General features: G+C 51.7%; 59 protein-coding genes, 3 tRNA genes and 1 pseudogene (1 of these 63 running past the window's edge). 59 read left to right on the top strand and 4 right to left on the bottom strand.

Annotated elements, in window-relative coordinates; genetic code table 11:
- The 26 genes and pseudogenes from rplF to DACE_RS11690 all read left to right on the top strand — a co-directional run.
- Nucleotides 1-397: 50S ribosomal protein L6 (gene rplF, locus DACE_RS11810; protein ID WP_006001517.1), on the top strand; the 397-nt coding region annotated here is incomplete at its 5' end.
- A gap of 24 nt (nt 398-421) precedes the next feature.
- Nucleotides 422-790, top strand: a complete 369-nt coding sequence (rplR, locus tag DACE_RS11805; RefSeq protein WP_006001515.1) for a 50S ribosomal protein L18 — start codon at nt 422-424, stop codon at nt 788-790.
- Between the two features lie 47 nt (nt 791-837).
- Nucleotides 838-1,293 (top strand): 30S ribosomal protein S5, encoded by a 456-nt coding sequence (rpsE, locus tag DACE_RS11800; RefSeq protein WP_040367237.1) that lies wholly within the window; start codon nt 838-840, stop codon nt 1,291-1,293.
- A gap of 23 nt (nt 1,294-1,316) precedes the next feature.
- Nucleotides 1,317-1,499 (top strand): 50S ribosomal protein L30, encoded by a 183-nt coding sequence (gene rpmD, locus DACE_RS11795; protein WP_006001511.1) that lies wholly within the window; start codon nt 1,317-1,319, stop codon nt 1,497-1,499.
- A gap of 14 nt (nt 1,500-1,513) precedes the next feature.
- Entirely contained in the window at nt 1,514-1,954 is a 441-nt protein-coding gene (gene rplO, locus DACE_RS11790; protein ID WP_006001509.1) for a 50S ribosomal protein L15, read from the top strand.
- A 2-nt stretch (nt 1,955-1,956) separates the two neighbouring features.
- Nucleotides 1,957-3,264, top strand: a complete 1,308-nt coding sequence (gene secY, locus DACE_RS11785) for a preprotein translocase subunit SecY (protein WP_006001508.1) — start codon at nt 1,957-1,959, stop codon at nt 3,262-3,264.
- Between the two features lie 13 nt (nt 3,265-3,277).
- A complete protein-coding gene (locus tag DACE_RS11780; RefSeq protein WP_006001506.1) occupies nt 3,278-3,928 on the top strand; it encodes an adenylate kinase in 651 nt (216 codons plus the stop codon).
- On the top strand, nt 3,925-4,671 hold the full coding sequence (map, locus tag DACE_RS11775) for a type I methionyl aminopeptidase (RefSeq protein WP_006001504.1): 747 nt from the start codon (nt 3,925-3,927) through the stop codon (nt 4,669-4,671). The genes DACE_RS11780 and map overlap by 4 nt, the downstream gene beginning before the upstream one ends.
- A gap of 37 nt (nt 4,672-4,708) precedes the next feature.
- A complete protein-coding gene (gene rpmJ, locus DACE_RS17940; protein ID WP_081450007.1) occupies nt 4,709-4,822 on the top strand; it encodes a 50S ribosomal protein L36 in 114 nt (37 codons plus the stop codon).
- A gap of 15 nt (nt 4,823-4,837) precedes the next feature.
- The gene (gene rpsM / locus DACE_RS11770) at nt 4,838-5,206 is read left to right on the top strand and encodes a 30S ribosomal protein S13 (RefSeq protein ID WP_006001502.1); all 369 of its coding nucleotides are present in this window, start codon (nt 4,838-4,840) and stop codon (nt 5,204-5,206) included.
- Nucleotides 5,207-5,217: 11 nt separating this feature from the next.
- Nucleotides 5,218-5,613: a 30S ribosomal protein S11 gene (gene rpsK, locus DACE_RS11765; RefSeq protein ID WP_006001500.1), complete on the top strand. Its 396-nt coding sequence runs from the start codon at nt 5,218-5,220 to the stop codon at nt 5,611-5,613.
- 48 nt (nt 5,614-5,661) lie between these two features.
- Nucleotides 5,662-6,282, top strand: a complete 621-nt coding sequence (gene rpsD, locus DACE_RS11760) for a 30S ribosomal protein S4 (protein WP_006001498.1) — start codon at nt 5,662-5,664, stop codon at nt 6,280-6,282.
- Nucleotides 6,283-6,321: 39 nt separating this feature from the next.
- Nucleotides 6,322-7,338: a DNA-directed RNA polymerase subunit alpha gene (locus DACE_RS11755; RefSeq protein WP_006001496.1), complete on the top strand. Its 1,017-nt coding sequence runs from the start codon at nt 6,322-6,324 to the stop codon at nt 7,336-7,338.
- A gap of 32 nt (nt 7,339-7,370) precedes the next feature.
- Nucleotides 7,371-7,727, top strand: a pseudogene (gene rplQ, locus DACE_RS11750) (50S ribosomal protein L17); the annotation flags it as partial.
- A 96-nt stretch (nt 7,728-7,823) separates the two neighbouring features.
- A complete protein-coding gene (gene trpE, locus DACE_RS11745) occupies nt 7,824-9,302 on the top strand; it encodes an anthranilate synthase component I (protein WP_006001492.1) in 1,479 nt (492 codons plus the stop codon).
- Nucleotides 9,302-9,889: an aminodeoxychorismate/anthranilate synthase component II gene (locus DACE_RS11740; protein WP_006001490.1), complete on the top strand. Its 588-nt coding sequence runs from the start codon at nt 9,302-9,304 to the stop codon at nt 9,887-9,889. The genes trpE and DACE_RS11740 overlap by 1 nt, the downstream gene beginning before the upstream one ends.
- A complete protein-coding gene (gene trpD, locus DACE_RS11735) occupies nt 9,886-10,935 on the top strand; it encodes an anthranilate phosphoribosyltransferase (RefSeq protein ID WP_006001488.1) in 1,050 nt (349 codons plus the stop codon). Before DACE_RS11740 ends, trpD begins: the two co-directional genes overlap by 4 nt.
- A complete protein-coding gene (gene trpC, locus DACE_RS11730; protein WP_006001486.1) occupies nt 10,932-11,723 on the top strand; it encodes an indole-3-glycerol phosphate synthase TrpC in 792 nt (263 codons plus the stop codon). The genes trpD and trpC overlap by 4 nt, the downstream gene beginning before the upstream one ends.
- Nucleotides 11,716-12,357 (top strand): phosphoribosylanthranilate isomerase, encoded by a 642-nt coding sequence (locus DACE_RS11725; protein WP_006001483.1) that lies wholly within the window; start codon nt 11,716-11,718, stop codon nt 12,355-12,357. Before trpC ends, DACE_RS11725 begins: the two co-directional genes overlap by 8 nt.
- Before the next feature lie 2 nt (nt 12,358-12,359).
- Nucleotides 12,360-13,559, top strand: a complete 1,200-nt coding sequence (gene trpB / locus DACE_RS11720; RefSeq protein WP_006001481.1) for a tryptophan synthase subunit beta — start codon at nt 12,360-12,362, stop codon at nt 13,557-13,559.
- 14 nt (nt 13,560-13,573) lie between these two features.
- Entirely contained in the window at nt 13,574-14,875 is a 1,302-nt protein-coding gene (locus tag DACE_RS11715; RefSeq protein WP_006001479.1) for a DEAD/DEAH box helicase, read from the top strand.
- Nucleotides 14,875-15,552, top strand: coding sequence for a uracil-DNA glycosylase (locus DACE_RS11710; RefSeq protein WP_006001477.1), 678 nt, complete (start codon nt 14,875-14,877; stop codon nt 15,550-15,552). The genes DACE_RS11715 and DACE_RS11710 overlap by 1 nt, the downstream gene beginning before the upstream one ends.
- Before the next feature lie 111 nt (nt 15,553-15,663).
- On the top strand, nt 15,664-16,476 hold the full coding sequence (trpA, locus tag DACE_RS11705; RefSeq protein WP_006001476.1) for a tryptophan synthase subunit alpha: 813 nt from the start codon (nt 15,664-15,666) through the stop codon (nt 16,474-16,476).
- Nucleotides 16,477-16,484: 8 nt separating this feature from the next.
- A complete protein-coding gene (accD, locus tag DACE_RS11700; RefSeq protein WP_006001474.1) occupies nt 16,485-17,333 on the top strand; it encodes an acetyl-CoA carboxylase, carboxyltransferase subunit beta in 849 nt (282 codons plus the stop codon).
- Nucleotides 17,333-18,625, top strand: a complete 1,293-nt coding sequence (locus tag DACE_RS11695; RefSeq protein WP_006001472.1) for a bifunctional folylpolyglutamate synthase/dihydrofolate synthase — start codon at nt 17,333-17,335, stop codon at nt 18,623-18,625. Before accD ends, DACE_RS11695 begins: the two co-directional genes overlap by 1 nt.
- A 64-nt stretch (nt 18,626-18,689) precedes the next feature.
- Nucleotides 18,690-20,714: an LPS-assembly protein LptD gene (locus tag DACE_RS11690; RefSeq protein ID WP_162013606.1), complete on the top strand. Its 2,025-nt coding sequence runs from the start codon at nt 18,690-18,692 to the stop codon at nt 20,712-20,714.
- A 57-nt stretch (nt 20,715-20,771) separates the two neighbouring features.
- Here DACE_RS11690 and DACE_RS11685 read toward each other — a convergent pair whose 3' ends face one another.
- Complete coding sequence (locus DACE_RS11685; RefSeq protein WP_006001467.1) at nt 20,772-21,881, bottom strand: THUMP domain-containing class I SAM-dependent RNA methyltransferase; 1,110 nt, start codon at nt 21,879-21,881, stop codon at nt 20,772-20,774.
- A gap of 160 nt (nt 21,882-22,041) precedes the next feature.
- Between DACE_RS11685 and DACE_RS11680 the strand changes: the two genes are divergently transcribed.
- Nucleotides 22,042-22,890 carry a DUF815 domain-containing protein gene (locus DACE_RS11680; protein ID WP_006001464.1) on the top strand — a complete coding sequence of 283 codons (849 nt, stop codon included), beginning with the start codon at nt 22,042-22,044 and terminating at the stop codon, nt 22,888-22,890.
- Nucleotides 22,891-22,986: 96 nt separating this feature from the next.
- A complete protein-coding gene (locus DACE_RS11675; protein ID WP_006001463.1) occupies nt 22,987-23,757 on the top strand; it encodes a DnaJ domain-containing protein in 771 nt (256 codons plus the stop codon).
- A 12-nt stretch (nt 23,758-23,769) separates the two neighbouring features.
- Here DACE_RS11675 and aat read toward each other — a convergent pair whose 3' ends face one another.
- Genes aat through clpS form a run of 3 tightly spaced genes read right to left on the bottom strand, consistent with a single transcriptional unit; the run spans nt 23,770 to nt 27,082 of the window.
- Nucleotides 23,770-24,492, bottom strand: a complete 723-nt coding sequence (gene aat, locus DACE_RS11670) for a leucyl/phenylalanyl-tRNA--protein transferase (RefSeq protein WP_006001460.1) — start codon at nt 24,490-24,492, stop codon at nt 23,770-23,772.
- A complete protein-coding gene (gene clpA, locus DACE_RS11665; protein ID WP_006001458.1) occupies nt 24,492-26,756 on the bottom strand; it encodes an ATP-dependent Clp protease ATP-binding subunit ClpA in 2,265 nt (754 codons plus the stop codon). Before clpA ends, aat begins: the two co-directional genes overlap by 1 nt.
- Nucleotides 26,757-26,770: 14 nt before the next feature.
- Entirely contained in the window at nt 26,771-27,082 is a 312-nt protein-coding gene (gene clpS / locus DACE_RS11660; protein WP_006001457.1) for an ATP-dependent Clp protease adapter ClpS, read from the bottom strand.
- A gap of 409 nt (nt 27,083-27,491) precedes the next feature.
- Between clpS and DACE_RS11655 the strand changes: the two genes are divergently transcribed.
- The 31 genes from DACE_RS11655 to DACE_RS11510 form a co-directional block, all read left to right on the top strand.
- Nucleotides 27,492-27,809, top strand: coding sequence for an FtsB family cell division protein (locus DACE_RS11655; RefSeq protein WP_006001454.1), 318 nt, complete (start codon nt 27,492-27,494; stop codon nt 27,807-27,809).
- Nucleotides 27,810-27,986: 177 nt separating this feature from the next.
- Entirely contained in the window at nt 27,987-29,651 is a 1,665-nt protein-coding gene (argS, locus tag DACE_RS11650) for an arginine--tRNA ligase (RefSeq protein WP_006001452.1), read from the top strand.
- Nucleotides 29,652-29,669: 18 nt separating this feature from the next.
- The gene (locus DACE_RS11645) at nt 29,670-30,413 is read left to right on the top strand and encodes an SPOR domain-containing protein (RefSeq protein WP_006001450.1); all 744 of its coding nucleotides are present in this window, start codon (nt 29,670-29,672) and stop codon (nt 30,411-30,413) included.
- Between the two features lie 73 nt (nt 30,414-30,486).
- A tRNA-Met gene (locus DACE_RS11640) sits at nt 30,487-30,563 on the top strand.
- Between the two features lie 31 nt (nt 30,564-30,594).
- Nucleotides 30,595-30,671: transfer RNA gene (locus tag DACE_RS11635), tRNA-Met, on the top strand.
- A gap of 265 nt (nt 30,672-30,936) precedes the next feature.
- Complete coding sequence (tilS, locus tag DACE_RS11630; RefSeq protein WP_006001447.1) at nt 30,937-32,184, top strand: tRNA lysidine(34) synthetase TilS; 1,248 nt, start codon at nt 30,937-30,939, stop codon at nt 32,182-32,184.
- 102 nt (nt 32,185-32,286) lie between these two features.
- Nucleotides 32,287-34,146, top strand: a complete 1,860-nt coding sequence (gene ftsH, locus DACE_RS11625; protein ID WP_006001446.1) for an ATP-dependent zinc metalloprotease FtsH — start codon at nt 32,287-32,289, stop codon at nt 34,144-34,146.
- The gene (gene folP / locus DACE_RS11620; protein ID WP_006001444.1) at nt 34,146-35,357 is read left to right on the top strand and encodes a dihydropteroate synthase; all 1,212 of its coding nucleotides are present in this window, start codon (nt 34,146-34,148) and stop codon (nt 35,355-35,357) included. Before ftsH ends, folP begins: the two co-directional genes overlap by 1 nt.
- Before the next feature lie 40 nt (nt 35,358-35,397).
- Nucleotides 35,398-36,156, top strand: coding sequence for a diadenylate cyclase CdaA (gene cdaA, locus DACE_RS11615; RefSeq protein ID WP_238326418.1), 759 nt, complete (start codon nt 35,398-35,400; stop codon nt 36,154-36,156).
- 9 nt (nt 36,157-36,165) lie between these two features.
- Nucleotides 36,166-36,885: a CdaR family protein gene (locus DACE_RS11610; RefSeq protein ID WP_006001440.1), complete on the top strand. Its 720-nt coding sequence runs from the start codon at nt 36,166-36,168 to the stop codon at nt 36,883-36,885.
- A 22-nt stretch (nt 36,886-36,907) separates the two neighbouring features.
- The gene (gene glmM / locus DACE_RS11605) at nt 36,908-38,278 is read left to right on the top strand and encodes a phosphoglucosamine mutase (RefSeq protein WP_006001438.1); all 1,371 of its coding nucleotides are present in this window, start codon (nt 36,908-36,910) and stop codon (nt 38,276-38,278) included.
- A 5-nt stretch (nt 38,279-38,283) separates the two neighbouring features.
- Complete coding sequence (locus DACE_RS11600; RefSeq protein ID WP_006001436.1) at nt 38,284-39,000, top strand: pyridoxine 5'-phosphate synthase; 717 nt, start codon at nt 38,284-38,286, stop codon at nt 38,998-39,000.
- A 3-nt stretch (nt 39,001-39,003) separates the two neighbouring features.
- Nucleotides 39,004-39,387 (top strand): holo-ACP synthase, encoded by a 384-nt coding sequence (locus DACE_RS11595; protein ID WP_006001434.1) that lies wholly within the window; start codon nt 39,004-39,006, stop codon nt 39,385-39,387.
- Nucleotides 39,384-40,940 carry an NAD(P)H-hydrate dehydratase gene (locus tag DACE_RS11590; protein WP_006001432.1) on the top strand — a complete coding sequence of 519 codons (1,557 nt, stop codon included), beginning with the start codon at nt 39,384-39,386 and terminating at the stop codon, nt 40,938-40,940. The genes DACE_RS11595 and DACE_RS11590 overlap by 4 nt, the downstream gene beginning before the upstream one ends.
- Nucleotides 40,933-41,382: a CBS domain-containing protein gene (locus tag DACE_RS11585; RefSeq protein WP_006001430.1), complete on the top strand. Its 450-nt coding sequence runs from the start codon at nt 40,933-40,935 to the stop codon at nt 41,380-41,382. Before DACE_RS11590 ends, DACE_RS11585 begins: the two co-directional genes overlap by 8 nt.
- 1 nt (nt 41,383) lies before the next feature.
- Nucleotides 41,384-41,878 (top strand): tRNA (adenosine(37)-N6)-threonylcarbamoyltransferase complex ATPase subunit type 1 TsaE, encoded by a 495-nt coding sequence (tsaE, locus tag DACE_RS11580; RefSeq protein WP_006001428.1) that lies wholly within the window; start codon nt 41,384-41,386, stop codon nt 41,876-41,878.
- Nucleotides 41,879-42,143: 265 nt separating this feature from the next.
- Entirely contained in the window at nt 42,144-43,367 is a 1,224-nt protein-coding gene (locus tag DACE_RS11575) for an aspartate kinase (RefSeq protein ID WP_006001426.1), read from the top strand.
- Between the two features lie 29 nt (nt 43,368-43,396).
- Nucleotides 43,397-44,965: a citramalate synthase gene (gene cimA, locus DACE_RS11570; RefSeq protein ID WP_006001424.1), complete on the top strand. Its 1,569-nt coding sequence runs from the start codon at nt 43,397-43,399 to the stop codon at nt 44,963-44,965.
- 485 nt (nt 44,966-45,450) lie between these two features.
- The gene (locus DACE_RS18540; protein ID WP_176290137.1) at nt 45,451-45,606 is read left to right on the top strand and encodes a hypothetical protein; all 156 of its coding nucleotides are present in this window, start codon (nt 45,451-45,453) and stop codon (nt 45,604-45,606) included.
- Nucleotides 45,607-45,755: 149 nt separating this feature from the next.
- Nucleotides 45,756-48,173: a Lon protease family protein gene (locus DACE_RS11565; RefSeq protein ID WP_006001422.1), complete on the top strand. Its 2,418-nt coding sequence runs from the start codon at nt 45,756-45,758 to the stop codon at nt 48,171-48,173.
- 127 nt (nt 48,174-48,300) lie between these two features.
- Complete coding sequence (locus DACE_RS11560) at nt 48,301-49,509, top strand: EAL and HDOD domain-containing protein (RefSeq protein ID WP_006001420.1); 1,209 nt, start codon at nt 48,301-48,303, stop codon at nt 49,507-49,509.
- Nucleotides 49,510-49,592: 83 nt separating this feature from the next.
- A complete protein-coding gene (locus DACE_RS11555; protein WP_040367195.1) occupies nt 49,593-50,441 on the top strand; it encodes a 4-(cytidine 5'-diphospho)-2-C-methyl-D-erythritol kinase in 849 nt (282 codons plus the stop codon).
- Between the two features lie 135 nt (nt 50,442-50,576).
- Nucleotides 50,577-50,651, top strand: a tRNA-Gln gene (locus DACE_RS11550).
- Between the two features lie 122 nt (nt 50,652-50,773).
- On the top strand, nt 50,774-51,712 hold the full coding sequence (locus DACE_RS11545; RefSeq protein ID WP_006001416.1) for a ribose-phosphate pyrophosphokinase: 939 nt from the start codon (nt 50,774-50,776) through the stop codon (nt 51,710-51,712).
- Between the two features lie 64 nt (nt 51,713-51,776).
- Entirely contained in the window at nt 51,777-52,400 is a 624-nt protein-coding gene (locus tag DACE_RS11540; protein ID WP_006001414.1) for a 50S ribosomal protein L25, read from the top strand.
- A gap of 5 nt (nt 52,401-52,405) precedes the next feature.
- Nucleotides 52,406-52,981 (top strand): aminoacyl-tRNA hydrolase, encoded by a 576-nt coding sequence (pth, locus tag DACE_RS11535; protein ID WP_006001411.1) that lies wholly within the window; start codon nt 52,406-52,408, stop codon nt 52,979-52,981.
- 32 nt (nt 52,982-53,013) lie between these two features.
- The gene (locus DACE_RS11530; protein WP_006001409.1) at nt 53,014-55,020 is read left to right on the top strand and encodes a sodium-translocating pyrophosphatase; all 2,007 of its coding nucleotides are present in this window, start codon (nt 53,014-53,016) and stop codon (nt 55,018-55,020) included.
- Nucleotides 55,021-55,091: 71 nt separating this feature from the next.
- Complete coding sequence (gene ychF / locus DACE_RS11525) at nt 55,092-56,186, top strand: redox-regulated ATPase YchF (RefSeq protein WP_006001408.1); 1,095 nt, start codon at nt 55,092-55,094, stop codon at nt 56,184-56,186.
- A 142-nt stretch (nt 56,187-56,328) separates the two neighbouring features.
- Nucleotides 56,329-56,694, top strand: coding sequence for a 30S ribosomal protein S6 (gene rpsF / locus DACE_RS11520; protein ID WP_006001406.1), 366 nt, complete (start codon nt 56,329-56,331; stop codon nt 56,692-56,694).
- Between the two features lie 34 nt (nt 56,695-56,728).
- On the top strand, nt 56,729-56,986 hold the full coding sequence (gene rpsR, locus DACE_RS11515; RefSeq protein ID WP_006001404.1) for a 30S ribosomal protein S18: 258 nt from the start codon (nt 56,729-56,731) through the stop codon (nt 56,984-56,986).
- A 39-nt stretch (nt 56,987-57,025) separates the two neighbouring features.
- Nucleotides 57,026-57,595: the 5' portion of a DUF2232 domain-containing protein gene (locus DACE_RS11510; protein ID WP_006001402.1), read on the top strand. It continues 354 nt past the right edge of the window; only the first 570 of its 924 coding nucleotides appear in the window; it begins with the start codon at nt 57,026-57,028; the stop codon falls past the right edge of the window.

Here is a 57,595-nt window from a genome sequence, read left to right as displayed (position 1 = left end):
CGACACGATTAATGTCGAGCCGGTTAAAACTGCACGGCGTGATACTGCCATGCAGGGCCTGTATCGTTCACTGATTTTCAACATGGTTGAAGGGGTAACGAACGGCTTTTCCAAGGTTCTCGAAATTAACGGTGTCGGGTATCGTGCGGATGTCAAGGGCAGTACATTGAATCTGGCTCTCGGTTATTCACATCCTATCGAGTATCCGCTGCCGGACGGTATTTCTGTAGAAGTAGAAAAACAAACCAAGTTGACCGTAAGCGGGATCGATAAAGAGCTGGTTGGTGCAACAGCCGCTAAGATTCGTTCATTCCGTGGTCCTGAGCCTTATAAAGGTAAGGGGATCAAGTACGCGGATGAGCGTATCCTGCGTAAAGCCGGTAAGGCTGGTAAGTAATTAAATTAACACGGGAGATTTAAAGTGGCTGGCGTAATTTCAAGAGCACAATCGAGAAAAAGACGGCAAGCACGTGTGCGTCGTAAAGTGGTTGGTACCGCTGCACGTCCCCGGCTGTGCGTTTTTCGTAGTGCAAAACACATTTATGCACAAATCATCGAAGATACAACAGGTACTTCACTGGTGTCGGTATCGTCTCAGAATCAATCTGTTGCAGATGGTCTGAATTATACTGGTAATGTTGCGGCAGCAAAAGCTGTCGGCGAAGCGATTGCAAAAATGGCTCTCGAAAAAGATATTAAAGAGGTTGTTTTTGATCGCAATGGTTATGTCTATCACGGCCGTGTAAAGGCCCTGGCTGATTCAGCTCGTGAAGCCGGCCTGGTGTTTTAAGAGAATAGGAGGGTCCTTTGCATCGCAATGAGCAAAATGAAACAGAAATGATTGATCGTGTGATTCACATCAATCGTTGTGCCAAAGTAGTCAAGGGTGGACGGCGTTTTAGTTTTTCCGCACTTGTTGTTGTTGGCGACGGTAATGGCCAGGTAGGTTTCGGCCATGGCAAAGCAAAAGAAGTTCCCGAAGCAATTCGCAAAGGGGTTGAGAAGGCCAAGAAGAACATGATTCAGGTTCCCTTGGACGATCGGACCATCCCTTTTGATGTTTTGGGCAATTTTGGTGCTGGAAGCGTGTTGTTGAAACCTGCTTCGAAAGGTACCGGTGTTATCGCCGGTGGACCGGCTCGTGCCGTGCTTGAAGCTGCTGGTGTAGGTGATATTCTGTCCAAATGCCTGGGCTCGAATAACCCTCATAATGTTGTTAAAGCAACGATGGATGCTCTGAAGCAACTGAAAAGTGCAGACGAGATTAAAGCCCGTCGTGGCCTGACAGCATAAGCGTTTCGAGTTGGAGAGATCAGATGGCAAATGAAATTAAAGTAACGCTGAAGAAGAGTGGCATTGGCCGTCCTGAGTATTTTACTAAAGTACTCAAGGGGCTTGGCCTGACTAAACTCAATAAAACCGTTGTTTTGAAGGATACTCCTGAGATTCGTGGCATGATCAATAAGGTCGGTCACATGGTCGTTGTTGAGGAAGCCTAGATAGGAATTAAAAAATGGATTTGAGTAATTTGAGTCCCGCAGCGGGATCCGTTAAAAATAGAAAGCGTATTGGCCGCGGTCCTGGCTCCGGTACCGGAAAAACAGCTGCACGTGGTCACAAAGGCCAAAATGCTCGTTCCGGTGGAGGTGTTAAGCCTGGTTTTGAAGGCGGTCAGATGCCGCTGCAGCGTCGTCTGCCAAAGCGTGGTTTCACTCCGTTGGACCGCAAAGTGTATGCACTGGTTAATTTGCGCGATCTGGACACTCTCGAAGCTGGTTCCGTCGTTGATGCAGAAGCTCTGATCAAGGCAGGTCTGATCAAGGCTGCTAAAGATGGGGTTAAAATTCTCGGCGATGGTGAGTTGACCAAGTCTCTGACAGTCAAAGCTCAGAAATTCAGCAAATCTGCAGTTGCCAAAATTGAGGCAGCTGGCGGACAGATCGAGGAAATCTAACATTGCTTAAAAGTCTTCAAAATATCTTCCGCATTGCGGAACTGCGCCAACGTATCCTGTTTACTTTGATGATGCTTGCAGTTTATCGGGTGGGTTGTCATGTCCCGACTCCGGGTGTCAATGGTCAGGTTTTAGCGAGTTTTTTTGAAGGCACTCAAGGTACACTTCTTGGGATGGTCAGTGCGTTTACCGGTGGCGCTTTGCAGCGCATGACGGTTTTCGCACTGGGGATCATGCCCTATATCAGTGCCTCTATTATTCTGCAACTGTTGACGGTTGTTTTTGAACCAGTACAGCGTTTGTCAAAAGAAGGTGAGCAAGGCCGTAAAGTCATAACGCGCTGGACGCGTTATGGAACGGTTTTACTTTCTGTTGTCCAGGGTGCCGGCATAGCCGTTGGTCTGCAATCTATGAATGTTGCAGGAGACCCGGTGGTTCCCAACCAAGGAATTGGTTTTGTTATCTTGACCGTGTTTACGCTGACGGCCGGGACGGCTTTTATCATGTGGATTGGTGAGCAAATCACTGAGCGCGGGATCGGCAATGGTATCTCGCTGATTATCTTTGCCGGTATTATTGCCAATATGCCATCTGCGATCGTGAATACGATCCGCTTGCTGCGTACAGGTGCTATGCCTCCAGTGACGATGATATTCATCCTGGTGTTGATGGTGCTTGTCATCATGGCCATCGTTTTTATGGAGCGTGCGCAGCGTCGAGTGCCGATCCACTATGCGAAACGGGTCGTTGGTATGCGCAACCTAGGCGGTCAGTCGAGCCATCTTCCATTAAAGATTAACATGAGTGGTGTTATCCCACCCATTTTTGCCAGTTCCATAATCATGTTTCCGGCAACGGTGGCAAACTTTGTTCATGTTGAATGGGTTCAGAAGCTGGCAGGGATGATGACACCAAGCCATTGGCTGTATAATGTGTTTTTTGTTGCATTCATTGTTTTCTTTTGTTATTTCTACACGGCTGTAACATTCAACCCTGTTGATGTGGCGGAAAATGTCAAGAATCAGGGTGGTTATATACCTGGTGTGCGTCCTGGAAAAGCGACCTCTGATTACTTGGACGTTGTTTTGAGTCGGTTGACGTTTGCCGGTGCAATTTATGTTTCCGTTGTCTGTGTTCTGCCGACAATGCTGATTGGTCAGCTTAATGTGCCATTTTATTTTGGCGGTACATCTTTGTTGATTGTCGTTGGTGTTGGGATGGACACTGCATCACAGATTGAGTCTCATCTGATCTCACGCTCTTATGAAGGGTTTATGCGTGGTGCCAGTATTAAAGGGCGGCGGGGCTAAAAAGGATTTTACCATGAAGCTTATTTTGCTAGGACCCCCTGGGGCCGGTAAAGGAACACAGGCTAAGACACTTGTCGAGCGCTTGTCAGTTCCGCAAATATCGACAGGCGACATACTGCGCGCAGCGGTCAAGGAAGGCACGCCGATGGGCGTGAAAGCTAAAGGTTTTATGGATGCCGGCGACTTGGTTCCTGATGAGGTTGTTGTTGGTATCGTTGAGGAACGTTTGCAGAAGGAAGATTGTGCGTCAGGATTTATTCTTGATGGCTTCCCGCGCACGGTTCCTCAGGCTGACGCACTTAGCGCAACTTTGACGACGTTGGGTAAAGAACTTGATTCTGTCATCTCACTGGAAGTCGATACCGAGGCTCTGGTTATGCGCCTGGCAGGACGCCGCACATGCAAGGCGTGTGGTGCTGGATATCACATTGAATTTGAGCCGCCTCAAAAAGACGGTGTGTGTGATAAGTGCGGCGGTGAATTGATTCAGCGTGATGACGATAAAGAGGAAACAATTCGTAATCGCATGGCCGTCTATCTTGAGCAGACGTTGCCTTTGGTAGATTATTATGAAAAAGCAGGCGTATTGGCACAGGTTGATGGCATGTTGCCTATCGATGAAGTTCGCGCTGCGATTTTCGAGATTTTACAGGTTTCTGAGTGATTATTGTTAAGACTCCGCAAGAGATCGACAAGATGCGTATTTCTTGTCATATGGTCGCGGAAATTCTTCAGGAACTACGTGAGAAGGTCGTCCCGGGTATTACAACCTGCGAGTTGGATCACATTGCAGAACAAGCTTGTTTGAAGAGGAAAGCTAAGCCTGCTTTTAAAGGATATGGCGGTTTTCCTTGTTCCATTTGTGCTTCACCAAACCACACGGTTGTTCATGGTTTTGCAACTAAGCAACCTCTGGTTGAGGGCGATATTATAAGTATTGACTTTGGTGTCCTTTACAACGGTTTTTATGGCGATTCGGCTGTGACGTTGCCTGTTGGTGACGTTAATCGCGAAAAAACTCGCTTGATGGAGGTTACCAAAGCGTCTCTTGACGCTGGGATAGAAAAGGTCGCACCTGGGGCCTCTCTGTCGGATGTTTCGGCTGCAGTGCAAACTGTTGTCGAGGCTGCAGGCTATTCCGTTGTCAGGGAATTCGTAGGTCACGGTATTGGTCGGTCGTTGCATGAAGATCCACAAATACCGAACTACGGAAAACCCGGTTTCGGTCCCAAGCTGAAAAAGGGAATGGTTCTCGCAATAGAACCGATGGTGAATGCCGGGACTCAGCATGTTCGGGTGCTCGATGATGGGTGGACTGCGGTGACGCAGGATGGTCGCCCGTCTGCACATTTCGAACACACGGTTGCGGTGACTGAAACTGGTTATGAAATACTGACCAGAGTGTAAACTGTTAATAGTACGACATATCGAGTAGAGGTTGGTAATGAAAGTTCGCGCATCTGTAAAAACCATTTGTGATAAATGCAAAGTGATCAAGCGTAAGGGTGTTTTACGTGTGATCTGCGAAAACCCCAAGCATAAGCAAAGACAGGGTTAATAGGAGGATACAAAGTTGGCACGTATTGCTGGTATTGACTTACCGAAAAATAAACGAATTGAAGTTGCGCTGACCTATATTTACGGTATCGGACGCTCAACGTCTCAACACATCCTGTCTCAGGCTGGTGTAGATTTTAGTACTCGCTCCGATGATCTGACGGAGGCCGAAGTTGGCCAGATCCGTAAGATTATTGATGATGAGTTGAAGGTAGAAGGTGACCTGCGTCGTGAAGTATCCATGAACATCAAGCGTATGATGGATCTGGGTAACTATCGTGGTCTGCGTCATCGTCGTGGCTTGCCTGTGCGTGGCCAGAAAACGAAAACCAATGCCCGTACCCGTAAGGGACCGCGTAAAACGGTTGCCGGTAAGAAGAAATAATTGGAGGAACCATGGCTAAGCCAGGTAAAAAAGTTGTAAGGAAAAGTAAGGCGAAAAAAAATATCGTCAATGGTGTTGCCCATATCCAGGCGACATTTAACAATACGATCGTTTCAATTGCCGATGTCAGTGGGAATGTTATCTCCTGGGCAACGGCAGGTGGGTCCGGTTTTAAAGGGTCGCGCAAAAGTACTCCGTTCGCTGCACAGGTTGCTGCAGAAACTGCAGCCAAGGCGGCACAGGAGCATGGCCTGCGTAACGTCGAAGTTTGCGTTAAAGGTCCTGGTTCCGGTCGTGAATCGGCACTGCGTGCACTGCAAAGTGCTGGCCTGAACGTCACGATGATCAAAGATGTGACCCCGATCCCCCACAATGGCTGTCGTCCTCCCAAGCGCCGTCGCGTGTAATCACGGGATGGTTTGACAGATTGACGATAGACTTCAGAGGATATTGAAATGGCAAAAAACTTTACAGCTAAAGGCAAAATTGTAAGACGTCTTGGGGTTAATATTTATGGTAACCCGAAGTATGACCGTCTGCTTGAGCGTCGTCCGACCCCTCCCGGTGAGCATGGCGCCGGTCGTCGTGGTAAACCTTCCGATTACTCTCGCCAACTGACGGAGAAACAAAAAGTCCGTTTTTGCTATGGTTTGAGTGAAAAGCAATTCCGTCGCGTATTCGACAAGGCGAAAGCCATGAAGGGTGTTACCGGTCACAATATGCTGGTATTGCTTGAGCGTCGTCTTGATAATATGGTATTCCGTCTCGGACTGGCTTCGACCCGTTCTGAGGCTCGCCTGTTTGTCCGTCATGGACATTTTCTTGTCAACGGACGTAAGGTTGATATTCCTTCCTACCTTGTTCGTGCCGGTGATGTGATTGAGGTTCGTGAAAAGAGTCGTAAGATCGGTAAGATCTCTGAAGCTCTTGATAGCGTGATGCGTCGTGGAATCCCCTCCTGGTTGGAACTCGAGCGAGATGCGTTTAAAGGAACAGTCAAATCTTTACCTGCGCGTGAAGAGTTGACGACTCCTGTGTTCGAGGAACAGTTGATTGTTGAACTCTATTCCAAGTAATACGCAATCACTCAGCTAACCTCAGCATGGAGAAAATGAATGTATAAAAACTGGAGAGATCTGATCAAGCCGAAACGCCTTCAAGTCGATTCCCGCAGCCTGACTGCCAATTATGGCAAATTTTTTGCGGAGCCTTTCGAGCGTGGTTTCGGTACAACGATTGGTAACTCATTGCGCCGTATTCTGTTGTCTTCACTGCAGGGAGCGGCTATCACTTCAGTAAGAATCAAGGGCGTTCTTCACGAATTCTCGACTGTTCCGGGCGTGACAGAGGATGTTACGGACATTATTCTTAACCTGAAGTCAGTTTTGCTCCGTCTCGAAGGTCAGGAAAGTCGTAATATTCGCATCGTTAAAAAAGGTGCTGGTGTTATCACGGCAGGAGATATTGTCACGGATTCGAATGTCGAAATTCTAAATCCGGATTTGTATATTGCAACCTGCACCAAGGAAGCTGATGTAGAGATCGATATGGTCGTTTCCATGGGCAAAGGGTATGTTACCGCAGAGCGCAATCGTGATGATAAGGCACCTGTCGGAACGATTCCCATCGATTCGATTTTTTCACCGATTAAAAAGGTGAATTATGCTGTCACCAATGCCCGTGTCGGTCAGATTACTGATTATGACAAGCTGACACTGGAAGTCTGGACGGATGCCAGTGTTAAGCCGGAAGATGCTGTCGCCTATTCGGCAAAGATTCTCAAAGAGCATCTGCAGATGTTCATCAACTTTGATGAAGAGCAGATCCCTGAGGAGGAGCCGGAAGAGGAGGAAGTTCAGAAGATCAATGAGAATTTGTATCGCAGCGTTGAGGAACTCGAGTTGTCGGTACGCAGTGCGAATTGCCTTAAGAATGCACGTATCTCCTTGATTGGTGATCTGGTCCAGAAGACGGAAGCTGAAATGCTGAAAACTCAGAATTTCGGTCGTAAGTCACTTAACGAAATCAAAGATATCTTGGCTGAAATGGGTTTGACCTTGGGAATGAAACTTGAGAACTTCCCGGACCCTGAATATCTTAAAGTTCTGCAGAAAAGTCGGGAAGAAATCTAGTTCACTGACTACGCATAGAAAGGATCGTAACAATGCGTCACAATAAGTCAGGCCGCCGTTTAGGTCGCAATTCAAGTCATCGTGCTGCGATGCTGCGTAACATGGTTACGTCGTTGATCGATCACGAGCGCATCACAACGACGGATGCTCGTGCTAAAGAAGTTCGTAAGATCGCTGAGAAAATGATTACTTTAGGTAAGCGTGGCGATCTGCATGCGCGCCGTCAGGCACTGAGTGTTATCCGTGAGAAGGAAGTTGTCGCCAAGCTGTTTGATCGCCTTGCACCGCGTTTTTCTGAGCGTGCTGGTGGTTATACCCGTATTATCAAAGTGGGTAACCGCCTCGGTGATAACGCTCCGGTCTCTATTATTGAGTTTGTTGATCAAGAGCAAGCTGCCGAATAATCCGGTGGCAATATAGTAAGCGTATAAAAAGGCAAGGGGATTTCCCTTGCCTTTTTTTCTAACTGTTCAGTGAGGACGTCGATGAAAATTACACCCACATTTTCAGAATTCAAGGCGTTGTCTGCGACAGGGAACCTGATTCCTGTTTATGCAGAGATTCTAGCCGATATGGAAACCCCGGTTTCGGCGTTTAAAAAAATCGATAACGGTGAGTTGTCGTTTTTACTTGAGAGTATCGAAGGCGGAGAAAAGTGGGCGCGCTATTCCTTGTTGGGCAGTGGGGCGGGGTGTGTTTTTCGCACACGCGGCGATCACTACGAGATAGTTCGTAATGGACAGGTCGATGAAAGTGGTGACAGTGATGATCCGCTTGAGGTGCTTCGCACTCTGCTGAGCCGTTATCAACCGGTTGAAATGGACGGTTTACCCCGCTTTTGTGGTGGTGCGGTTGGCTATCTCGGCTATGATATGGTGCGTTATGTTGAGAAACTTCCTGATGGCAATCCTGCTGATATCGGTGCGTATGACAGTTGTTTTATCCTGACCGATTCGATTCTGATTTTTGATAACCGCCAACAAAAAATTAAAGTGGTGTGCAATGTTCACATTGAAAAGGATGTTGACTTGCAACATGTCTACGATGAGGCTGTTCGCACAATTCACGCGTTGATCAGCAAGCTGCGTCAACCTCGTGCCGTTGAAGCGTGCAAGCCGCAAGGACAGCACCAGTTTAGCGCCAATTTTTCTAAGCCTCAATTTCTCGAAGCTGTTGAGCAGTGTAAGGAGTATGTTCGTTCTGGGGATGTCATTCAGGTGGTTTTATCTCAGCGGTTCTCTGCTGAACTCAAGGCCGATCCTTTCGATATTTATCGCTCTTTGCGTACGATCAATCCGTCTCCCTATATGTTCTTTTTGCGTTTCGGTGCCACATTGGTGGTTGGGGCTTCACCAGAAGTGCTGGTGCGTAAAGAGGACGATGTCGTTGAAGTGCGTCCCATTGCCGGAACGCGACCACGCGGCAAGACCGTTGAAGAGGACGAAGTTTTTGAGAGGGAGCTTCTTGAGGATCCGAAAGAGCTGGCTGAGCATGTCATGCTTGTCGATCTTGGCCGCAATGATCTCGGTCGTATCTGTCGCACCGGCAGTGTCAATATCAGTGAACTCAAAGTTATTGAGCGTTATTCTCACGTTATGCATATTGTCTCCAATGTCCGCGGTGTTCTTGATAACAATATGGACGCATTTGATGTATTTCGTGCAACATTCCCGGCGGGGACGTTGAGTGGTGCTCCGAAGATCCGAGCGATGGAAATTATCGATGAGATGGAACCACAACGCCGAGAGATTTATGGCGGTGCTGTGGGCTATTTTTCGTTTTCCGGCAATATGGATATGGCGATTGCCATTCGCACCCTTGTTATTCACGACAATAGGGTTCACCTGCAGGCTGGAGCCGGAATTGTTGCTGACTCCTCGCCGGTGGCAGAATACGAGGAAACCATCAACAAGGCCAAAGGGGTGATGAAGGCCATTGAGATGGCTGAAGGAGGTCTCGAATAATGTTGCTGATGATTGATAATTACGACTCCTTTACCTATAATCTGGTCCAGTATTTTCGGGAACTGGGAGAAGAGGTGGTGGTCTATCGCAATGACGCTATCACTGTTGACGAAATTGCCGCATTACATCCGGAGAAGCTTGTCATCTCTCCCGGCCCCTGTACGCCCCGCGAAGCGGGAATCTCGGTGGAAGCTATTCAATATTTTGCTGGAAAGCTGCCGATTCTCGGTGTTTGCCTTGGGCATCAAGCCATTGGCGAAGCCTTTGGCGGCAATATTGTTCGCGCAGACGAATTGATGCACGGCAAAACCAGTGCTATGTACCACAAAGGCACAGATCTGTTTGCCGGACTTGACAACCCGTTTGACGCCACCCGTTATCATTCTCTGGTCATCGAGCGAGCCACGATCCCCTCATGTCTGGAGGTGACCTGCTGGACCGATCGCGATATGATTATGGGGGTTGCGCATAAAGAGCTGGCCATTTGGGGTGTACAATTTCATCCGGAGTCAATTCTGTCTCTGGCCGGAAAGCCTTTATTGCAGAATTATCTCGACCTGGCAGAGCAATTCTGGAGGGAGTCATGATTAAAGCAGCCATTGGTCGTGTCGTTGACGGCCACGACCTGACTGAAAATCAGATGGTGGATGTGATGAATCAGATCATGGGCGGTGAAGCGACTCCGGCCCAGATTGGTGCATTTATCACCGCTTTGCGTCTTAAAGGGGAAACCGTTGCCGAAATCAGCGGTGCTGCGCGAGTGATGCGTGCTCATGCGACGCCGATCCGCGTTGGTGCAGCGTTGGACATCGACCGCGAAGAGATCAACACCGATCAAGAGACCATTCTCGATACCTGTGGAACCGGTGGCAGTGGCACTAAAAGTTTTAATATTTCCACCACCGTCGCCTTTGTGGTCGCTGCCTGTGGTATCAAGGTCGCCAAGCATGGCAATCGCAGTGTCTCTTCGGCTTGCGGCAGTGCCGATGTGCTGGAGGAACTCGGGGTTAATCTCGATGTCACGCCGGCCGTGGTTGAATCCTGTATTGATGAATTGAATGTCGGTTTTCTTTATGCCCCGGCTCTGCACGGTGCGATGAAATACGCCATTGGTCCGCGTCGGGAGATCGGGATCCGTACTATTTTTAACGTGCTTGGTCCGTTGACCAATCCGGCTAGAGCGGATCGCCAGGTGCTGGGTGTGTATCGTAAAGATCTCGTTAAGCCACTGGCAGAGGTGTTGTGTCACCTGGGTTGTAAACGTGGTTTTGTTGTTCATGGCAGTGACGGTATGGATGAGGTGACCTTGACCGGACCGACAGACATTGCCCGTATTGACGATGGCGAGATAACCCTGTCGACAGTCACCCCGGAAGATTTCGGCTTGAGTTGCTGTGTCCTGGAAGACCTGCAGGGCGGCGATGCCAAAGCCAATGCGAGCATTGTTCGAGATATCCTGCATGGGAAACCTGGCCCGAAACGGGATGTCGTGTTGCTTAACAGTGCGTTTGCCCTGGTCGCCGCCGGTGTCGTGGATGATCTTGGTGCGGGGTTGGATATGGCCCGACAAACCATTGATACCGGTCTGGCCACGGTGAAACTTGAAGGTTTGATTCGGATGACCAACCAATGATTCTCGATAAGATTCTTGCTCATAAACAGATCGAAGTAGCCAGCGCCAAGCAACGTTATTGCGTCGAGCAGTTAGTGGATTGGATTGCTCAGGCTCCGGCGACGCGTGGTTTTGAGAAATGCTTGCGTCAGCGCGCCGTTGATGGGGTGGCCATTATTGCCGAGGTGAAAAAAGGCTCCCCTTCCAAAGGAATTATCCGTGAAGATTTTGATCCTGTGGCCATTGCCAAAGGCTATGAAGCGGCAGGAGCCACGTGTTTGTCGGTGTTAACGGATGAAACCTTTTTTTACGGCCATCTTGACTTCCTCCAGCAGATTGCCGCTGAGGTTCAGTTGCCGCTACTGCGCAAGGATTTTATCATTGATGCCCATCAGATTTATGAGGCACGGGCTTTTGGTGCCGATGCCATCTTGTTGATAGCCGCCGCTCTAGATCTCTCGCAACTGCAGAAATTTCATGCGCTGGCCCGAGAACTGGAGCTCGATGTTCTGCTTGAAGTGCACAATGAGGAAGAGCTTGCTATCGCTTTGCAGACGGACTGCACTCTGATTGGCGTGAATAACCGCTGCCTGAAAACATTTGTTACTGATCTGGCCGTTAGTGAGCGGTTGTTGCCGAACATCCCCAGCTCGCGGCTGGTGGTTTCAGAAAGCGGTATTCAGGATTACGCGTCGATCTCCCGTTTGCGAAAAGCCGGTGCCGGAGCCTTTCTTATCGGTGAAAGCCTGATGCGCGAAGGGGATTTTGCTGCCAAGCTGGCGCAACTTCTTGGAGGCACCGGTGTCTGACGCTGTGCGCTTCGCCGACGTCAAGGTGAAAATCTGCGGGATTACCTCGTTAAAGGATGCTCTGGCCGCCGTCGAAGCCGGTGCCGATGCTCTGGGGTTTGTGTTTTATTCGCGGAGTTCCCGCTATATTGCGCCTGAAACGGCGGCGCACATCATCCGACAGTTGCCTGCGTTTGTCACCACTGTGGGACTGTTCGTTAACGAGCAGTCGGCGGTGATTGACGATATCGTGACAACCTGCCAGCTCGATGTTGTTCAGCTGCACGGTGACGAATTGCCGGAGCAATGCCACTGCTCCGCAGCCCGAGTTGTCAAAGCGTTGCGCATTCGCGATGAGGAAAGCCTGGTCGGAATCGACCGCTATCCAGTCACCTCCCTGTTGCTCGATGCCTGGTGTGACCAGGCCTACGGTGGAACCGGCAAGGTGGGACGCTGGGATCTGGCACGTCAGGCCGCCGAGAAAAATATTGTCATTCTTGCCGGCGGATTGACGCCGGACAATGTCGCCGAGGCGGTGCGTGACGTTAGCCCTTATGCCGTTGATGTCTCCAGTGGGGTGGAGAGCGCCCCGGGAGTCAAAGATCCGGCGCTGATGAGCGCCTTTGTATACCACGCTAAAAACGCCAGGAGTTAATCATGTCGATGTATTCATACCCGGATCCAAGAGGTCATTTTGGCCAGTTTGGCGGACGCTATGTGGCGGAAACCCTGATGCCGGCCCTGCTGGAGCTGGAACAGGCCTATAAGGAAGCCATCGCTGATCCTGAGTTTGACAAAGAGTTCCACTATTATCTCAACCACTATGTTGGTCGCCCCAGTCCGCTCTATTATGCCGAGCGATTGACCGAGCATCTTGGTGGCGCTAAGATTTATCTGAAGCGCGAAGATCTGAATCACACCGGTGCTCATAAGGTCAATAATACTGTTGGCCAGGTGCTGCTGGCTAAGCGAATGGGAAAAAAGAAGGTGATTGCCGAGACCGGTGCAGGTCAACACGGCGTGGCGACGGCTACGGTGGCGGCGCGCTTTGGGCTCGAATGTGAGGTTTTTATGGGCACGGAGGATATCCGTCGCCAGTCGCTGAATGTCTTCCGCATGAAACTGCTTGGCGCCAAAGTGCATGGTGTTACAAGTGGCACGGCCACTCTGAAGGATGCCATGAACGATGCGTTGCGTCACTGGGTAACGCATGTCCGAGATACGTTCTATGTTATTGGAACCGTGGCCGGACCTCATCCCTATCCGCAACTGGTCCGTGATTTTCAGGCGGTGATCGGTCGTGAGGCGCGTGAACAAATCCTGAGCGCTGAAGGGAAACTGCCCGATGCCGTGGTCGCCTGTATCGGTGGCGGGTCCAATGCCATGGGGATTTTTTATCCGTTCATTGATGATGAAACTGTGCGTCTGATGGGGGTCGAAGCCGCCGGGTTGGGAGTGGATACCGACAAGCATGCTGCCAGCATCAGCGCCGGGAAAGTTGGCGTGCTGCATGGTAATAAAACTTTCCTGCTTCAAGACGACGATGGCCAGATCAATCATGCGCACTCCATTTCCGCAGGGCTGGATTATCCCGGTGTCGGTCCGGAGCATGCCCTGCTGCATGATATCAAGCGAGCCGAATATATGGCCATCAGTGATGATGAGGCTTTGGAAGGTTTTAAAAAATTGACCCAACTCGAAGGGATTATCCCCGCGTTGGAGAGTGCCCATGCCGTGGCCCAGGTGATCAAGTTGGCACCAACCATGAGCAAAGAGCAGATTATCATCATGAACCTGTCCGGTCGTGGTGACAAAGATATGCATACCGTCGCTGAAGCGTTCGGCGTGCAGTTGTAACGACAAGGAGTCTTATGCGTTTTGATACCCTCAATCTTCCCGAACTGGTTCAGCAGGGAGTGGTGCAGCTCGGTTTTTCCGAACTGACCCCGGTGCAAGAGCAGGCCATTCCGCTTGCCTTGAATGGTCGCGATATCGCTGCCCAGGCCCAGACTGGAACCGGTAAAACAGCCGCTTTTCTGATTGCCCTCTATACCCGCCTGCTCAACAACCCGCAACCGACGTCAGAGAATCCACGTGCGTTGATTATGGCGCCAACCCGTGAGCTGGTGGTGCAGATCTGTGAAGATGCCAAGGGGCTGGTGCCGGATTCGCCATTAACCATTCATCCGGTATATGGCGGGGTGGATTATGACCGTCAGCGCCAGGCGTTTGGCAAAGGGGTGGACATTGTTGTGGCCACGCCGGGACGTTTGATCGATTATGCCAAGCAAAAGGTTTTCTCCTTCAAACGTATTGAAGTGCTGGTGATTGATGAAGCCGACCGCATGTTTGATATGGGCTTTATCAGTGATCTGCGTTTCATTTTGCGCCGCTTGCCCTCCTATGATAAACGACAGACCATGCTGTTTTCGGCGACTCTGTCACCGCGGGTCATGGAGCTGGCCTACGATTTTATGAACGAAGCGGAAAAGGTGCAGATTGAGCCGGAGCAGGTGACTGCAGAGCGTGTTGAGCAGATCGTGTACCATGTTGGCGCCAAGGAAAAAATTCCTTTGTTGCTTGGTTTGTTGAATGGGCGGATGGCAGACGGACGAGTGATGGTGTTTGCCAACACCAAGCGTGATACCGATTATGTCACTCGGGTTCTCCAGGCTAATGACGTCAAAGCCGCACAGATCTCCGGCGATATTTCCCAGGTCAAGCGAATGCGTATCCTCAGTGAATTTAAAGAGGGCAAGGTTCAGGTGCTGGTGGCCACGGATGTTGCTTCACGAGGAATCCATATTGAGGATGTTACCCATGTCGTCAACTATGATGTGCCTCAGGATCCGGAAGACTATGTCCATCGCATTGGCCGCACCGCCCGAGCTGGAGCCTCCGGTCTGGCGATTATGATGGCGGATGAAGATTTGGTCTATCACCTGCCGGCGATTGAAGAATATATCAGCAGTTCCATACCCAGCGAAGTTCCGGCGGAAGAATTGTTTACCTGGAAGTTCAAGCGTCCGGCACGTAAACATAAGAAGACACCTGCACACAGTAAATCGCCCGGCAAAGGGGCTCCGAAGGGGCACTCTAAATCGGGTGATAAACCACAACGTCGTCGGCCGCGTCGTCGCAAGCCTGCTGGCTCCAAACCAACGGAAAGCTGATGGCGCTACATGATCCGTTGTTGCCGGAATTGATCGATTGCCAGCGCTGTCCTCGTTTGATGGATTATCTGGCGACGCTTCCACCCAAAGGGGGACGGTCGCGTGATGACTATTGGAATCGGCCCGTGCCCGGCTTTGGCGATATCAATGCGCGCATCTGGTTGGTTGGGTTAGCTCCTGGTGCTCATGGTGCCAATCGTACGGCACGACCGTTCACTGGTGACGGTGCCGGTGATTTTATGTATCCCCTGCTGTATCAGGCCGGGCTGAGCAATCAGGCAGAATCGGAATCCTGTGATGATGGGCTGCGGCTCAACGATTTGTATATCAGTAATGCCGTCAAATGTGTTCCACCGGGCAACAAACCGCTGGCTGAAGAATTTCACCAGTGTCGCGATTATCTGCTGCGTGAATGGAAGCAATTAACATCGGTTCGGGTGATTCTGGCTTTGGGACGCGATGCCTTTATCAGTGTGTTACATCTGTTAAAACAGCAGGGCATGATTAAGCGGCTGGCGGATTTTCCTTTTGCCCATAATGCCTGCTTTGAACTGACAAATGGTCAATATCTGCTGGCCTGTTACCACACCAGTCGTTATAACGTGCAGACCGGGCGAATGACTGAAGCGCTTTTTTTAGAGGTGTTAAACCGAGCGCGTCAGTTGGCTGAAGCCTAGCTGTTCCATGTGGCCAGGCTATCGAAAATGCAAACGCTGTTAGAAAACGGTTGAAAGCGTTAACAGCGTTGAACTACACTAGCAAAATTGAGCTGAAGAAGAGAGAGTGTCGTGGGTCGAATTGAAGAAACTTTTGCACAACTGAAACAAAACAACCACAAAGCGTTGATACCATTTATTACCGCCGGTGATCCGAATATGGACACCACGGAAAAGATCATCGCCACCTTGGTTGACGCCGGAGCCGATCTCATTGAGCTGGGCGTGCCTTTTTCCGATCCGATGGCCGATGGCCCGACTATCCAGGCCGCTTCCGAGCGGGCACTGGCTGCGGGGGCCACTCTCGATTCAGTTCTCGATCTGGTTGAACGGGTTCGCTCATTCAGCCAGGTGCCGATCGTGTTGATGGGCTATTATAATCCCGTATTCTGTTATGGGCTCGAGCGGTTTGCCGCCCGAGCTGCTCAAGCTGGCGTTGATGGGCTGTTGTTGGTCGATTTGCCGTCAGAGGAACGGGAGGAATTGCACATCCACTTGAAGCCCAAGGGGATTCACCTGATCACCCTCTTAGCTCCGACAACACCGCCGGATCGTGCCGCCCAGCTTCTTAAACAAGCTCAGGGCTTTGTGTACTATGTGTCGATGACCGGAGTGACAGGAACCAGTAAGGTGGATGGCTCTGCCATTGAATCACAAGTGGTGCAGCTTCGAGAGCTCAGCCCTGTTCCGGTTGCCGTTGGCTTCGGCATTACCACCGAACAGGATGCTGCTGCAATCGCGCGTTTCTCGGATGCCGTCGTGGTGGGAAGCGCTTTGGTCAAAGTTATTCAACAGCACGCAGAGTCGCCCCGTTTGCAGGAGGAGGTTCGCCGTTTTGTGGCGGAGCTCAAACAGGGTGTGAGCCGTGCAACCGATTTACAATGAGGTAACTCATGTCCTGGTTCAGCCGAAAAAAAGCGCCTATCGCGCCTGTTGAAAAAAAGACCGTCCAGATGCCAGAGGGCTTGTGGACTAAATGTAAAAATTGCTCTGAAATCATCTACGCCAAGGAAATTGAGCGTAATCTGAATGTTTGCCCCAAATGTGATTATCACTTCCGCATCAGTGCCCGTGCCCGTATTGATCTGGTTCTGGACAAAAACTCGTTTGTGGAAATGGATGCGGCACTGGAATCGGTCGACTTTCTCGACTTTAAAGATTCCAAAAAATACAAAGATCGTATCAAAGCGTCGGTGACCAAAGCCGGTGGCGGTGATGCCGTGGTCTGCGGTGAAGGGACCATTGACGGCTTGCCCGTTGTCGTGTCGGTGTTTGATTTCAGCTTCATGGGTGGCAGCATGGGCTCTGTGGTCGGGGAGAAAATCACCCGCGCCATTGAAAAGGGCCTGGAAACAAACACGCCGGTGATTGTGTTTTCCTGCAGTGGTGGTGCCCGCATGCAGGAGAGTATTCTGTCGCTGATGCAGATGGCCAAAACCAGTGCGGCGCTGGCCAAACTCAAGGCGGCAGGAATACCGTTTATCTCGGTGTTGACTGATCCGACCACCGGTGGTGTGACCGCCAGCTTCGCCATGCTCGGTGATATCAATATGACGGAACCGCGTGCCCTGATCGGCTTTGCCGGACCTCGTGTTATCGAACAGACCATCCGCCAGAAACTGCCTGAAGGGTTCCAGCGCTCCGAGTATCTGCTTGAGCACGGCATGATCGATATGATCGTCCGCCGTCAGGAGATGAAACAGCGCTTGTCTCAAGTGCTGCGTATCTTCACCAAAAGCTGATGAACACGCCCGACGCGGCCTTGGAGTTCCTCTACGGGCTCCAGATGTTCGGGATAAAACTGGGGCTGGAGAATATCCAGACCCTGGTTGATTCCGTCGGGCAACCCCAACGCAACTACGGGATTGTTCATGTTGCCGGAACCAACGGCAAAGGGTCGGTCTGTGCGTTTCTCGGTCGGATTTACCGGCAGGCGGGTTATCAGGTTGGCGTCTACACATCGCCTCATCTGCATCGTTTCAATGAACGCATTCGGGTAAACGGCCAGCCGATCGATGATCATGATCTGGTCGCACTGGTTGATGAGCTTCGCCAAAAAAATTCTGAGGTGCCAGCGACGTTTTTTGAATTTACGACGGCGTTGGCACTTCTTTATTTTGCCCGGCAAAATGTTGATCTGGTGATTCTTGAGGTGGGCATGGGTGGACGTCTTGATGCCACCAATGTGGTTGCGCCCCTTGTTTCGGTGATCACTCCGGTCAGCGATGACCATGGCGATTATCTTGGTGGCAGCTTGGCCGAGATCGCAGCGGAAAAGGGTGGGATCATTAAACCGGGGGTTCCTGTGGTAATTGGTCCTCAAGATAAGGCTGCAATGGCTGTTCTCTCTGCCCGAGCAAAGGAGATGGCTGCGCCCTGTTTGTGCTTCGGGCGTGATTTTTCGGTGGAAAAAACTACAAGCGGTTGCCGGGTGACGACTGGCGCTCTCTGCTGGTCAGAACTGCAACCGTCATTACCGGGGCGCCATCAGTACGATAACCTTGCGGTAGCGTTGATGGTCGTGACGCACTTGGCTGAGCAGGGCTGGCAGGTTACACAGCAGGTTGTGCGAGAGGCCGTAGCGGATACCCGCTGGCCCGGACGTCTGGAGTGGGTTGGGGAGCGCATTCTTCTCGATGGCGCGCACAATGCTTCTGGAGCCCACGCGTTAGCTGATTACTTGCGTGGTTGCAATGTGCAGCGGATTCACTGGGTGGCGGGGTTTAAGGCGGACAAGGATATGGAGGCTGTTGTGTCCTCTTTATTGCCGTTTGTCGTACAGGCTTATTGCGTTGAGCCACCGACAGAACAGGCGTATCCGAGAGAAAATGTGGTGGTCCATCTTCAGCAACATGGTTGCGAGGCCTCTGCCTGGGACTCCCCGACAGTTGCGCTGGAGGCGGCGTTACAGCAGTGTGGGGATCACGACCTCGTTGTCGTGGCAGGTTCTCTGTTTTTGGTTGCTGCCTGTCGAGACTGGTTGATATCAACATGTAACTTGGAAGAAATGGATGAGGCAAACTGTGACGGGTAAAGTTTGGATGCGATGTTCTGCGTGGCTGGTTGTGCTGTTATTCTCTGTTGTGGGAGGCACGACCATGGCGGCAACGCCGGGCGAAAGTGATGAACCGGTTTCCCTACAGGCCGATTCTCTCGACTATGACAAGGCCACGTCCACTTATACGGCTGTGGGCAAAGTTGATCTCCAGCAGGGTACAACGCAACTGTTTGCCGATAAGGTCCGCTACAACACCAAAACCGGTGATGCTGAAGCTGAAGGAAATGTTGATCTGCGTGATGTCGATGGCCAATTGCAAGGCCAGCAGATGGACGTTAACATCCGTACCAGCGTCGGTACGGCTCAGCAGGCACGCGGTTTTATCTCCTCCTACAATTTCCACCTTGCCGGGGAGGAGATCAGTAAACTCGGTGACCAGAAATATCGCATCCGTAACGGTTCTTTCACCACGTGTGATGGTGATGTGCCGGCGTGGAAATTTGCCGCCAAAGAGGTGAATGTCACCGTTGGTGGTTATGCCAAAGCCAAACATGTGACGTTTTATCTCCATGATATTCCGGTGCTGTACACCCCCTATCTGGCTTATCCGGTTAAAGTGGAGCGTGAGTCCGGCTTTTTGATGCCCGGTTTTGGTTATTCCAGAGAACGGGGCATGCAGTTGTCTCTGGCCTATTATCAGGTGTTGGCCCGTAATATGGACGCCACTCTGTATGTTGATTATTTCTCCGATATGGGCATCGGCACCGGTTTGAACTATCGTTATATCTTTGGCGATGACAATGAAGGTGAAGCCGATCTCTATTATATTTCCGGCTATGGCGATTCAGGCTATGCCGATCTGGATGACCGCTTTGCTTACCGATGGGAACATCTCGGTACATTGCCGGGGCAATTCCGGTTCAGTGCCGATGTTGAATATGTCAGTGATCGTGAGTACTTTGAGGATTTTGGCACCGTAGCCGAAGAGTATGATAAGGATGAGGTGGAATCCACCGTCGCACTGAGTCGTCAGTGGGGCAACTGGAACATGACCGCTGAGCTGCTTTATACCAAAGATCTCGAAGAGAACGCGGACAATGATCATACTCTCCAGCGACTGCCGGAGATTCAGCTCGATTACAACCGCACCCGTATCGGTCAGACGCCGTTTTATGCCAAGCTTGATGCAACCTCAACCTATTTCTGGCGGCGTGAAGGTCTCAAGGGAGAGCGGATGGATATTCGCCCGGCTCTCTCCGCAATTTTCCAGCCGGGAATGGTTGCCGAAATTGAACCGGAAATCGGTTATCGCGAGCGACTCTACTGGACCTCCAGCGAGGGGCCTGGCTTTGAACATGCGGAAAATATGGATTTTTCCACACGTGTTTCCACCCGCGTTTCACGCATTTTTACGTTGGGCGCAACCACAGGGCTGACCAAGCTTAAGCACAGTGTTGAACCGGAAGTCACCTATTATTATACGCCGAACAAAAAACAGGACGACCTGCCCTATTTTGACAGTGCCGACCGCATCGACAACGCCAACGAAGTGGAATATGCGTTAGTCAATCGCCTGGTGGGGCGGTTTGATTCGGAAAACGGGTCACCGACCTACCTTGAACTGGTTTATTTCCGTCTGTCTCAAACCTATGATATCTGGCTGAGTCGCCGTGATCGTGAAGAGAAGGAAGACGAAGATCGTTTTTCCGATATCCGGGGTGAGCTGATTGTGCGCCCGAGCACCCTTTGGACGTTTGATGTTGATAGCTATTACGATCCCCATCGCAATGAATTGAGTAAATTTACGGCCGAATTTGGTGCCCGTTACAGCGATGATCACCGCTATACCGCCTCTTACCGTTACAAAGAAGATGATTCAGAATACTTGGCCACGACTCTGGCGGTTGACTGGCTTGATCCGCTGTTTGTGACCTACGAGTACCGTCACGATCTGGTGGAAAACCATCGTTTGGAAAATATGGTCGCCGTGGAATATCGTTCCCAATGCTGGAGCGTGTTCGTCAGTTATCGGGACCGCATCGAAGACCATGAAATCATGTTCAGCTTTGCTTTGAGTGGCATCGGCTCCGTCGGACAGATTGGTGCCAGCCTCGGTACCGAGTGATCCTGATTGCCCAGTTGTAAAAAAACGCCCCTGTCACAGTCGACAGGGGCGTTTTTTTTATGGTGCGGGTTGGTGTAACGGATAGAGTGCTACCGGCAGGCCGCCATTGCGAAATTGCAGTTGCGGTGCCGGCACTCCTCGCAGGGGGTGAGGCAGAATCATCGCCCCATGCCATCCGGAAAAATTGGCATCGAAGTGGGCGTGGAGGGCTTGAAGCAGTTGTGGTGTGGTTTGTGATTGCTGCAGGCGTTCCCCGTAAGGGGGGTTGCTCAACCATAAACCTTGAGGGCCGGAGCTGTGTTGCTGTTGATAAGGACATTGTTCAAAATGGATCCATTGGTCGACACCAGCAGCTTTGGCATTGGTTCGGGCGGCGTGAATGGCCTGCTCATCCTGATCGCTGGCGGTAATGGTGATAGATGGAGTGCGTTGCTGGTGCTTTGCCTCGTGCAGCAGGGACTGCCACAGGTTTCCCCGATAACCGGGCCAGTGTTGAAAGGCAAACACGCGCTGCCGGCCCGGAGCCAGTTCGCCGGCAATCATGGCGGCTTCAATGGCCAGTGTCCCCGAACCGCACAGTGCGTCGAGAAAATCGCTGTCGCCGTTCCAGTGACATTGAAGCAGGCAGCCGGCAGCCAGTGTTTCGCGCAACGGAGCCGGTGTCATTTGTTGACGATAACCGCGGCGATGGAGTCGTTCTGCGCTGCTGTCGATGGAGATCTGACAGTGATCGTTGTCGAGACGGACCAGGATCTGCTGACGAAATGGTGTGTCCTGTTGCGACACCGGTGTTCCAAGGGCTTTGCCGATCGCCTCACTGATGGTTTGACCGATGCGGCCACTGTGGTTGAGGCGCGATTGTCGGCAGGTGGTTCGTACGTCGATGGCGGTGCCCGGTTTGAGAAACCGGCCCCATGGCAGACGGACCGCCTTGCGGTATAAGGTTGGAAAATCGCGACAGTTGAAATCCCCCAGTCGCACGACAATCCGACTGGCACAGCGTGACCAGAGGTTGGCCAGATACAGTTCACGCAGCTTGCCGTGAAAAGTAACGCCGCCGTGTTCGATGGAGACCGGCACCTGTAACCGGCTTTTCAGCTCGTCCGCGCAAACCGATTCAAAGCCGGGAGCGACAATGGCGTAAAATTGTTCCTCGGTGTTTTTCATTATCACTCTCCTGTGCAGACATCTTTTTAATCGTGGATTGAATCGTGAACCATAGCATATTTTCGCGTGGCGTACACGTCTGACAGGTGCAAGAGCGATGGGAATCGGGTAGACTGATGGCACAGTTTTAAGACGGACATCTATGGTTGGGAGGACGGTTATGGCCTTTGGTGAGTTGGAAATTGACTGGGATTATCTTCTCGAACGGATCGACCGGCTTCTTGATCTTGGTGAAGCCCGTTTGACCAGCGGCTTTGCCGAGGAGAATATAGATACCGAACTATTTACCAGAGCCGCGGCCTTTTACTGGCAGGGCGATGGTTTACGCCCTTTGCTGGATGTGGACCTTGTGCCGCTGGAGGCTTTAGTTGGTGTGGAACCTCAGCGGGCGTCAATTGTCAAGAACACGGCCCATTTTGTTCAGGCGCTTCCGGCCCATCATGTGTTGATTCGTGGTGAGCGGGGTGTTGGGAAGACCGCTCTGGTGAGAGGCTTGCTGCCGCAATTTGTCGCCGAGGGATTGCGTGTTGTGGAACTTCGCACCGCTTATCTGCAGGATGTTGAAGCTCTGGTGCGCTGGTTGCAGGATGTACCGCTGCAATTTATTGTTCTGTGTGAAGATATTGATCCGGCGGCCAATCCTGCCGGATATCAATCTCTGTTGGCTCTGCTCAATCGAGGCTTGGTTGGCTGTCCGGCCAATGTGCGGTTGTATGCGACCATGACCGATGAAGCTGGTGCCTCTCTTCAGGGGGGAGATCTGGAACGCTACTTTGGTCTATGGCTTGATGTGCCGAAGCAGGATGAACGAGGGTTTTTGCAGATCGTTCAACAATTGGCTCAAGGTTACGGCTGTGCTCCGCTGGAGGCAGAGGCGCAGCAGACGGCGTTACGCTGGGCGGATCAGGGGCGCGGTTTCAGTGCTTTGAGTGCCGAGCAGTTTGTTGTCCATTATTGCGCGGAACGGGCTGAGATTGAGGGGCAGGACAGGGAGGCTCTTGCGGAATAACCGATTTTAAACTTTGCTTCTGCGGTGGTTCCAGTATAATGACGAAAATCGCTCGGATGTTGTTTGGATTGCGTGGTTTTTTCGCTGGGATTGTCTATGTCATTGTTTGCCGAAACAGAGCTGCTCGAAGCCTGCCGGGTCTTATTTGGATCCGATCTGCAGTTGAATCGTGACTTTCTGTTTTATATTCAGCCCAGTGGAGTGAAAACAGCTTACCGGCAGCGTGCCAAAGAGACCCACCCGGACCGCCTGGTGGATGCTGAACCGCATGAGTATGAGCAGCAGACTGAGCTATTTCGCGACGTCAGTGAAGCGTATCAACTGCTGCAGTCCTTCACGGCCGACCCCATCAAACGCCTGTGGTGCCCGGCTGATCAGCAGGCCGGTTTTAATTCCCGGAGTCACTCCTCACGTTCTTCATCCTGGCAGCAGCCTGCAACAGAATCCGATAGTACCTCAAGCAGTTATGAATTGCCTCGTCGCCATCTTGAGTTGGGACTCTATCTGTATTATCGCGGCATTATCAGTTATTCCGAGATGATTGAAGCACTGGTCTGGCAACGTCGTCAGCGGCCCGTCCTCGGTGATCTTGCTGAGCGTTGGGGCTGGTTGAGTGCTGAAGATGTTAAAAGGATCAACAGCTATCATGGTCGGCGCGGGCGGTTTGGAACCCGGGCGGTGGAGCTTGGTTACCTGACCCAGTTTCAGGTTCAGGTCTTGCTGCGCTATCAGCGCCAACTGCAGAAACGTTATGGCCAGTATTTTGTCGAGCAGGGGCGGATGACAAATGCTGAGGTTGACACTTGGTTGCGCGAGCAGCGCTTCCACAATCAACATTTTGAAGATCCTTGGAAAAAATGGCGCTAGTCTTGCGTTATCCTACCTTTTGATGTCTGTACGGACGTGATCCGGTGGCGTGAACGGAAAGCGTCCCGGCACCACCAGACCGTTCTCCCACAGTTCGCACTGATCCAATCTGGAGAGAAAATCATCACGACTGATATCTTTAGCCCCCAGCGAATGCAGGTGTTCGGTGGGCAATTGGCAGTCGATCATCCGATAGCCCAGCGGGCACAGGGCTTGAACCAGAGCGATAAAAGCCAGCTTTGATGCGTCCGTTACGCGATGGAACATGGATTCACCGCAAAAACAACGACCGATGGCGAGACCGTAAAGCCCTCCGACCATCTCGCCCTCAAGCCAGCATTCCACGGAATGGGCATAGCCGAGACGATGAAGTTCGATATAGGCTGACATGATCTCCGGGCTGATCCAGGTTGATTCGCCGCGCTCATCCGCTGTCGCGCAGTGGTGGATGCAGGTTTCAAAATCGCGATCGAAGGTGAGGGTAAAGTGCCCCTGGCGCTGCTTTTTAGCCAGCCGTCGGGCGATGTGCAGGTCGCGCGGTTCGAGGATGCAGCGGGGGTCCGGTGACCACCATAGCAGGGGATCTTCGGGGTGGTTCCAGGGAAAGATGCCACAACTGTAAGCCAGGAGCAGACGGGCCGGCTGCAGGTCGCCACCCACCGCTAGGAGTCCGGTATCTTCCGCCAGACGCGGGGCTGGGAAAACCAGCTCGTCTCCCAAGGCAAAAATGGTCATCAGTCGCTTGTCACCTTGTCTGTGTCCCGAGGCTCAAAACGGAACGTCAGGGTCTCGTTGCGGCAGCCGATGTGCACTGTGCCGCCGTGGCTGAGTTCACCAAAAAGAATCGCGTCGGAAAGCGGATCGCTGATCTTTTCCTGAATCAATCGACCCAGCGGGCGCGCGCCGTAAGCCGGGTCAAACCCTTTACGCGCCAGATAACGCCGCGTCGCGCTGCTGATCTTCAGGGTGACCAGGTTTTCCGCCAGACGCTGGCGTACCTCACCAATGAATTTCGTGACGATACTGTCAATAGCTTCTGGTTGCAGCGCGCTAAAGACGATTGTCGCGTCGAGGCGGTTGCGAAATTCCGGAGAAAAGGCCTTTACCAGAGCCTGATCCGGGCTGCCGGTTCCGGCGGCATTAAAGCCGATTGGCGTGGTGCTCAATTCGCGAGCGCCAGCGTTGCTGGTCATGATCAGGATGACATTGCGAAAATCCGCCACTTTGCCATTGTTGTCGGTCAAGCTGCCGTGATCCATGATCTGCAGCAGGATGTTGAACAGATCGGGATGCGCTTTTTCGATCTCATCAAGCAGTAGTACCGTGTGCGGTTTTTTGATCACGGCATCGGTGAGCAAGCCGCCCTGATCAAAACCGACATAGCCCGGTGGGGCGCCGATCAGCCGGGCCACCGAGTGTTTCTCCATATACTCGCTCATGTCAAAGCGGGTAAAAGCGACCCCGAGCTGTTGAGCCAGTTGACGAGCGACCTCGGTTTTGCCGACACCGGTGGGACCGGCAAACAGGAATGAGCCGATGGGGTGTTCGGGGTGGCCGAGTCCGGCTCGAGCACGCAGGATCGAGCGGACCACCTGATGAATTGCCGGGTCCTGGCCAAATACCTGCTGCCTGAGTTTGCGTTCCAGATGTTTCAGTTGCTTGCGATCATCGCGGGAGACGGAGCGTGTCGGGATCTGGGCCATCTCGGCGACAATGGTTTCGATATCCTTAACCTGGATGGTTTGTCGCCGGCTGCCCTGGGTGCGTAACCGCGCACCGATTTCGTCGATCAGATCGATGGCCTTGTCCGGCAAATGGCGATGGGTCAGGTAGCGATTCGACAGCTCCGCTGCCGCTTGCAACACCTCATCGCTGTAGCGGATGTTGTGAAACTGTTCGTAGTGGCTGCGCAGACCCTGGAGAATGGCTACTGTCTCATCAACACTCGGTTCATGGACGTCAATTTTTTGGAAGCGTCGCGACAGAGCTCGATCTTTTTCAAACAGGGTCTTGTACTCATCATAGGTTGTGGCACCGATGCAGCGGATGTCGCCGGACGCGAGCATCGGTTTTAGGATGTTGGAGGCATCCATGGACCCCCCGGATGTGGAGCCGGCACCGATGATGGTGTGGATCTCATCGATGAACAGAATTGGTTGCTCCTGTTCGGTTAATTCATTGAGAACCGCCTTAAGGCGTTCTTCGAAATCGCCACGGTATTTGGTGCCGGCCAGTAGAGCTCCCATGTCCAGAGAATAGATCTGGCTGTCTTTAAGGATTGCCGGGGCGCTGTCTTCCTCAAACAGAGTGGCCAGACCTTCGGCCAAGGCGGTTTTGCCCGTGCCCGGTTCACCGACCAGAATCGGATTATTTTTTCGGCGGCGACACAGCACCTGCATGGTGCGCTGCAGCTCGTTTTTGCGACCAATGAGTGGATCGATTTTGCCGTCGCGCACCCGTTGGCGCAAATCGACGGTGTAATTCTCCAGAGCAGTTTTCTTGCGCGCACCTTTCTCTTTTTTCTCGGGCGCGTCCTTCGTTTTTGGTGAAGATGGCTTATTTCCCTGGCTGCCGATACCGTGGGAGATGTAATTAAGCACATCAAGGCGTTCAATACCCATGGTCGACAACAGTTGGGTGGAGTGGTTTTTGTCTTCACTGAGGATGGAGACCAGAATGTCGCTGGTGTTGACCTCATCTTTTCCGGCGGCACTGCAATGCGTGACGGCATGCTGCAGCACCCGTTGCAGCGCAGCGGTTTGTTCGGGAACTTGCTGTTCATCCTCCGGGACCGTCTCCATCTCCGCGTCAAAGTACTGGTCAAGGTCCAGGCGGATTCGATCGACATCGCCACCGCAGTTGATGATGATTTTTTGTGAATCATCGCTGTAGAGCATGGCGTAGAGGATATGTTCGGTCGTCAGATACTCGTGGTGGCGGCGTTGAGCTTCCTGTACTGCCAGGGAAAATATAATCTGAACTTCTTTACTGAATGTCACGACTCAGAATCCTTTCAAGCCTCTTCAATGGAACAGCGCAGTGGGTGTCCGGCGCTGCGTGCTCGGCGGTGGGTCTGTTCGACTTTGGTCTCAGCAATCTCGAAGGGGTAATTGCCGCAGACCGCCAGCCCTTCATGGTGGATGGCCAGCATGATACGGGTGGCTTCCGCCGGTTGTTTGCGATAGATATTCTCCAACACCTCAACCACAAATTCCATGGTCGTGTAATCATCGTTGTGCATGATCACATTGTAGCGTGGTGGACGAGCTGTTTGTTCTTTTGATAAAACCTCGCCTTCCGGTGTGGTCTGTGTGGGTGGAGCCATGGCGTCCTCAGTTTCGTTTTAATTGCAGGCAGGGATGGTCGCATTTATTTGTGGATGAAATCAAACGTTGAACGGCTTCGGTTTGATTTTATTCACCCACCCAAAAAGGCTGACCGTTTTTTGACCGCCCACTCATGATCTTTGTTTGTTGTAAAAGGTGTTGCTAAATGGCGCAGATGGTTTTGACGCCACTCCCTTTAGGATAGTTTTTTTTTCAGGGAGAATCAATCTCTGTTGAGCTTTCGACGGCGTGAGGGAGTTGTGTTTTGTCTGCAACCATCGTGCTTTTTTCTGGCAGTTGTTTTGGCCGGAATAAACGGTTGAACAAACATAAAGGATGTCTTAAACTACTGGGATTATCGGATTGTGTGTAAACTGTCTTTCTTGCTGCTCGCTGGAACCCTCAACGATGACCTCAGCGCCGGCCACAGAGTCGAAAAAAAATCTCACTCAATCACGGTCTTTCTTGTTGATTGCCGTGGCAGTAGTAGGGCTCGGGTTCGCTTTGTTTGGCGAAAAGGGAGCATTGCGTTTGCATCAGGTTCAGCAGCACCAAGCCCAATTGTTGGCGCGTTATGAACAACTGCAGCAGGCGAATACGCGACTGCGTAACGAGATTGACTCGCTCAGTCATGATGAGCGCTATATGGAACAGGTGGCACGCAGCACCTTCAATCTGGTACGCGATGGAGAAATTATTTACCAATTCTCTCCGTCAACGCATTAAGAGACCGTCGTGAACCCGCTTTTTCGCCAACCCGGCGAAGCGGTTCTGACTGAATTTGTATAGGGGACGTTTGGTCCCCTATTTTGTTTATCAGGGATTTCAAACCATGGAATCCGCTGAGGCCCAAGAGTTTTTCCGGAATAAAAACCGGGTTTGCCTACGAAGAGTAATGGATCAATGAAAACACGTTTGAAAGAAGCGGTTGCGTTGGCATTGCGTCAATGCTTCGATGCCGAGACGCTGATCAGTAATGAAATTCCCGATTTTGCCATTGAGGTGCCCAACCGCAGTGACCATGGCGATTTTGCTGTCAATGCCGCTATGCTCATGGCGCGCACAGAGAAAAAAGCGCCCCGACAGATTGCTGAAATTCTTGTTGCGCAATTAAAGGAACAACAGGGACTCTGGGACCGGGTTGAAATTGCCGGCCCCGGATTTATCAACTTTTTTCTCAGTGCGTCCTGCTGGCATGAAGCGTTGAAGCAGATTTATGCCCAGGGAGCCGGTTTCGGTAAATGCGATGTCGGTGCTGGTAAACGGGTCCAGGTCGAATTTGTCAGTGCCAATCCCACCGGCCCTCTGCATATCGGTCATGGCCGTGGCGCGGCCACCGGTGATGCCGTCGCCTCGGTCCTTCAGGAAGCTGGGTTCGAGGTGCAGCGTGAATACTACATCAACGATGCCGGTAATCAGATGGACACGCTAGGTCGTTCCATCTATTTGCGCTATTGCCAATTGCAGGGGCAGGAAGTTGATTTTCCTGAAGATTGCTATCAGGGTGATTATATTCGCGACTATGCCCAGCAGGTTCTCGATGGTGAAGGACGGCGTTTTCTCGATATGGAAGAAGCTGACGCCATCGCCTGGTTTTCTCGCGAGGGCGGTGAGGCGATTCGCCAGGGGATTGACGCTGATCTGCAACAATTCGGTATTCGCTTTGATAACTGGTACAGCGAACAGACCCTCTATGATCGTGATCTGGTCAAGCAGGGTATCGATGCTCTGACCCGTGATGGCTACACGTACGAACAGGATGGTGCCATCTGGTTCCGTACCACGGATTTCGGTGATGACAAAGATCGGGTGCTGATCCGTTCCAACGGGGCCACCACTTATTTTGCTTCGGATGTTGCCTATCACCGGGAAAAATATCAGCGCGGTTTCGATATCGTTATTGACGTGTGGGGCGCTGACCATCACGGTTATGTGCCGCGGATGAAGGCGGTTCTCGCCGCCTTAGGACGCAATCCCGAAGATCTGCAGATCATTCTGGTGCAATTGGTCAACCTGTTGCGCGAAGGCGAACAGATTGCCATGAGTACCCGAGCTGGAAAATTTGTCACCCTCAAAGAGGTGGTGGATGAAGTTGGCAGGGATGCCTGTCGGTTCTTCTTTCTGATGCGTCGCTCCGACAGTCAGCTCGATTTTGATCTTGAACTGGCAAAAAAACAGAGCACCGAAAATCCGGTTTATTATGTTCAGTATGCCCATGCTCGCGTGTGCAGTATTAATCGTAATGCTGAAGAGAGTGGTGTTGCACTGCTTGGTGGCGATGAGGTTAAGCTGGAAGCTTTGACCCTGCCTGAAGAGTTACAGTTGACTAAAATGATGTCACGCTATCCGGAGGTAGTTGCTTCAGCGGCGTTGAACTATGAACCTCATAAGATCACCTTTTACCTTCAGGAACTGGCAGCCCAATTCCACAGCTACTATAATCAGCATCGGGTGATTGTTGATGATGTGGATGTCAGCCAGGCGCGGTTGTATCTGGTCAATGCTGTTAAACAAGTGGTGTCTAGTGCCCTCACTGTTCTCGGGGTTTCCGCCCCGGAAAAAATGTAAGTAACTCGGAGGTACGTGATGTCTCAAGTGGATTACAGTCGGCGTGAACCAAAGGCCAACGGCCGTCGTTTTATCACTGTTCTGGTTCTGGTCGTGGTCCTGTGTCTGGTCAGTTTCTCCCTGGGGTTGATGGTTGGCAAAAGCGGTAAACCCGTTGTGGAAACAACCCAGATTCAAACGGTCCCGCTGCCGCCGCAACCGAGAACCGTCGCACCGCAAGCGCAGCCCGCTCCATCATCCGAACAGTCGGCGATGGCGGAAGTCGGCGACGAAAAAGCCTCTCAGGTCACGGAACAACCAGCGTCGAACGATCCCTTGCGAGAGTTGCTGCCACCGGTTGAGCAGATGCCTTTAGGTAGCGGAATTAATCATGGTGCCGAACAGACCGCTGCTGAGCAGGCAACTGCGGCTGCCGAGCCGATTACGGCTACGGCTCCAGTGAAAGTCCCTTTGCCTGCTAAGCCGGTGGTGACTGCGCCGGTCGTGGAGAAGCCGCAAGCGGCGACAACTGTTGTTACCACCGCAACCGGATATGTGGTTCAGGTGGCATCATTCAAGCACCGTCAGGATGCTGAGACGATGAGTTCCAAGCTAGGTAAGGACTTTCCGGTCGTGGTGCGTCAGGCCGATCTCGGTGAAAAAGGTCTCTGGTACCGGGTGCTGGTTGGCCCGGTGGCGACCAAGGCGGAAGCTGAAACCCTGAAGCAGGATTTGAAAAAGAAGGCTTCCACGGATGGTTTTATCAAAAAATTCAGCGCGTGAGCAATAAAACGAAATGCGAAATTTTTTGTCTTGACAAGCGCGCGCTAAACGCGTAGATATCCCTTCGCTTTGACGCGGGGTGGAGCAGTTTGGTAGCTCGTCGGGCTCATAACCCGAAGGTCGGAGGTTCAAATCCTTCCCCCGCAACCAAACAATGAACCGGCAACGGTTAACATAGTACGGCGGTGTAGCTCAGTTGGTTAGAGCATGCGGCTCATATCCGCAGTGTCCGGAGTTCGAATCTCAGCACCGACACCAATTAAACCCTCTTCCTGATTCAGGAGGAGGGTTTTCTTTTTCCTTTAGATCTCTTTTATACTCCGTGTTCAATACGTATTAATAGTTATTCTGCCTGTGGTCTACTTGTATAAATATCCCACAGGATTTCCATGCCATATTTTTCTGGTTGAGAAAATTGCCGATACGATTAGCCCAGCATCAGCTGATCGCTTCTGGGGCGACCGTAGTTATTGGTGTGTCCGGCGGCGCTGTTTCGGTGTGCCTGCTCCATGTTTAGGTCGAATTGGCGGGGCAACACCACTTTGATGTGGTGGTTGCACACCTTGACCATGGCCTGCGTGACGAAAGTGCTGATGACGCATTGTTCGTCCAGGAGCTGGCGGCACGGCTTGATCTGCGTTTTTTTAAACGTCGCGTTGAGGTTGGGGGGCTGGCTCAACGCAATCGATGGGGACTGGAAGAGGCCGGTCGTGAAGCTCGTCGTGCTTTTCTCAGTGAAGTTGCCGATCAGGTTGGGGGCGCTGTCATTGCGCTGGCACACCATCGTGATGATCAGTCGGAAACCGTTTTGATGCATCTGGCCCGTGGTTGCGGCGTGGGTGGTTTGGCCGGCATGCGTTGGCAAGAGGGGAAGTATATCCGACCGATGCTCTCCATCTGCCGGAATGAGATTAACGCTTTTCTGCAGCGACATCGGCTTGAGTGGCGTGAGGATGACAGTAATCGCAATGAGCGATTTAAGCGCAATCTGATCCGCCATCAGGTTCTTCCCGCTTTGACCCGCTATAATCAACAGACAGTACGCCACATTGCTGAATTAGCGGAAAAAGTTGCCGTTGAAGAGGCGTATTGGCAGCAGCAGCTCGATGATTGGTTGGGGCACCATGCGTGTGAGCAGCAAGGTCAGTGGCAGGTCGCGTGCCTTGCCCTGTGTGATTGCCATCCGGCGTTGCGCCATCGGTTGTTGCGTGAGCTGCTGGCACGAGTCCGTGGAACAACGCGGGGTCTGGGGGGGGGTCATGTCTTTGAGTTGGATCGGCAGTTGTTTTCCCCGGCGCCGCAGTGGCAGATGGATCTGCCCTGTTGCTGGGCGGCACGCCGCTATGATCATCTGGTGTTTCGTCGGGAAGCACCGGTTCCAGCCGCTACGGTGGACATGGTGATCAACGGCCCAGGCCGTTATCGCGTTGATGGACAGCGTACATTGCTGGTTAAGCGCGGAACGTCTGATAGCTGTGAAGCGCCGGCTGTTTGGTTTTCGGATCAACAGATTGACTTCCCGTTGCGGTTGCGTTCTTTTCAGCCTGGTGACCGTATCCAGATGGCGGATTCGGCTGGACATAAAAAGCTCAAAGCTTTGTTTGCCGAGCATCGCTGGACGAATGAAGCACGGCAGCGCGCCTTGGTCCTCGAATGCCGTGGCGAGATTCTCTGGGTGCCGGAGTTACGCCAGCGCTGTTGCCTGCCGATAAGCAGGGATACAAAGAGTGGTTTTGTGCTGCATGTTCTCAAAGCGAAAGATAAAATATAATTGAGAAACGCCAGTCTGTATGGTAGTTTGCAGCTAATCAAAAGATGATTATTTTCCCCATGACACCTTCCGGTGTTATCGACATATTCCCAGGGAGGAAAAGTGAACCAGTTTTATAAGAATATTGCTTTGTGGCTTGTGATTTCCCTTGTCATGATTTTGCTGTTTAACATGATGACGCAGCAAGATCAGCAGCGGGAAGCGGTCAGCTATACAACGTTTATCAATGCGCTAGAAGACGGCCGTGTCCAGGATGTGACAATCCAGGGGCCCAACCTTGAAGGGACTTATGAAGATGGTACCCGTTTCAAGACGTTTGCCCCGGATGACCCCAGCCTGATCTCCGAGTTGCGTGAGCGTAAAATTGTCATTGACGCCAAACCGGAAGAGGATCGCAGTTTCTGGATGACCATGCTGGTGTCCTGGGGGCCGATCCTGTTGCTGATTGCCGTATGGATTTTCTTCATGCGCCAGATGCAGGGTGGTGGTGGCAAGGCCATGAACTTTGGCAAAAGCCGTGCCCGATTGTTGTCTGATACTCAGGGTATGGTGACTTTCAAGGATGTTGCCGGGGTCGATGAAGCCAAAGAAGAGCTGGAAGAGATTGTTGCTTTTCTAAAAGATCCGAAAAAGTTTACCCGACTCGGTGGGCGCATCCCCAAGGGGGTGCTGCTGGTTGGTTCGCCGGGTACCGGTAAAACCCTGCTGGCCCGTGCCATTGCCGGTGAGGCGGATGTGCCGTTCTTTACTATTTCAGGTTCCGACTTTGTCGAGATGTTTGTTGGTGTCGGTGCCAGCCGGGTCCGTGACCTGTTTGCTCAGGGCAAAAAAAATGCGCCGTGCATCATCTTTATCGATGAGATCGATGCTGTCGGTCGTCACCGTGGTGCCGGTCTCGGCGGTGGTCATGATGAGCGTGAGCAGACCCTCAACCAGTTGTTGGTTGAGATGGATGGATTTGAGTCGAACGAAGGTGTCATTCTGATCGCTGCGACCAACCGTCCTGACGTTCTGGATCCGGCCTTGCTGCGTCCCGGCCGTTTTGACCGGCAGGTGGTGGTTCCTCGCCCGGATATCAAGGGTCGGACTACAATTCTCAAAGTCCATGCCCGTAAGGTTCCCATGTCGGATTCCGTGGATATGGAAATCGTGGCCAAAGGAACGCCTGGATTCTCCGGTGCCGATCTGGCGAACCTGATCAATGAAGCTGCTCTTCTGGCTGCTCGTGCCAACAAAGAGCTGGTCGATATGAGTGATCTGGAGGCGGCTAAAGACAAGGTGATGATGGGCGCTGAACGACGCTCCATGGTCATCACTGAAGAGGAAAAGAGAGTTACTGCGTATCACGAAGCCGGTCATGCCCTGGTGGCATTGAAGATCCCCGGTTCCGACCCGGTTCACAAGGTGTCGATTATTCCCCGTGGCCGTGCTCTTGGCGTGACCATGTACCTGCCCTCGGAAGAAAAATACAGCGAGAGCCGCGACGGCCTGCTGCGTTCCATGTGTGCTCTGCTTGGTGGTCGTGCTGCGGAAGAGATTTTTCTTAACAGCATTACCACCGGGGCCAGCAACGATATTGAACGGGTTACTTCACTGGCACGTAAGATGGTGTGTGAGTGGGGCATGAGCGAAAAACTCGGCACTCTGGCCTTTGGTGAAAAAGAGGGTGAAGTGTTCCTGGGGAAAGATATGGGGCACGTGAAAAACTACAGTGAAGCAACGGCCGAAATGATCGATGCTGAGATCAGCCGTCTTGTCACAGAGTCATACGACAAGACCTGCACCATCCTGCGCCAAAACAGCGATATCCTCGAAACTATGGCTCAGGAACTGCTGGAACGTGAAACCATTGATGCTAAAGATATTGCCCGCATCCTTGGTGAGGAACCTGCCCCTTCTGCAGCCGCTGAAGAGGTCGTTATTGCGCCGACCGATCCGGCTCTGGGGGAAGACGCGGAATAATGCCGTTCCAGCCGCGAGTTCTCCAGCTGCACACGGCGGAGCAGGTGCGCCGCCAGCTTGAGGCCATCGCGGTTGATCCCTGTGGGGTCAACCTGATGACGGACAAGGCCCTGCATATCAACCTCTTGCTCGAGAAGGTTTCTTGTGTAGCGGCCAATATCCTCAAACAGGAGATGTTGGCACTCGGTGGTGACGCTGCCGTGGCGCGTGGGACCGTGGCCTGTTCCATTGACCACACGGATGTTGTGTTGATGGGGACACGCAAACAGCTGGCTCAGTTGGTTGTGCGGTTGCCGCGACAACCCTTTGGACTCAAAGCCCTGGCTGCGGAGCTCGACACTGTTCTGACAGCGACGGGGGCTGTGAAGATCCTTGCCGGTTGCCGCTGCCGACTTGATATTTCCCGGCCCCAGGTAATGGGGATCATCAATGTGACGCCGGATTCATTTTACGACGGTGGCGTTTGTTTAAACCTCGATGCGGTGCTGCGTCAGGCGGAGAAGCAGGTTGAAGACGGAGCGGATTTGCTTGATGTCGGCGGCGAAAGTACCCGACCCGGTGCCGCTTTGGTGACCATGGACGTCGAGCTTGAACGGGTGGTGCCGGTGGTTGAGGCCCTGAAGCAGCGTTTTGATCTGCCGATTTCCGTCGACACCAATAAAGCTGGGGTTGCTGAAGCTGTTCTGGAAAGTGGTGCTGATTTTATCAATGACATCAGTGGTCTGACCTTTGATGCCGAGATGGCGACGGTCGTGTCACAAAAAAAAGCCGGTGTGTTTGTCATGCATACCCGTGGCTGCCCGCAAACCATGCAGAAGGATACCTCCTATCATGATTTGCTCACCGAGGTGATCGGTTCTCTGCGCCACTCTATTGATCTGGCTCGTCAGGCTGGGGTTCCCGCAGAGTCGATCAGCGTCGATCCGGGAATTGGCTTTGGCAAGTCCGTTTCCGGCAATCTCGAATTGCTGCGCCGCCTGGATGAAGTCGCGGCTTTGGGCTATCCGGTGCTCATCGGCGCGTCGCGCAAAAGTTTTATCGGCGCGGTTCTCGACCAGCCGGTTCCACAGCAGCGTCTGTATGGCTCTCTGGCCAGTGTTGCCGTTGCCGCCCAGAATGGTGCGCATCTTTTCCGGGTGCATGATGTTGCAGCAACCCGGCAAACCGTGGACCTGGCCTGGGCGATCAATCACGAGACTCACATGGCGTAGCGTTGCGCCGAGAAAGATCACTATGGGGGTATTCGATCAGATGATGAAAGATTTCAGATGGATGCTCGACGTCCTCGACATCGCTCTGGTTGCGTTTATCATCTATCGGATCATTCTCCTGATCAAAGGCACCCGGGCGGTCCAGATGCTGATCGGTCTGGCGGTTCTGCTGGTGGTCTTTGTCGTTTCCCAACTTACCGGTCTTTATACTCTCCAGTGGCTGCTTGACAGTTTTCTGACCTCGATTATCCTCGTCATCGTTGTTATTTTCCAAAGTGATATCCGGCGTGCTCTGATGCATGTCGGTCGCAATCCTTTTTTTGCCGATGTGTCATACCGTGAAGAAACGCAGGTGATTGATGAGCTTGTGACAGCTGCTGTCAATCTGGCCAATAAAAAAATTGGTGCTCTGATCGTCATTGAACGGGAAACCGGTCTGAAAGGTTTTCTAGAGGTGGGTGTGGAGATTGACGCCAAGGTCTCATCGGATTTGATTTGTGCGATTTTTCTGCCATATTCACCGATTCATGATGGTGCGCTGGTTTTGCAGCAGGGTCGTCTGAAGAAAGCCGGTTGTTTTTTACCGCTGTCACAGGATCCGGATATCAGCAAAAACTTGGGGACACGGCATCGCGCTGCTATCGGGTTAACCGAAATGGTTGATGCGGTGGCTATTGTTGTTTCTGAAGAGACCGGCAAGATCTCCGCCGTGGTTGGCGCCAGAATGACGCGCGATCTCGATTCCACCTCCTTGCGCCGAATTCTCACCCGTCTGCTGGATCCGGGGAAGAAAGGCTAAGGGACGACTATGCTGCAACTGATCACCCGGAACTGGCATCTGAAACTGCTGTCGCTGATTTTTGCCACTTTGTTGTGGCTGTTCGTCACCGGCGAACAGCGCGCTGAGGTGGGCTACTCGGTTCCTCTTGAGTTGAAGAATGTTCCAGCCGATCTGATTGTTGCCAATGAGGTTCCCAGTCTGGTGAACCTGCGGATCAGTGGGCCGCGTACCTTGTTGTCCAACCTGGAATCGTCGTCACTGAGCCTTTCCGTCGATTTACGTGGTCTTGAACCGGGATTGACTACGTTTAAGCGTCTCGATGAGAATCTCAACATTCCCAGTGCTCTCAAGGTGGTGCGTTTGTCACCGTCCTATGTTGAAGTGAAGCTGGAGCGGATTCGGGAAAAATCAGTTCCGGTCACGGTGGTTCTCACCGGTGAGCCGATGCCGGGTCAGAAGGTTTTGGCCACTGTGGCAAGGCCGGACAGGGTCTCGATTCGTGGTGCGGAAAGTGAAGTGAAACGGATCGACCATGTCGAAACCGAGCCGTTGGATATTGCGGGTATTCGGGAGGATTTTATCATGACGGTTCCAGTGGACTTTCGCGGGACCTACACGGAGCTGTCTGATAAAAAGACTGTTGAGGTTGAAGTCCATTTTGTCTATGAACCTCCCATTGAGATGGAACAATCGAACGCCTCCGATGACGCTGATGTGTCGGTAGCTGCGCCATCTTCTGTTAATTAATCAACATTATTGAAAGAGATCCATGACGAAAAAATTTTTTGGGACTGATGGTGTACGTGGCGTCGCCAATGTTTATCCGATGACCACGGAGATTGCCATGCAGCTTGGACGGGCTGTGGCGTATCTGTTCAAAGGTTCTGACAAACGCCGCCGCATTGTCATAGGCAAGGATACGCGTTTGTCGGGATATATGATTGAGAATGCCATGGCTTCGGGGATCTGCTCTATGGGCGTTGATGTGCAACTGGTCGGTCCGTTACCGACACCAGGGATTGCGTTTATTACCAACTCCATGCGCGCTGATGCCGGGGTGGTGATTTCCGCATCGCATAACCCTTATCAGGATAATGGCATAAAGTTTTTTTCAAACGAAGGTTTGAAGCTGCCGGATGAAATGGAATTGCGCTTAGAGCAGTTAATGTTCTCTGAGGAACTGGATGTGTTGAGGCCCACAGCGGATGAAGTCGGGAGGGCCTTTCGTATTGATGATGCCACCGGGCGTTATATCGTGTTTTTAAAATACACCTTTCCGCGGGATCTTGATCTGCGCGGCATGAAGATCGTCGTCGATTGTGCTAACGGCGCGGCATATAAGGTCGCCCCGGCGGTGTTTGAAGAACTGGGTGCGGATGTGGTACGCATCGGGGTGTCGCCCAACGGCACCAACATCAATGCCGGTTGCGGGTCACTGTATCCGGCAGAGCTTGCCGATGCGGTCAAGGAGCATGGTGCGGATGTTGGTGTGGCTCTGGATGGCGATGCAGACCGGGTCATCTTTGTCGACGAGACTGGCCGCGAGGTCGACGGTGATCACATTATGGCGATCTGCGCGACCCATATGCTTGGAGAAGGGACTCTGGCTCACAATACGCTGGTGGCGACGGTGATGAGTAATATGGGGTTGGATATTGCCTTGCGCCGCGCCGGTGGTACGGTTGTTAAAACAGGCGTTGGTGACCGTTATGTGGTCGAGGAGATGCTTAAAAAAGGCTATAACCTTGGCGGAGAACAGTCCGGCCACATGATCTTTTTCGATCATAACACCACAGGCGATGGTGTGTTGTCGGCCTTGCAGACGCTGGCGATCATGCAGCGCACCGGTAAGCCGTTGTCGCAGCTGGCCGGAGTGATGACCGCGCTGCCGCAATTGCTGGTCAATGTTCGAGTGAAGGAAAAGGTTGATCTGGCCACGGTGCCGGCGGTCCAGCGGGTGATTGATGCCTGCAATGAGGAATTGGGTGAAACGGGCCGGGTCCTGATCCGTTATTCTGGAACCGAGCCTTTGTTGCGCATCATGCTTGAAGGGGAAAATGATCAACAGATACAACGGTTGGCCGATGATATTGCTGATGCCGTTGTGACACATTTGCAGGGAACACGGGAAGGAGCATAACCGTAATGGCACGTTTAGGAGTCAATGTTGATCATGTGGCAACAATTCGTCAGGCCCGTGGCACGAAGGAGCCCGATCCGGTAACAGCGGCAGCTTTGGCCGAACTGGCTGGTGCGGATGGTATTACCGTTCATCTGCGTGAAGACCGTCGACACATCCAGGATCGCGATGTCGAAATCCTCCGTCAGACTCTCCAGGTGCCACTCAATCTGGAGATGGCGGCAACGGATGAAATGGTGGCTATCGCCTGTCGTCTGCGCCCCGATTGTGTCACTCTGGTACCGGAGAAGCGACAGGAGCTGACCACCGAGGGTGGTCTTGATGTTGTCAGCCACTCGCAACACCTCAAAGAGGTGATTGCCCGACTGCAGCAGAATGGCATCGTTGTCAGCCTGTTTATCGATCCTGACCTGAAACAGATCGATCAGGCGTTTCAGGTGGGAACCGACACCATTGAGATCCATACTGGGCTCTATTGTGACGCGCCGACACGTGGTGCCCAACTGGCGGAACTGGCCAAGATAGAGCAAGCTATCCATGAGGCTAAACATGTCGGCATGGGAGTCAATGCCGGACATGGTTTGAATTATCGCAATATTCAAGATGTGGTTGCTCTTGGAGTAATTGAAGAGTTCAATATCGGCCATAGCATCATTTCTCGGGCCGTGTTGGTTGGTCTTGATCAAGCCGTTCGTGAGATGAAGTCGCTGGTAGCGGGGTAATCCGTGGCCATCGCTGGAATCGGAACCGATATTGTCGATGTCGAACGTTTTGATCGTTTTATCGACGAAGATAACCAGACGTTGTTGCAGCGGTTGTTCACTCCGGGCGAGCTGGACTATGCCCTGCCGCGTAAATGCGCTGCACAGCATCTTGCCGCCCGGTTTGCCTGCAAGGAGGCGTTTGTCAAAGCCTTAGGCCTGGGCATGCGAGATGGCATGACCTGGCACGACATTGAAGTGGTTCGTGATGAGCTGGGGTGCCCATCATTAGCTCTGAGTGGGCGGGCTGCTGAAATTTTTGAGCAACGGCAGTTGTGCGCTCACCATGTTTCCTACAGCCATGAAACGCGTTGGGCCGTTGCCACGGTCATTGTGGAGGAATCATGAAGCTCCTTACCGCTCAACAGATGCGTGAACTCGATCAGACCACGATCAACGACTATGGTGTCCCGGGCATTGTGTTGATGGAAAATGCCGGTCACGGTGCGGCGCGTTTTATTGCAGAACGCTATCAACACCTTTTCCCTGGACCGGTGCTGGTGGTTGCCGGTAAAGGAAACAATGGTGGTGACGGGTATGTGATTGCCCGCCATCTGGAGAATTGGGGCTGGACGGTGAAAGTTGTTGTGCTTGCTGAGCACGATGCGATCCAGGGTGATGCGGCTGTCAATCTCAATGTGCTACTCAACAGTCAAGCTGATGTTGTTTTTGCTGCCGATGGCGACAGTTTTAAAGCACAGAGCACCTCCTGGTGTGGCATGAAACTGTTGATCGATGCGGTTTTCGGCAACGGACTTAACAGCGAAGTGCGAGGACATTACCGTCAGGCCATCGAATGGATGAACGCGTACCCGGCACCAGTAGCTGCTGTGGATATGCCTTCGGGGGTCGAGGCGACCAGCGGCCGGATTCTCGGGGTGGCGGTTGCCGCCGATTGCTCGTTGAGCTTTGCCTTTGCCAAACTTGGTCAGGTCAGTTATCCGGCGCAACGTTGCAGTGGCGAGCTGCATGTCGTTGATCTGGGCATGCCCTTGTGTGTGACTCGGTCTGTGTCGTGTTGTTATTGCCTGATCGATGCCGAACTCGCGGCATCGTTGCTGCCGGTACGGCAGGCGGATGATCACAAGGGAACCTTTGGTCATGCTCTGGTTGTCGCCGGATCTGTCGGCAAAGTTGGTGCGGCACGCATGACAGCTCATGCAGCTCTGCGCAGTGGGGCCGGTCTGGTCAGTGCCGCGATTGAGTATGATCTGGTTGGGCAACTGATGGCACAAACCCCGGAAATCATGTCGCGGCCTATGCGTGGAGAGAACGGCCAGTTGTCGGTGGCCTGTTTTGATGCACTCAAAGAAGCGTGGGCAGATATGTCCGCCGTGGCTGTAGGACCTGGTTTGGGAACGGATGTAACGGTTGCCGCTCTGGTTGCTCGGTTGGTGGCGGAGTGTCCGCTGCCGGTGGTTCTTGATGCGGATGCGCTGACGGTGATGGTCAATCAACTCTGCGGCCTGTCGCAACGTTCGGGTGCGACTGTTATCACACCCCATCCGGGTGAAATGGCACGACTCACCGGGTTGAGTATTGCAGAAGTTCAGGATAACCGCATTGACGTGGCACAGGCTTTTGCTCGTGACCACGGGGTAGTTGTTTTGCTCAAGGGCGCCCATACCGTGATTACGGATGGTGAACGTGTCTGGATCAACAGCAGTGGCAACAGTGGTATGGCCAGTGCCGGTATGGGCGATGTGCTGACCGGGATGATTGTCTCTTATCTGGCTCAGGGGCTCGAACCATTCTGTGCGGCTGCCCTTGCCGCGTATGTTCATGGCGCAGCAGCGGATCTTTGTCGACAACAGTTCGGCGGGGTTGGCTATCTAGCCGGTGATGTCATGGCGACTATTCCCATGGCACGCCGCTTAATTGAGGAGGAATGTGATGCTTAAAGCTAAAGATATTATGACAGTCGATGTGTATAGTGTTCAGGAAAATACTGAGATCAAAGCCTTTGCTGCCCTGTTGGAAGAAACCGGTGTCAGTACCATGCCGGTGGTGGACGGTGATAATATTCTGGTTGGGGTGGTCAGTGCCACGGATCTGATCGATCGTGATAAGCCTCTGCATATCCCCACCGTGGTATCGCTGTTTGATTGGGTTATCTATTTGGAAAGCGAGAAAAACTTCGAAGAACAGGTGCAGCGGATCAGTGCTCAGACCGTAGGTGAAATCTGCACCAAACCGGCAATCTCCTGTACTCCGGAAACTCCGGTCAGTGAAATTGCTGATTTGATGGTGACCAAAAAAATTCATCTCATCCCGGTGGTGAATGGGGAGCAGTTGGTCGGGGTTGTCGCCCGCCTCGATATTGTCAAGTCTCTGGGAGCGTGATGTGGTTCTGCTCGACCTGAACAGTGCCAGTGAACAGCAGACGCTTCGTTTGGGCGAAGCGTTGGGAAAACTGTTCCCAGCAGGCAGTCTGATCTTGCTTCACGGCGACCTTGGTGCGGGGAAAACCTGTCTCGCCTCTGGTATTGCCCGTGGTGTCGGGGTTGATCCCGACGTGCCTATCACCAGCCCCACCTATACGTTGCTTAACTGCTATGAAGGGCGTCTGCCTTTGTACCACTTTGATTTATATCGTCTCGGTGGTGAAGAGGAACTGGAGGAACTGGGGTTTGACGAGTACTTCCATGGCGATGGCGTTGCGCTGGTCGAATGGCCCGAGCGCTGTCCCGGACTGGAAGAGGGGGCGGTGCTTGTGGAAATGGCCTATGTGGATGAACATCAGCGTCATATCCGTTTGCAGACTTCAGAACCATTTTGCCGTGAACACGATGCCTGTTGTCGGGCCATTCGTTGCTTGGCAGATTGTTTCGATGGTTGAGCGACGAGAGTTGTTTTCACTCGTCCTAAGACAAATCCAGTAAAAAATACCTCTGGCGGGAGAAAAATAGAACAACAGTTTGTCCATTGCTGTCTTGGTCTTATGGGGGCTGGCGGTGCTTTTTTTGATGAAACCCCCAGCAGGAACATAAAAGTTTTGACCCTGTTATAAATTATTGTTAAAACCTCTATGCCGCTCAGCTTTTTGCTGTTTACGTCAAATCGGCGGCGGATATGTAATTGCCGATGAAGGAGGAAAACCTAAAATGGCTCTGGTGGTACAGAAATATGGCGGAACGTCCGTCGGGACGACCGATAAAATTCGCAATGTCGCCAAGCGTGTTGCCCGCACTTATGATGAAGGCAATGATGTGGTGGTTATCGTTTCGGCGATGGCCGGCGAAACGAATAAGCTGGTCGCGTTGTCGCAGGAGATGTGTGAGTTTCCCAGCGAGCGTGAATACGATGTGCTGGTTTCAACTGGCGAGCAGGTGACCATTGCCCTGCTGTCCATGTGCCTGCAGTCCATGGGATACAAGGCCAAAAGTTATCTTGGACATCAAATCCCCGTTAAAACGGATAATGCTTCAGCCCGTGCCCGGATTAAGGAGATTGGCGATGAAAACATTCGTGAAGATCTGAAAAATGGCTCCATTGTTGTTGTCGCCGGTTTTCAGGGCATTGATGATGAAGGGAATATTACGACCTTGGGTCGCGGCGGTTCCGACACCTCGGCGGTTGCTGTAGCGGCGGGTCTTAAGGCCGATGTCTGTGAAATTTACACCGATGTCGATGGTGTTTATACGACGGATCCTCGTATTGTATCCAATGCCAGTAAAATCGAGAAAATCTCCTATGAGGAGATGTTGGAGATGGCGTCACTTGGCGCCAAAGTCTTGCAGATACGTTCGGTTGAATTTGCTAAAAAATATAACGTTGTAATCCACGTTCGTTCCAGCTTTAACGACAATCCTGGGACACTGGTGATGAAGGAGGATGCTGAGATGGAGACCGTTCTGGTTTCAGGGGTAACCTGTAATAAAGATGAAGCAAAGATTTCTGTACTGCGGATTCCTGATCATCCCGGGATCGCTGCTGATATTTTCTCACCGTTAACTGAAGCAAACATTACCGTGGATATGATCATCCAGAACGTTTCCCATGAAGGGTTCACGGATCTGACCTTTACGGTTCCCAAGGGGGATCTGAAAAAAGCCCTCAAGTTGGTCGAAGAGACTGCCGGGAATATCGGTGCCAGCGGTGTGACATCGGATGACAAAGTGGCCAAAGTTTCTATTATCGGTGTTGGTATGCGCTCCCATTGTGGTGTGGCTAGCAAGATGTTCGCTGCCCTGTCGGCCGAAGGTGTCAACATCCAGATGATTTCAACCAGTGAGATCAAGGTGTCCTGTGTGATTGAAGACAAATACACCGAACTGGCTGTACGTGTTCTTCACGATGTGTTCGAATTGGGCAGTCAGGGAGAATAAAGCTCTTAGTGCCCCAAAGGAGTAGGATTATGGATCAGGTACTGCTGTATGACACCACCCTGCGTGATGGCACACAGGCCGAGGATATTTCGTTTCTGGTGACCGATAAGGTGCGCATTGCTCAGCGTCTCGATGAGCTGGGAGTGCACTACATTGAAGGCGGTTGGCCCGGCTCAAACCCCAAGGATATCTCCTTTTTCGAAGAGATTAAGAAGGTAACCCTCAAACAGGCTAAGATTGCTGCGTTCGGCTCCACCCGTCGCGCCAAGACCACCCCGGAAAAGGACAACAATATTCAAACCCTGATCGCGGCTGATCCTGATGTGGTGACGATCTTCGGTAAAACCTGGGATTTCCATGTTCATGAGGCGCTGCGTATCACGCTGGAGGAGAATCTGGAGCTGATCAATGATTCTCTGGTGTACCTGAAAAAACATATTCCTGAAGTGATCTACGATGCCGAGCATTTTTTTGACGGCTACAAAGCCAACCCTGACTATGCTCTGAAAACACTCAAGGCCGCGGAAGATGCCGGGGTCGATTGTATTGTGTTGTGTGATACTAACGGTGGAACCCTGCCCCATGAATTTCCAGAGATTATGGCAGCGGTTCGCGAAACAGTCTCAACGCCTTTGGGGATTCATGCGCACAATGATAGCGAATGTGCTGTAGCCAACTCGCTGATGGCCGTTGCTTGCGGAGCTGTCCATGTTCAGGGAACGCTCAATGGTTTTGGCGAACGGTGCGGTAATGCTAATCTGTGTTCGGTGATTCCGGCTCTCAAGCTGAAAATGGCCAAAGAGACGGTCAGCGACGAGCAATTGCAATCGTTGCGGCTGGTGTCGCGCCATGTCTATGAATTGGCCAACTTGATCCCCAATAAGCATCAACCTTATGTCGGCAATTCTGCGTTTGCCCATAAAGGGGGCGTTCACGTCTCGGCGATTCAACGTCATCCGGAAACCTATGAGCATATCCGTCCTGAGCGGGTCGGCAATACCACGCGCGTTTTGGTGTCGGATTTGTCCGGACGAGCCAACATCCTGGCCAAGGCAGAACAATTTGATATCAACTTGGACAGCAAAGATCCGGTGACACTGGAAATTCTTGAAGATATCAAAGAGATGGAAAACAAAGGGTACCAGTTTGAAGGTGCGGAAGCTTCCTTTGAGCTGTTGATGCGTCGGGCGCTCGGCACCTTACGCCATTACTTCTCGGTGATTGGCTTTCGCGTGATTGATACCAAGCAAAAAGAGGGTGATAAGCCACTCTCCGAGGCTACGGTTAAAGTTAAAGTCGGTGGGCGCATTGAGCATACTGCTGCTGAAGGTGATGGCCCGGTCAATGCGTTGGATAACGCTTTACGCAAAGCGCTCGAACATTTTTATCCGCAGCTCAAAGAGATGCGTCTGTTTGATTATAAGGTTCGTGTGTTGCCCAGTGGTCAGGGAACCGCATCGATCACCCGAGTGTTGATCGAATCCGGTGATGATGACTCTCGCTGGGGAACTGTGGGGGTTAGCGACAATATTATTGATGCCTCATACCATGCTCTGATCGACGCGTTGCAATATAAATTAGTAAGAGATACGAAGTAACTCACCACCGCTTGCTTTTTCGTCATATTTGTGACGATAAGCCCACAGCGACCGTCAATTTAATGACGACTCCTGTGGGCTTTTTGTTTTCTTCTTGGAAAGACTCTCTCTGGCTCGGAATTCTGACTGATTTACCCCTGATTCAGTTGTGATCTTTCGTGACTGAAAGAGCACTGAAAAGTCCAGATCTATGCGATATCTGATAGGAATTTCGCTGCAATGCCTTGCGAAGCGAGGTGAGGAGGTGGCCAGGCGCCATTTTAATGACGTTTTTCAGTGGTGTCGCTCTGTGGATGTGTCGTAAATGAATCGTGAGGTGCTGAAATGGGAAAAATGTTCATTCTAACTCCTTGAGCTATCGTCGTTTTTTTTCTTTGTGGATATGGAACTGAACCAGTTGGCATTGTTTGTGTAGTTACTTACTCCCACAACGTAAACATGAAGTTTTCAATGACGAAGATTAAATTTACGAAAGGGGAACCACAATGAAATGCCCAAAATGTAAAGGCCGCATGTACTCCGAAAAGTATTTTGACTTTGTCCGTTCCTTTGAAGCGTGGAAATGCAGCTGCTGTGGTGAATTGCTGGATTCAACCATTGTTGCCAACCGAGCCCGTAATCATAATCATTATCTTGGTTAATTCCTTTTTTATAGTAACACCCGAAAAAGTCGAGCATTTCGCTCGACTTTTTTTGTGTCTGAATTCGACCCGGTTGAACCCGCCCTCTGATCTGATATCGTTAAATTAACCCACCGCAAAAACACGTCATTACCCAGAGGAGGACGTCTATGTCAATCACTCCGTTGGCTGCCGATGATTTGAAATGGCTATGCTGCGATCAGCAGTTTGAATTCGACTCAACAAAACAACTCAATGGCCTCGATGGTCCCATCGGTCAGGAGCGTGCTATGGCGGCGATTGAGTTGAGTTTAGCTATGCCCAATGATGGGTTCAATCTGTTTATCACCGGCCAAACCGGAACCGGGCGGACCTCTGCGATTCGACAGATCCTCGAAGAGCGGGCAAAGGGGGAGCCGGTTCCGGATGATTGGTGTTATGTTCACGATCTTGAACAGGGAGCCTCTCCTGTGGCCTTCAGCGTGCCGCATGGTCTGGGTAAGCAATTGCAGGAGGATATGGCTGAGTTGATTCGTCGCTTGTCAGAGCAGTTGCCCAAATTATTCAAAAGTAAGGAATATGAACAGTATAAAGGAAAGACCACCGAAGAGTTTCAGCTTAAAAGCAAAAAGCTTTTAGAGGACCTTGAGCAGGAAGCTGCAGAGCAGGGCTTTGAGATTCAGCGCAGTGTCAGTGGCTTGGTGTTGGTGCCGGCAAAAGATGGTGAAGCGCTGACCCAGGCGGAATATGATGCCTTGGATGAGGAATCTCGTAAGGAGATTGACCAGAAGGGAGGGAAGCTGCAAAAGATTCTCAATGGGGTCTTGGCTCAGACGCGCGAAATTGAGTCCGAGGTTCAGCAGGCGGTGTCAAAGATGGAAGAGCAGATTGTCGATATGACGACTAGCCACCTGTTTGCCGAACTCATGGACCACTACCAGGACTATGATGAGGTCGTTGAACATCTTGACCGCTGTCGGAGGGATATTGTCAACAACGTCAGCGAATTTCGTCCCCGTAAGGAACGTCAACTTATTTTTTCTGGAGGTGAAGATCTTTCAGAGCGCTTCTGGAGCCGCTTTGAAGTTAATCTCTTGATTGACAATCAGGCACTTGAGGGGGCTCCGGTGGTGTTTGAAAATAACCCGACCTATTTTAATCTGTTCGGTCGCATTGAGCATGTGTTCCGCATGGGTAATGCGACGACTGATTTTACCATGATTAAGGCCGGGGCGCTGCATCGGGCCAATGGTGGTTATCTGGTGCTGAATTGTCGTGACCTGTTGATGAACTATTTCTCCTACGAAGCGATAAAGCGTTGTTTAAGACGGGGAGATGTTGTTATCGAGGATATTGCAGAGCAGGCACGTCTGATTTCAATGGCCTCGCTCAAACCCGGCCCGATTCCGTTTTCGGGAAAAATAGTGCTGGTTGGTGATGCTCATCTCTATAATCTGTTACACCATTTTGATCCGGATTTTGGTAAATTTTTTAAAATTCGTGCAGATTTCAACAGCTCGATTGACAATACGTGGGATAATGTGACCCGTTATGCGCAATTTATTGCGGTACAGTGCCGTGATCATGATTTGCCGCATTTTGAACCTGGTGCGGTCAGTCGGGTGGTAGAACATGCTGCCCGGTTGACGGAAGATCAAAATAAATTGTCGTCCAAGTTTCTTGATTTGGCTGATCTGATCAAAGAGGCTGGTTTTTATGCCCACCAGCAGGGGCGTGAGAAGGTTGCTGCGCAGCATGTATTGCTGGCGCTGGAGTCACGACGCTATCGAAATAATCGGATTGAAGATGAGTTGCGCCGTCTGATTGTTGAAGGAACTATCATGGTAGATTTTGCTGGAGCGGTGGTCGGTCAGATTAACGGTTTGTCCGTCTATATGCAGGGGGATTATCAATTCGGTCTGCCGACTCGGATTACTGCAACCACCAGCATTGGTCGTGGTGGTGTGGTGGCGGTTGAACGGGAAGTGAAACAATCCGGTGCTGTTCATGACAAAGGTGTGATGATTTTATCTGGATTTTTTGCCCAGCGATTTGGCCAAAATAAGCCTCTGACGTTCTCCGCCTCATTATGCTTTGAGCAAACCTATGGTGGGGTGGATGGCGACAGTGCTTCGTCAACCGAGTTGTATGCACTGATATCGTCTTTATCGGGGTTGTCGTTGCGTCAGGATATCGCTGTAACCGGATCGGTCAATCAGCATGGTCAGGTGCAGGCAATTGGTGGTGTTAACGAGAAAATCGAGGGCTTTTTCACCCTGTGCAATATTGTCGGATTGACCGGGCGGCAAGGGGTAATGATTCCGCGGGCAAATGTCAAAAACCTGATGCTCAATGGGGATGTGGTTGCTGCGTGTCGGGACGGACGGTTTCATGTTTGGGCTGTTTCGACTATTGATGAAGGCCTTGAGCTTCTCACCGGGACTCCGGCCGGCGAGTTTGTCGATGGTCAATGGTCTGAGGGGTCAGTCAATGCGCGGGTTGATCAGCGTTTGACGACCATGGTCGAAACGTTGATGGCGTTTGCCAAAAAAAATGATGCGGCAACGGAGAACCACTCTGGCTCCTGAGATTAACCCGCGGAGATCTTGAAGCTTTTGTAATAAGGCTGCACTTCTTTGTAGTGGTTCAGATTGACTTTTGCTATCTTATTGCACTACGGAAGGAATTTAACGTTTCTGGACAGGGTGCGGATTTATGCAGGATTTTTTTATTGGCCGACAACCTATTTTTGATCGCCATATGCGTGTGTATGCCTATGAGCTTCTGTATCGTCACGGCTTTGTTGATCGCGCCGTGATTACCGATTTTGATGCAGCCAGCTCCGAGGTGGTGGTCAATGCTCTGACAGAGTTGGGGCTGGATCGGCTGGTTGGTACCCGCAAGGCCTTTTGCAATTTTACCCGCGGTTCCCTGATTAAAGGCGCTGATGTCCCGTTTAGCACAGACCAGTTGGTGGTCGAAGTGCTCGAAACGGTAACCGCTGAGGCGAGTGTTGTTGAGGCGCTGAAGAGTCTTTCACGTAGTGGTCATCTGATTGCTCTGGATGATTTTGTCCTTGATGATGGTCTGGAACCTCTGGTTGAGCTGGCCGATATTGTCAAGATCGACGTGCTTGAATTAACTCAGGATGAGGTGCGCGAGCAGGTTGAAAAACTGCGCCGAATCAAAAAGCTTAAGCTGCTTGCCGAAAAAGTAGAGACCAATGAGGAGTACCAATTCTGCCGTCGGCTCGGCTTTGATTATTTCCAGGGTTATTTTTTCAGCAGGCCTCAAGTGGTCTCCGGGCGCCGTTTGCCGCCGGGGCGACTGGCCATGTTGCGCCTGATGACGGAGTTGCAACGTCCGGATATTGACCTGGGCAAGCTCGAAGAGATTATCGAGACAGACGTCAATCTGTGTGTCAAGCTGCTGCGCCAGATCAATTCCAGCTTTTACAGCCTGCTCTCTGAGGTGAAATCCATTCGCCAGGCCATTGTTTATTTAGGGCTGATCCATATTCGTAATTGGGCCTGCATTGTGGCGATGGGCAGTGTTGATGATAAGCCGCAGGAGTTGATGACCATGGCACTGATTCGCGGAAAGATGTGCGAGTTGTTGTGTCGCGATGATGATGCAGAACGGCGTGGTATGTTCTTTACCGTTGGATTGTTTTCTCTTCTCGATAGTATGTTTGATTCTCCGATGGAAGAAGTGCTCGAAAATCTACCGTTAGCCCAAGAGGTGAAAGCTGCGTTGTTGACCCGTACCGGAGACATTGGTCTGACCCTGAAATGTGTTGAGGATTATGAACAGGCCAATTGGTCGTCCGTCATTGAAAGTGGCTATGATGAAGATCGAGTCCGTGATGCTTACATCGAATCGATTGAATGGTCGCAGGCTGTGATGGACAGCTTGGAGTCCTGATGCTCTTTTCTCTTTGAGTTTTGTTTAAAACCTCAACTCTTCCAGTATTCTCTGAATGTCTCCACAGTAAGGCCATAGTGACGATGATGAAAGTGAATTGCCAGACGGTTTATGCCCCGGCAAAGGTGAATTTGTGTTTGCATGTTGAAGCACGTCGTGACGATGGGTATCACGAACTGTGTATGATTATGCAGAAGGTCTCTCTGTATGATGAACTGACAATCACGGTTTCCGAAGGGGAGGGAATTGGACTTGTATGTGATCAAGTTCCCTTGGCTGATGGCGAAGATAATCTTGTTGTTCGGGCTAGTCGACTGATTCTTGAAGAGGCCAAGCGTAGCGTGCGTGTCGATCTGCGTCTGGTCAAAAATATTCCCGTGGCCGCCGGACTCGGCGGTGGCTCGTCGGATGCTGCCGGTGTGTTGCTGACGTTAAACCGGATGCTCGGTACTCCGGTGGCGTTGCCTCAATTGCATGAGCTGGCCCTTCAGTTGGGGGCGGATGTGCCGTTTTTTCTACAAGATGACACCGTCTGGGCGCGTGGTGTCGGGGAGCGATTGACTCCGGTTTGTGTGGCCGCGGATTACGTGTTACTTCTGGTCAATCCTGGGGTGCCGGTTTCAACCGCTGCGGTTTATCAGGGTTTAACCCAAGATGATTTCAGCTGTTGTGAGCCGGTTGCGCGGATAGAAGGTCGGCAGGACCTGTGTCGGATGCTGCACAATGATCTTGAACGGGTGGCGATCTCCAGCCAACCCGTGATTGAAGAGGTGAAAAAAAATGTGGTTTGCTGTGGTGCCGAAGGGGTTCTGATGTCGGGCAGTGGTGCCACGGTTTTTGGTGTTTTTGCCAATAAGAACAATGCGGATAAGGCTGCAGAAAAGTTGCGTTGTCAGCACGGCTGGTGGTGTGAAGTGGTTTCTCCACTGTAAACACTAAGAAAGTGACTTTCAGGCAATTTTTTTGTTTACACCCCACAAGCTTTGTTGTATAACGCCTCCACGACTCGCTCAGAAGAGATTGTCAAAAATGATGGGCTCGCTAGTCGTAACCTATAAAGTCAATGATGGGGCGTCGCCAAGCGGTAAGGCACCGGATTTTGATTCCGGCATTCCCAGGTTCGATCCCTGGCGCCCCAGCCACTTTAAAACCTCTTACGATGATAGTTTGGTTGCCCAAACACACCATGCATTGAGAGGTTTTTTTTGTTTGTACCGCCTGCTTGCAGGCGGTGTGTCGTTTTGCCGTTTCATCAGGATATGACGTGAACAAATTCAAAGTTTTTGCAGGTAATTCGAATCTGACCTTGGCGCGTGATATTTGTGGCCACCTGTCGGTGCCACTGGGCAGTGCCAATGTCAAAAGTTTTTCCGATGGCGAAATAATGGTCGAAATCGGCGAGAATGTCCGTGGACGCGATGTCTATGTGATTCAGTCGACCTGTGCTCCGTCCAATGACAACCTGATGGAATTACTGATCATGGCGGATGCTTTGAAGCGTGCTTCAGCCGCCAGTATCACGGCGGTCATTCCTTATTTCGGCTACGCCCGTCAGGACCGCAAGGTCGCACCGCGCACGCCGATCACAGGGAAGCTGGTTGCTGACTTGCTTTCGACAACGGGGATTGACCGTATTTTGACCATGGATCTTCATGCTGGTCAGATTCAGGGCTTCTTTGATATTCCTGTTGATCATCTGTATGCCGCACCGGTGTTGCTGGAAGACGTTCAATCCCGTTTTAAAGAGCGTGTTGTCGTAGTGTCTCCTGATGCCGGTGGGACCGAGCGGGCGCGTGCTTTTGCAAAACGTCTTGATGCTGGTCTGGCCATTATCGACAAACGTCGTAGCGGTCCCAATGTGTCAGAGGTCATGCACATTATCGGTGATGTCAAGGATCAGGTTTGCGTTATTGTCGATGATATGATCGACACCGCTGGCACCTTGTGCCATGCTGCCGAAGCTCTGAAGGCGGAAGGGGCTCGTCAGGTTTATGCCTATGCGACCCATCCGGTTCTGTCGGGGCCCGCTCTGGAGCGAATCAGCAACAGTTGCCTTGAAGAGGTTGTTGTATCCGACACCATCCCATGTGCTGATAAGGTCGAAACATGTTCCAATCTTCGTCAGTTGCCCGTGTCCAAATTGCTCGCAGAAGCGATCCGCCGAATTCATTCAGATGATTCGGTTAGTTCGTTGTTTGTTTAAACGTTCAATTAATAAGGCGTGAACGGCTCAAAGCCGACGCTGTTTATATGGAGGAAGTAAAATCATGGCACAAGCAGAATTAAATGTTGCCCTGCGTGAGCGGGTAGGCAAAGGGGGCGCACGTAGTGCCCGCCGTAACGGCCTGGTTCCCGGCGTTGTATATGGCCCGGGTATCGAACCCTGCACCGTTAACGTTGAGCCGAAGGCTCTGCAAGAGGCGATCAGTGGTGAGGCCGGTTGGAACACCCTGCTGACTCTGAAAGGTGACGGCCCCTTTGACGGTGTGCTGGCAGTCGTTAAAGATATTCAAGTGGATGCGATCCGTCGTGATGCCACGCACGTTGACTTCCAAGCGATTGATAGCAATAAAATGCTTTCGTTCATGGTTCCTGTCAATGCTGTTGGCAAGTCCGCCGGTGAGAAAGCAGGTGGTAACCTGCAGGTGATTCGTAAGGAGCTTGAGGTTGTTTGTCTGCCTGCCAACGTTCCCGGTCACATTGATATTGACGTTGAAGCACTTGAGATCGGCGATGTTGTCCATATTGATGATGTCACGGCTCCTGAAGGTGTTGAACTGCCTCACGATGTTAACTTTACTGTCATCACTGTTGTCGGTCATAAGCCGTCTGACGACGTTGAAGGTGAAGAGGGTGAAGAAACTGAAGAGGTCGCCGAGGGCGAAGAATAATCCCGATGGTTATTGCCGGGCTGGGAAATCCGGGCGAACGTTATGCGGTAACTCGGCATAATGTCGGGTTTATGGTGGTTGATCAGCTTGCTGCACGCCATCAGATCTCATTGAAGAAAAAAGGTCATCAGGGCCTGTATGGTATTGGACGGTGCGGTGGGCAGCAGGTGATGCTGCTTCAACCGCAGACGTTTATGAACCTTAGCGGTGCCAGTGTGGCCTCCGCATGTAAATCCCTCGATGTGACATCGGGGGATTTGGTCGTGATACACGACGAGATCGATCTGCCTTTTGGTGAAGTCAGAATCAAACAAGGCGGCGGTCACGGCGGACATAACGGTTTACGACACATTGATCAAGCCTTGTCGACACGTGATTATATCCGGGTGCGTGTCGGTGTGGATCGGCCACCCGCTGGTGCGGATGTGGCAGCCTATGTACTGAAATCCTTTTCCGCAAGTGAGAAGAAGCAGTTAACTACGGTGCTCATGTATGCGGCTGAAATCGTTGAAGCCATTATTGATCAGGGGCTTCAAAAGGCCATGTGTAACTACAATGGGCGCAATGTTTTAAACCCATAGACAATATTCACAACGTAAGGGGGAGATTGGCAATGGCATATTTTGCCGTAATTCTAGGGATCGTCGGCTTTGGAGCTGCGATCATGTTGTACAACAAAGTAAAAGCTGAACCTGTAGGTAATGAAGTCATGGCAGACATTTCGGATTCTATCCATAATGGTGCGATGGCTTTTTTGCGTCGTGAGTATCGTGTTCTGGCGATATTCATTGCCGCAGTTTTTCTGCTAATTTTGGCGGGTATGGGCATTCAGACCGCCATGGCATTTCTCGGTGGCGCCCTGTGCTCTATGACTTGTGGCTTCATCGGTATGAAGGCCGCAACGCGCGCCAATGTTCGTACCACGGAAGCGGCCCGACTGCATGGTCAGGCTAAGGCGTTGGAAGTTTCCTATAACGGTGGTGCTGTTATGGGACTGTCTGTCGCGTCTCTTGGCTTGGTTGGCGTTGGCATTGTCTATGGTTTCTTCGGCGGCGATCCGGAGAGTGCCCGTTATATTAACGGTTTTGCCATGGGTGCTTCATCCATTGCACTGTTTGCCCGTGTTGGTGGTGGTATCTACACCAAGGCCGCTGACGTCGGTGCTGACCTGGTAGGTAAGGTTGAAGCCGGTATCCCCGAGGACGATCCTCGTAACCCCGGTGTTATCGCCGACAACGTTGGTGACTGCGTTGGTGATACGGCTGGTATGGGTGCGGACATTTTTGAATCTTATGTCGGCTCCATCATTGCAACCATCGCCATTGCCGCTGCTGCCAGCCCTGCACTGCTTGAAAAACTCGGTGGTCCTGATGTTCAGTCTGCCGCTATGGCGCTGCCTCTGCTGCTGGCCTCCTTTGGCCTGATCTTCTCTGCCGCTGGCATCTACTCCATGAAGCGCTTTGCTGAGAAAGATCCTGCTGATGCTCTGCGTTTGACCACCTTTGTTGCTGCCGGGTTGTTCCTGGCCGCTTCCATGTTCATTATTTTGATCATGGGCTTGAGCTTTGGTGTGTTCCTGGCACTGGTTGGTGGTTCTTTGGCTGGTATCGCCATTGGTCTGATCACCGAATACTATACTGCGGAAGCGCCGGTTCGTCGTATTGCCGAAGCCAGTAAGACCGGTCCGGCAACCAACATCATTGCCGGTCTGGCAGTTGGTCTGGAAAGCTGCGCTGCTCCGATCCTGATTATTTGTGCAGGCATCTTGGTTGCGAATTACTTTGCCGGTCTCTACGGCATCGGTATCGCAGCCGTTGGTATGCTGGCAACTGTCGGTGTTACCATGACGGTTGATGCGTACGGCCCCATCGCGGATAACGCCGGTGGTATTTCGGAAATGGCCGGTCTCGGTCCTGATGTTCGTGAAATCACCGACGGTCTGGATGCGATTGGTAATACGACCGCTGCCGTTGGTAAAGGTTTTGCCATTGGTTCTGCTGCTCTGACGGCCTTGGCACTGTTCTCCGCTTATGCAACGACGGTTGGTTTGGAGGCCATTAACCTGATTCAGCCTCGTACGGTTGTTGGTTTGCTGATTGGTGGCGCACTTCCGTTTTTCATTGGTGCTCTGACTATGACCAGTGTTGGTCGGGCTGCCGGTCAAATGGTTGACGAAATTCGACGCCAGTTCCGTGAAATTCCCGGCCTGCTTGAAGGTAAGGAAGGCGTTAAGCCGGAGCCTGAGAAGTGCATCGATATCTCTGCTCAAGCTGCTTTGAGAGAGATGGTTCTGCCTGGTGTTGTGGCTGTTGTTGCTCCGGTACTGATCGGCTTTGTTCTGGGTAAAGAAGCTCTTGGTGGTATGCTCGCCGGTGCCACTTTGGCTGGTGTCCTGCTCGCTCTGATGATGTCCAACGGTGGCGGTGCTTGGGATAACGCCAAGAAGTATATCGAATCCGGTAAGCTTGAAGGTGAGAAAAAAGGTGGCGAAGCTCATTCTGCTGCGGTTATCGGCGACACCGTCGGCGACCCGTTCAAGGATACTTCTGGCCCGGCCATGAACATCCTTATCAAGCTGATGAGTGTTGTTTCTCTGGTTATCGCACCGCTGTTAGCCTAGTAGAAAACGACGCATGTCGATAATGGATAGCCGGGGCATCTGCTCCGGCTATCGTTGTTTGGAGAACCGTTATGGGATTTAAGTGTGGCATTGTTGGTCTGCCGAACGTTGGTAAGTCGACAATTTTTAACGCCATTACGTCTGCTGGTGCTGAGTCGGCAAACTATCCGTTTTGTACCATCGAGCCCAATGTCGGTATTGTCGCCGTTCCGGATAAGCGACTTGATGCGCTGGCTGAAATCGTCAACCCGCAACGGGTGTTGCCGACCACCATGGAATTTGTCGACATTGCCGGTTTGGTTAAAGGGGCCAGCAAGGGCGAGGGGCTGGGCAACCAGTTTCTTGGACACATTCGCCAGGTAGACGCCATTGCCAATATTATTCGTTGTTTCGAAGATGACAATGTGGTGCATGTTGACGGCTCTGTCGATCCGTTGCGTGATATTGATGTGATTCAGACAGAGTTGAACCTGGCCGACCTGGAGAGCGTTGAAAAGCGTAAAACCAGAATTCAGAAGTTGGCTAAAAGTGGTGATAAGGCCAGTCAGGCCGAACTGGTTGCGCTGGAGGCTCTTGAGCAGTGCTTGAATGATGGCCAGCCTGCCCGTGTTGCTGCGTTGAGTGATGAGCAGCGCGCAATGGTCCAGGATCTCCATCTTATCACCATTAAGCCGGTCCTTTATGTGGCTAATGTTGCTGAAGATGATCTGGCTGGTGAGCATCCCCATGTGCAGAAGGTTCGCGACTATGCTGCTGAACAGGGCGCTGAAGTTGTGATTATCTGCGGCAAAATTGAATCGGAAATTGCTGAACTTGATCCCGAAGAGAAAAGTGATTTTCTCCAGGAAATGGGCTTGGACCAGTCAGGACTCGACCAGATGATTCAGGCCGGTTATCGGCTGCTCGGCCTGATTACCTATTTTACCGCTGGTGTTAAGGAAGTCAGGGCCTGGACGGTTCCTGAAAATGCTTTGGCTCCCCAGGCGGCCGGGGTGATTCATACCGATTTTGAAAAAGGTTTCATTCGTGCCGAAGTTATTGCTTATGATGATTTCATCGCCGCAAAAGGTGAGGCCGGTGCAAAAGAAAAAGGGCTGTTGCGCGTTGAAGGCAAAGAGTATCTCGTCAAAGATGGTGACGTCATGCATTTTCGCTTTAACGTTTAGTTCCCTGATGGCACGATAAAACGTTGGACATCTGACACCTGCTGTGTTAGATATCACAGTTCTGCAAGTCGGGCATTTAAGGTAAGTGCTCGCTCCTTGTTCCGGGGAAGACCGGGGCTAATATCCATGAGGAGGTTTACGCATGCGTACCTATGAAACTGTATTAATTGTCAATCCTCAGATTGTGGGTGACGAATACACGGCCGTGATTGAAAAATTCAAAGGCGTGTTGACGGACCAGAATGCTGAGATTCTTAAAGTGGACGAGTGGGGCACCAAGCGCCTGGCTTATCCGGTTAAGAAATGTGAGCAGGGCACCTATGTTCTGATCAACTTCAATGCCGAGAATGTTGTCATCAAGGAATTCGAGCGCCGTATGCGTCTCGATGATGCTGTGATCAAGTTTCAGACCTTGATTCTTGAAAACGGTCTTGAAGAGGTTGCTGAAGCCGAGGAAAGCGTTGAAGAAGCTGAAGAAGGCGCCACCGAGGAAAAAGCGGACGAATAACGTTTAACCGACAATATTCTGGAGGATATAAATTATGGCATTTGCAAAAAAAGGGGCACCCCGTCGTCGTTTTGGCCGTCGTAAAGGTTGCCGTTTCTGCGCAGACAGTTCACTGAAAATTGATTACAAAGAGGTTCGTACTCTGCGCTATTTCATTTCTGAGCGCGGCAAGATTGTTCCTCGCCGTATTTCCGGGAACTGCGCAACACATCAGCGTAAAGTAACTGAAGCAATCAAACGTGCACGTAACATTGCTCTGTTGTCCTTTACTTCAAACCGGACGGTCGATTAATTGGCGATCAATTTTGCTGTGCAGGAAACTCCGGGTCGGATGAATCGCCTTCTGGCGATCCTACTTGGAAGTGTCGTCACCAATAGCTTGCTATTGAGTGCGTCAACGCTAGGCCCTGTTTCAGCATTCCTCAACATGTTTATGGCCATGCCATTGGCCTATGTTGGGATGCGTTACGGTGTCGGCAGTGCATTAGTTGGAGTGACATTGACTGCGGCAATTCAATATGCCGTGGCCGGATTTTACTCTGGCGGTCTGTATCTCCTTCAATTTTCCATGGCAACCATCGGCTTGCCCTGGTTGCTGAAGGTGGGAATATCCTGGTTGCGCAGTGTTCTGATATGTACGCTGTGTACGGCGGTACTGGCAGGAGGATTTGCTGGGGGGTATGCCGCACGCCAGGAGATGACCGTGACCGAAATGGTCAATCAATACATTGATAAAGAGGTCGCTTCAGCGCGAACGATTTACGACCAGGCTGAGTTGCCCAAGGATCAACTGGATAATCTTTATCTGGTCCTTGATTCAACAGCCGATTTTTTTCGTCAGGCTTTTTGGGGCTTGGCAACAACAGCTTTCATGCTGTTGTCGCTGATGACCGTGGGGTTG

The sequence above is a fragment of the Desulfuromonas acetoxidans DSM 684 genome, from assembly GCF_000167355.1.
In the GTDB taxonomy this organism is placed as follows: domain Bacteria; phylum Desulfobacterota; class Desulfuromonadia; order Desulfuromonadales; family Desulfuromonadaceae; genus Desulfuromonas; species Desulfuromonas acetoxidans.
The sequence above is the reverse complement of the archived record's forward strand: the minus strand, read 5'-3'. Positions and strand labels throughout refer to the sequence as shown.

Bases quoted from the DNA above. Each gene is read 5' to 3' on its own strand.
- clpS (WP_006001457.1), bottom strand. From the start codon at position 27,082: ATGGCTCCACCCACACAGACCACACCGGAAGGCGAGGTTTTATCAAAA.
- folP (WP_006001444.1), top strand. From the start codon at position 34,146: ATGCCGTTCCAGCCGCGAGTTCTCCAGCTGCACACGGCGGAGCAGGTG.
- DACE_RS11590 (WP_006001432.1), top strand. From the start codon at position 39,384: ATGAAGCTCCTTACCGCTCAACAGATGCGTGAACTCGATCAGACCACG.
- DACE_RS11685 (WP_006001467.1), bottom strand. From the start codon at position 21,881: ATGAAAAACACCGAGGAACAATTTTACGCCATTGTCGCTCCCGGCTTT.
- rpsR (WP_006001404.1), top strand. From the start codon at position 56,729: ATGGCATTTGCAAAAAAAGGGGCACCCCGTCGTCGTTTTGGCCGTCGT.
- argS (WP_006001452.1), top strand. From the start codon at position 27,987: ATGAAAACACGTTTGAAAGAAGCGGTTGCGTTGGCATTGCGTCAATGC.
- trpB (WP_006001481.1), top strand. From the start codon at position 12,360: ATGTCGATGTATTCATACCCGGATCCAAGAGGTCATTTTGGCCAGTTT.
- DACE_RS11690 (WP_162013606.1), top strand. From the start codon at position 18,690: ATGGCGGCAACGCCGGGCGAAAGTGATGAACCGGTTTCCCTACAGGCC.
- DACE_RS11740 (WP_006001490.1), top strand. From the start codon at position 9,302: ATGTTGCTGATGATTGATAATTACGACTCCTTTACCTATAATCTGGTC.
- rpsE (WP_040367237.1), top strand. From the start codon at position 838: ATGATTGATCGTGTGATTCACATCAATCGTTGTGCCAAAGTAGTCAAG.
- DACE_RS11610 (WP_006001440.1), top strand. From the start codon at position 36,166: ATGCTGCAACTGATCACCCGGAACTGGCATCTGAAACTGCTGTCGCTG.
- DACE_RS11585 (WP_006001430.1), top strand. From the start codon at position 40,933: ATGCTTAAAGCTAAAGATATTATGACAGTCGATGTGTATAGTGTTCAG.
- DACE_RS11715 (WP_006001479.1), top strand. From the start codon at position 13,574: ATGCGTTTTGATACCCTCAATCTTCCCGAACTGGTTCAGCAGGGAGTG.
- ychF (WP_006001408.1), top strand. From the start codon at position 55,092: ATGGGATTTAAGTGTGGCATTGTTGGTCTGCCGAACGTTGGTAAGTCG.
- DACE_RS11600 (WP_006001436.1), top strand. From the start codon at position 38,284: ATGGCACGTTTAGGAGTCAATGTTGATCATGTGGCAACAATTCGTCAG.
- DACE_RS11675 (WP_006001463.1), top strand. From the start codon at position 22,987: ATGTCATTGTTTGCCGAAACAGAGCTGCTCGAAGCCTGCCGGGTCTTA.
- DACE_RS11555 (WP_040367195.1), top strand. From the start codon at position 49,593: ATGATGAAAGTGAATTGCCAGACGGTTTATGCCCCGGCAAAGGTGAAT.
- cimA (WP_006001424.1), top strand. From the start codon at position 43,397: ATGGATCAGGTACTGCTGTATGACACCACCCTGCGTGATGGCACACAG.
- trpD (WP_006001488.1), top strand. From the start codon at position 9,886: ATGATTAAAGCAGCCATTGGTCGTGTCGTTGACGGCCACGACCTGACT.
- DACE_RS11575 (WP_006001426.1), top strand. From the start codon at position 42,144: ATGGCTCTGGTGGTACAGAAATATGGCGGAACGTCCGTCGGGACGACC.
- DACE_RS11755 (WP_006001496.1), top strand. From the start codon at position 6,322: ATGTATAAAAACTGGAGAGATCTGATCAAGCCGAAACGCCTTCAAGTC.
- trpC (WP_006001486.1), top strand. From the start codon at position 10,932: ATGATTCTCGATAAGATTCTTGCTCATAAACAGATCGAAGTAGCCAGC.
- aat (WP_006001460.1), bottom strand. From the start codon at position 24,492: ATGACCATTTTTGCCTTGGGAGACGAGCTGGTTTTCCCAGCCCCGCGT.
- pth (WP_006001411.1), top strand. From the start codon at position 52,406: ATGGTTATTGCCGGGCTGGGAAATCCGGGCGAACGTTATGCGGTAACT.
- DACE_RS11655 (WP_006001454.1), top strand. From the start codon at position 27,492: ATGACCTCAGCGCCGGCCACAGAGTCGAAAAAAAATCTCACTCAATCA.
- DACE_RS11695 (WP_006001472.1), top strand. From the start codon at position 17,333: ATGAACACGCCCGACGCGGCCTTGGAGTTCCTCTACGGGCTCCAGATG.
- DACE_RS11530 (WP_006001409.1), top strand. From the start codon at position 53,014: ATGGCATATTTTGCCGTAATTCTAGGGATCGTCGGCTTTGGAGCTGCG.
- DACE_RS11780 (WP_006001506.1), top strand. From the start codon at position 3,278: ATGAAGCTTATTTTGCTAGGACCCCCTGGGGCCGGTAAAGGAACACAG.
- DACE_RS11565 (WP_006001422.1), top strand. From the start codon at position 45,756: ATGTCAATCACTCCGTTGGCTGCCGATGATTTGAAATGGCTATGCTGC.
- DACE_RS18540 (WP_176290137.1), top strand. From the start codon at position 45,451: ATGAAATGCCCAAAATGTAAAGGCCGCATGTACTCCGAAAAGTATTTT.
- cdaA (WP_238326418.1), top strand. From the start codon at position 35,398: ATGATGAAAGATTTCAGATGGATGCTCGACGTCCTCGACATCGCTCTG.
- DACE_RS11645 (WP_006001450.1), top strand. From the start codon at position 29,670: ATGTCTCAAGTGGATTACAGTCGGCGTGAACCAAAGGCCAACGGCCGT.
- rpsD (WP_006001498.1), top strand. From the start codon at position 5,662: ATGGCAAAAAACTTTACAGCTAAAGGCAAAATTGTAAGACGTCTTGGG.
- accD (WP_006001474.1), top strand. From the start codon at position 16,485: ATGTCCTGGTTCAGCCGAAAAAAAGCGCCTATCGCGCCTGTTGAAAAA.
- DACE_RS11540 (WP_006001414.1), top strand. From the start codon at position 51,777: ATGGCACAAGCAGAATTAAATGTTGCCCTGCGTGAGCGGGTAGGCAAA.
- DACE_RS11680 (WP_006001464.1), top strand. From the start codon at position 22,042: ATGGCCTTTGGTGAGTTGGAAATTGACTGGGATTATCTTCTCGAACGG.
- DACE_RS11560 (WP_006001420.1), top strand. From the start codon at position 48,301: ATGCAGGATTTTTTTATTGGCCGACAACCTATTTTTGATCGCCATATG.
- rplO (WP_006001509.1), top strand. From the start codon at position 1,514: ATGGATTTGAGTAATTTGAGTCCCGCAGCGGGATCCGTTAAAAATAGA.
- rpsF (WP_006001406.1), top strand. From the start codon at position 56,329: ATGCGTACCTATGAAACTGTATTAATTGTCAATCCTCAGATTGTGGGT.
- DACE_RS11710 (WP_006001477.1), top strand. From the start codon at position 14,875: ATGGCGCTACATGATCCGTTGTTGCCGGAATTGATCGATTGCCAGCGC.
- glmM (WP_006001438.1), top strand. From the start codon at position 36,908: ATGACGAAAAAATTTTTTGGGACTGATGGTGTACGTGGCGTCGCCAAT.
- trpE (WP_006001492.1), top strand. From the start codon at position 7,824: ATGAAAATTACACCCACATTTTCAGAATTCAAGGCGTTGTCTGCGACA.
- rpmD (WP_006001511.1), top strand. From the start codon at position 1,317: ATGGCAAATGAAATTAAAGTAACGCTGAAGAAGAGTGGCATTGGCCGT.
- rpmJ (WP_081450007.1), top strand. From the start codon at position 4,709: ATGAAAGTTCGCGCATCTGTAAAAACCATTTGTGATAAATGCAAAGTG.
- rpsK (WP_006001500.1), top strand. From the start codon at position 5,218: ATGGCTAAGCCAGGTAAAAAAGTTGTAAGGAAAAGTAAGGCGAAAAAA.